Raw genomic sequence first — 57671 nt, forward strand, 5'->3', positions numbered from 1 at the left:
CGACCACTCTGCCACCTCTCCGCATGCGCGAACGCTTGCGTTGCGCGCTCCTCTTAAACATCAATGGCGGGGCTGACAAGGGGAATTTCGTGTTTGTGTCACAAATTATTCGTCAGGGGTGAGGCTGGGGAAATGCATCGGCTTCTGGCCGTTTTCGCAGATATTTTTAAGGTGACGCGCACGATCCACAGGGGTGCGCGTCACATTCGATAGCAGCGTCAGATCCGTTGATAACGCCGCAAGATTTCCAGGATTTTTTCATCCTGCGCTTTATCCGGCAGAAGGGCCGGTTGGCGGCTGGCGCCGACGGATGGGTCCTGGAGATAAAGCGAGCGTTTGACCATAGCCGGTGCGAAGCCAAGGGCGTAGAGATCGGTGCGGAAGTCGGCGTAGATTGCCTGCTGGCGTTCGGCCTCGGTGATGTCACCGGCGTTGAAAGCATTGAGAATGCCGGCCAGCACATCCGGCAGCGCGTTGCCGAGGCCGGAAATGCAGCCGGCCGCCCCGTTCTGCAACGACCAGAGAACGAGGTGATCCGGGCCGGAATAAACCTCGAAACCGGGCATCTCCTTTGCCACCTGAAGATAGGCTTCGAGCGTCTGCTGTGCACCGCCGGAATCCTTGATGCCGGCGATATTGCCATGGGTGGCGAGTTTGCGGGCGGTTTCCGGCTCTATGTGGTTCTGGGTGCGGGCGGGAATGTCATAGAGATAGACCGGCGTTTCAACGGCGTCAGCCACCGTCGAGAAATGGCGGATCAAGCCATCCTGCGTGCAGGCGATGAAGAAAGGCGTGATGACGGCGATGCCGTCGACGCCGATGCGGTCGAAGGCTTTGGCAAGTTGCAGGGTTTCGAATGTGGCGGGCATGCCGGCATTCACGATGACTTTGGCACGGCCTGCAACTTCGTCCACCACCTCTTCCGTCAGCCGGATTTTTTCCGCATGCGTCAGCGCGGTAAAATCGCCATTGGTGCCGGCGCACATGATGTTGTTGCCGGCCGCCACCTGGCGGTGCACCTGCGCGCGGGTTGCCTCATAGTTGATGGTTTCGTCTTCGTTGAAACAGGTGACGAGCGCGACGAAAGCTTGTTTGCTCATGAAAGAACTCCGCTTGAATTTCCGATGGCGTCGCCGGCAACGGCCGGATGACGCTGGGATTGCATATCGGGGTCGGGATCGAGGCTCGCGGATAGAAGGGCACGGGTATAGGCCTCGCGCGGCGCTTCGAAAACCTGTCGGACCGTGCCGAACTCCACCACCTCTCCCCGCTGCATGACCATGACGTGATCGGCAAAATCCCGAACCACCGGCAAATCATGCGCGATGAAGATGAAGGAGAGGCCCATTTCGCGGCGCAGTTTGTCCAGCAGTGCGATAACCTGCGCCTGAACCGAGACATCGAGCGCCGAGACCGCCTCGTCGCAGATGATGAGCTTCGGTTCCAGCGCCAATGCGCGGGCAATGGCGATCCGCTGCCGCTGGCCGCCGGAGAACTGGTGCGGATAACGGCGCATATGTTCCGGCGAGAGACCCACCTGATGCAGCAATTCCGCAACCCGCTCACGCCATCTTGCCTTGGGCAATATCTCCGGATGGATGACCCAGGCCTCGGAAATCAGCTGAAACACCGTCATGCGGGGATTGAGCGACTGGGTGGGATCCTGAAACACCATCTGCAAATCGCGCCGGAGCGCGAAGAGTTCGGCAGGCGGAAGCTTGAAGAGGTCGCGACCCTTCCACAAGGCGCTGCCCGTATCCGGCTCGTCGAGGCGAAGTAGAATACGCGCCAACGTCGATTTGCCGGAACCGCTTTCGCCGACGACCGCGATGGTTTCGCCTTCCATGAGGTCGAAGGAAACGCCCTTCAGCGCCTCGAAGGCGCCGTAACGCTTGCGCACGTCGCGCACGCTGAGCAGCGCTTCGCCCGTCGCCTGCGGCTCGTGCATGTCGCCCCTGCCGGGTGCTGCGCTGATGAGCTTGCGGGTATAGGGGTGCTGCGGATTGCGATAGACCTCACGAACCGTGCCGGCCTCGACCAGAACGCCCTTTTCCATCACCACCACCCGGTCGGCAATTTCGGCAACGACGCCGAGATCGTGGGTGATGATGAGCACCGCCATGCCGGTTTCCCGCTGCAATTCCTTGAGCAGCGAAAGCACCTCGGCCTGCACCGTCACGTCAAGCGCGGTGGTCGGTTCATCCGCGATCAGGAGATCGGGCCGAAGCGCCAGCGCCATGGCGATCATGACGCGCTGGCGCTGACCGCCGGAAAATTCATGCGGATATTTCTTCAAGGCCCCGTCCGGGTCGGGAATGCCGACGCGAGCGACAAGCCGCCTCGCCTCCGCTTCGGCCTTTGCCTTGTCCATGCCGTGGGTGGTCATCGCCTCACGGATCTGCCAGCCGACGGTATAGACCGGATTGAGATGGCTGAGCGGGTCCTGAAAGATCATGGCGATACGCCGGCCGTTGATTTCGCGGCGCGCTTCGGCCGGCATGGTCAGAACGTCTTTGCCATCAAGTAATATCTGGCCGCTGCTGATATGTCCGGGCGGCATATCGATGAGGTTCATGATGGCCGAGGACGATACCGACTTGCCCGAACCGCTTTCGCCGAGGATGGCCAGCGTTTCGCCACGGTCGATATGATAGGAGACATCCTTCACCGCATGGACGACACCGCTTGCGGTGTGGAACTCCACGGAAAGGTTGCGCACGTCGAGAAGATGGTCAGCCATGCTTGCGGCCTTTCATTTCCAGCCGCCAGCGCTGCACGGGATCAAGCGCGATGCGCAGCCAGTTGGAAAGCAGGTTGAGCGACAGGGTGGTGAGGATGATGGCAAGTCCCGGCCAGAAGGACAGCCACCAGGCATTGGTAAGATATTGCCGCCCCTGCGAAATCATCAGGCCCCAGGTGATTTCCGGCGGCTGAATGCCGATGCCGAGGAAGGACAGCGCGCTTTCCGCCAGCATCACATAGGCGAAATCGAGCGTGGCGAGCGTCGTCAGCGTCGGCAACACGACGGGCAGGATGTGGCGGAACAGGATGCGTTTGCCCGATGCACCCATGACCCTTGCCGCCTGCACGAACATGCGTTCGCGCACCTCCAGCACCTCCGCCCTCGTGGTGCGGATGTAAACGGGAATGCGGGTGATGGCGAGAACCAGCATCAGGTTGAGGATGGAGGAGCCAAGCAGATAAAGCACGATGACCGCGATCAGCAGCGACGGGAACGACATGATCACATCGGCGAGCCGCATGATGATCTGGCCGACACGGTTGGAGGAAAAACCGGCGATCAGCCCGAGCACGGTGCCGGTGATGGCGGAAAGAAGCACCGCGCCGGCGGCGATCATCAGCGTATTTTGCGTGGCAGCGACAATGCGCGCGAGAAGCGAACGGCCGAGCGCATCCGCCCCCAGCCAGAAATACCACTCGCGCTGCCAGTCGAACGGGGCGAGGTTGCGCCCGCGCAGGTTCTGTTTCGTCGCCAGATCGCCAAGCCAGGCAGGGCCGACAAAAGCGAAGATAACGACGATGATGAGGAAGATCGCGGCGCAGAGCGCGAATTTATCCGCCCACAACATGCGCAGCATGCGTGTTGCGAAGGACGGCTCGGCGATGATCTCGGTGTCGGCGCTGGAAAGGCTCATGGCTGAACGGCCTCCTCAGTGCCGGATACGCGGATCGAGGAGCGCATAGGCGATATCGATCAGAAGATTCATCAGGAAGATCGCCAGCGCGGTCACGAGAATGGCGGCCAGCACGACGTTGAAATCGCGCTGCAGAATGGAATCGATCATCAGCTTGCCGACACCGGGAAAACCGAAAATGGTCTCGACGATGACCGCGCCGTTGAGAAGGCTTGCCGCCTGATCGCCAATGACGGTGATGACCGGCAGCATGGCGTTTCGCAAAGCGTGAATGAAGATGATCGGACCCGACTTCACACCCTTGGCGCGCGCCGTTTTGACATAGGCCGAAGACAAAGCGCCGATCATCGAGCCGCGCACCACCTGCACGATAATGCCGAAGGGGCGCACGAACAGGACCGCGATCGGCAATATCCAGTGCAGCACGGAGCCCGTGCCCGACGTGGGCAGCCAGGCGAGATTGACGGAGAAGACGACGATGGCAACGATCGCCAGCCAGAAATCAGGCACGGATGCACCGATGAGCGAGATGCTCGAGGCCATGCGGTCGAAGAAGCCGCCGGAGCGGAAAGCCGCAAGCGAACCGATGACGATGGCGGCGGTGGTAACGAGCGACATGGTGATGACCGCAAGCCACAGCGTCCAGACGAAAGCCTCCAGCACCACATCCAGCGCCGGGCGGGCTTTTCTGAGAGATTCTCCGAGATCACCCGTCATCACATCGCCCGCATAACGCAGGAACTGCACCATCAGCGGATCGTTCAGCCCGTGCAACGCCCGGAACTGCTGCTTCAACTCTTCCGACGCCTCGACCGGCAGAAATAAGGCGGCCGGGTCCCCCGTCAGGCGGGACAGGAAGAAAACCATGACGATGAGGCCGATCAGGGAGATCAGGCTTGCAACGGAACGTTTTCGGATGAAGCTCAGCATGGTTGCCTCCGGTTTTTCAATGCGGCGGCGAAGCTTTCGCCGCGCCGCCGCTTCTCAATTGACAAGACGCGGGGTCTTATTTGATGCCGATTTCCGAAAGCTGCAGCATCGAGTTAGTGGCGATGGTGGGCTTGAAGTCCAGCCGCTCGGAGACGCGGGAGAAGCCGACCATGTGGAACAGCAGCACATCCGCCACCACATCGTCGTGCAGATAAGCGATGAGTTCCGACCAGAGCTTGGCGCGCTCGTCGCCGACCGCTGCGGATGCACGTTCGATCAGATCGTCCACCTTCTTGTCCGAGAAACCGGACTGCGTGCCCTTGGTCGCATATTTGAAGAACATGGTGAAGGACGGGTCGCCCTTTGAGTTGTCGTGCATGGCGGCGACGATCTGCGGTCCGCGGCCTTCCTTGAAGGGCTTGGAGTAATAGCTTTCGTGCTCGGCCACTTCCACGAATTTCAGGTCGATCTTGAAGCCGACATCCTGCAATTGCTGCTGGATCGCCTCCATGATCTCGGTGACGTTGGGGAAGTTAGCGGTACGCGCGATGATGGTGATCGGCGTATCCACCTTCACACCGGCAGCCTTGGCTTCCTCGAGCAGCTTTTTTGCGCCCTCGGGGTCATAGGGGAAGACCTTGACGTCAGGGTTCCAGCCAAGCGTGGTCGGCGGAACGAGCGCGGTGGCCAGCACTGCACCTTCCGGAACCAGCGTGCCGAGGAAGGCCTGCCTGTCGATGGCGAGGTTGAGCGCGCGGCGCACCCGCACATCGTTCAGAGGCGCAATATTATGATCGAGACGCATATAGACCGTCTCGCTGTCGAGATAGGAAAAGTCGGTCTTCGTATTGGTAGCGTCGAGCTGCGAAATGGAAGGCGAAAGATCGGCTTCGCCGGTCTGCACCATGGCGGCGCGAACCGAAGGATCGGCGCGGAAAAGATAGGTCGCTTCCGTCACCTGCGGCTTGACGCCCCAATAATCGTCGCGCGCGGTGAGGACAATCTGTTGGCCCGGCGTCCAGTTGGTCAGCTTGTAAGGCCCGGTGCCGACAGGCTCGCGGATGAATTCCATCCTGGTTTCTTCGGGAACGATGGTGACGAGCGACATCAGCAGCGGCAGAATGGGCTGCGCCGGGTCGGTCTTGAAGTCTATCGTGTGATCATCAACGATCGACGGGGTCACCGTCATGCCGCCGAAATAACGACGGGACTCGCAGGCGTTCTTGTCGCTCATGATGCGTTCGAAGCTGTGCTTGACGTCTTTGGCGTCAAATGCCGTGCCGTCGGAAAACTTCACGCCTTCACGCAGGTGGAAACGCCAGCTTCCGTCGGCATTCTGCTCCCACTTCTCGGCAAGGCGCGGCTGAACACCCTTCTTGCCGCGCACATCGAGCTCGGTCAGCGTCTCGCTGACATTTTCCATGATGATGCGGCCGATATTGGAGCGGGTGGCCATGCAGGGCTCAAGCAGGTCCGCCTCTTCCGCCAGCACGATCTTGATCGGCCCCGATGCCGCGAGCGCCGGCGAAACCGCGGCGCTGAGGGAACCCAAGACCAGGGCGCCCGCAATCAATGACTTCTTCATTCCGTTCTCCTCCCAGATTCAGAAATTCAGCAACATGGCGGCGCGCCGCAAGGGGCATCTGAAAAATCCCCATCTCCTGCATTGAGGAGCATGACATGCGGATGATTGTCTCCTCCACCCGTAGACAGAGCATCGACGGTATCGCATTTTTTGTCAATTTATTTTTCTAATACAATTTTTATTCAAGCCAAATCTCTTATTTTTATCATTTAAAAACATTGGTTTAATTCAGAAAATCAAAAATATATGATCCTCTTTTTTTATCAAATAAACTTGACAACTTTTCGAATATGTCATTTTCATCGGAACAAGAGGAGACCACGATGACCCCTGATGACATCGCTCACGCCATGACCGGAGCCATCCATGCCGTGTCGCAAAACCGGCAGGAAGCGTTCCTGCCGTCACCCATGATCCAGAACCATGCGAGCTTCCTGCACCTTCTGGATGACGGCACCCTGCTCTGCGCCTGGTTCGGCGGCACGCTGGAAGGAAAATCGGATATTTCGATTTTCGCATCCGTGCTGACAGCGGGTGCAACCCGCTGGGGACCGCCGCAGCGCCTGAGCCACGACCCCGCCCATTCCGAACAGAACCCGGTTCTCTTCACCGCGCCGGATGGCGTCCTTTGGCTGTTTCACACAGCCCAGCCCTCCGGCAATCAGGATGAATGCCGCATTCGCATGGCGCGGGTCACACGCGACACGGCAGTACCGGAAAAGCTGTCCGCCGAGGCCGGTCGCTTTCTCGACCTTCCGAAAGGCTGCTTCATCCGAGCACCGCTGCGCATCCGCGATGACGGCGCCTGGCTGCTGCCGATCTTCCGCTGCATCCAGCGCCCCGGCCAGAAATGGAACGGCAGCCATGATACGGCAGCGCTCGGCATATCCACGGACAATGGCGCGACTTGGCAATTGCAGGAGCTGGAGGAATCAACCGGCTGCGTGCATATGAGCCCGGTCGCAGTGACGAATGCGGACTACGCCGCCTTCTTCCGCCGTCGTCAGGCTGATTTCGTCTATCGCACGGAAAGCGCCGATGGCGGCCGCTCATGGTCAAAGCCGCAGCCGACCGATGTGCCCAACAATAATTCCTCCATTGCCGTGATCAGTCTCAACGATGGCAGGCTGGCTATGATCTGCAACCCCGTCAACGCCGCGCAGTCGAGTGATCGCCGCGCCTCGCTTTATGACGAGCTGGGAGAGGACGACGACAGGCCGGATGCCGATCCGAGCGGCGGCTGTGTGCCGGTCTGGGGCGTGCCGCGCGCGCCGGTTTCGATCTGCCTGTCCGACGATAACGGGCGCAGTTTTACCGCCCGAATCCTGATCGAAGACGGGCCGGGCACCTGCCTTTCGAACGATTCGACCGATGGGCGCAATCTGGAAATGTCCTATCCGTGGCTTCTGGAAGCGCCGGACGGTACGCTGCATGCGAGCTACACCTATCATCGCCGCGCAATCAAATATGTCCGGCTGGCGCCCGGCTGGGCTAACGAGAACGACGGGAGACAAAGATGAGCAACATCATTGGCATCACCATGGGCGACCCCTGCGGCGTCGGCCCCGAGATCACGGTGCGGGCGCTCGCAGAAATGTCTGCCCCGGATCGTGCGGCGACGCGGATTTACGGCAACCTCGCCACGCTGGAAGCGGCGCGGGATGCGCTCGGCGTTGATATCGATCTCACTCAACATGTGGTCGACCTGCCTGTGGAGGGCGCACCGCTGCCCTGGGGAACATTGTCTCCAGTGGCCGGAGACGCCGCTTTCCGTTTCATCGAAAAGGCCGTTCGCGATGCCGAAGCGGGCGCAATCGGCTGCATCGTCACCGCGCCGATCAACAAGGAAGCCCTGAATCTCGCCGGTCATCATTATGACGGGCACACCGGCATGTTGCGAAGCCTCACCGGCTCCTCGGCGGCCTATATGCTGCTTGCTTCCGAACGGCTGAAGGTCATTCACGTTTCCACCCACGTCTCCCTGCAGGAGGCCATTCGCCGGGCGACGACGGAGCGGGTGCTGGCAACCATCCGCGCCGGCAACGCGCATCTGAAACGCATCGGTTACGATCGACCGCGCATCGCGGTTGCGGGCATCAACCCACATTGCGGTGAAAACGGCCTGTTCGGCACCGAGGATGACGACCAGATCGCACCTGCGGTCGCCGCTGCCCGCGCCGAAGGCATCGAGGTGCAGGGACCGATTTCCGCCGACACCGTGTTCCATCGGGCTTATTCCGGCGCTTTCGATCTCGTCGTCGCGCAATATCACGATCAGGGCCATATCCCGATCAAGCTTGTCGCTTTCGACACCGCCGTCAATGTCTCTGTCGATCTGCCGATAGACCGCACCTCCGTCGATCACGGCACGGCTTTCGATATCGCCGGCAAGGGCATCGCCAATCACGGCAACATGAATGCGGCCATCGCCTATGCGCGCAAGCTGGTGGCGGGCAAGGAGCGGAAGGAATGAGCACCATGTCGACAGCTCCCATTCTCATCCACCAGCCACGACGGCTTGCCGTCGGCGCTGGCACCATTTCCCAGGTCGGCACCTGGGCGGGAAAAACCGCATCGACCCTCATTATCGCCACACCGTTGACGGCAAAATTTGCCGAACGGCTGCAATTGCAGGGCCCTTTCACGATCTTCGATGCCATTCCCGGCGAGCCCGACACCGCAACGCTCGATGCAGCCCTTGCCGCAGCACGCGCCGCCAAGCCGGATCTCGTCATCGGCCTCGGTGGCGGTTCGGTAATGGATGTGGCGAAGCTGGTCGCTGCCCTCTGGAATTCCGGCCAGGCGCTTGCGGATGTGGCAGGGCCGAACAGGGTTGCCGGGCGCGACACACGGCTGGTGCAGATCGCCACCACCGCCGGCACCGGCTCGGAGGCCGGCATCCGCTCGCTCATCACAGACCCGGTGAAAGGCAACAAGATCGCGGTCGAAAGCCCTCATCTGATCGCGGATTTCGCCGTGCTCGATCCGGAGCTCACCTATTCCGTGCCATCGGCCGTTACGGCGGCAACGGGGGTGGATGCCATGGCCCATTGCGTCGAAGCCTTCACCAACCGCAAGGCCCATCCGATGATCGACGGTTTCGCCCGCATGGGTTTTGCGCTGGTCGGCAAATATCTGGCGCGCGCCGTTCGCGACGGTGCGGATACTGAAGCGCGGGAAGGCATGATGCTCGCTTCCTATTATGGCGGCATCTGCCTCGGCCCGGTCAATACGGCGGCCGGCCATGCCATCGCCTATCCGCTCGGCACGCTTCTTAACCTGCCGCACGGGCTGGCGAACGCCATCGTCTTTCCGCATGTTCTGGCCTTCAACCAGCCTGCGGTTTCGGCGAAGACGGCGGAAGTGGCGGGAGCGCTCGGGCTTCGCGAACACCTTTCGCCCGATGATTTGCGCAAGGCGGCAACGGATTTCTGCGCCGGGCTCGGCATCGAAATGTCGCTCGCACGGCATGGCGCGACTGAGGCCGACCTTCCCCGCTACGCTGAGGATGCGCATGCCATCCGCCGGCTGATGGACAATAATCCCGTCGACATGAGCGTCGAGGACGTGCTCGGCATTTACCGCCACGCCTTCTGAGCAAAAATCCGGTGCGCGGACGCGCATCGGTCTTCGGTCACCCGCTTAATCCGCGTGCGAAGACTCGAACAGGCGGTCGCGCGATCCGGTCAGGTGCTGGAGCATCAACTGGCGCGCCGCCTCTGCGTCCCCATCGGCAATCGCCTTTGCGATTGCCTCATGCTCGGCGAAAACACGCGTCAGGCCGGACGCCTCCCGCTTCACCGACATGCCGTGAAACTTCATTCCCATTGCAATATGGTCCTTGAGCGCTTCCATCGCGGTGGAGAAATAACTGTTTCGCGCCGCCCGCGCGATGGCGAGGTGGAACTGATAATCGGCATCCTCGCGGTGGGACTGGCGATTGGTCGCATCCCGCATCAGCTCGAGCGCCTTCCGGATCGCCGCAAGTCTCTCGCCATCGTGCCGCAAGGCTGCCGCAGCCGCCGCAGCCGGCTCCAGCGTCAGCCTGAATTCGTAACAGTTGAGAAGATCAGCGACATTTTCAAGCTGCCCGAAGCCGAGCGGCTCGCGCAGGCCGAAAGCCCTGACATAGCTGCCGGAGCCTCTGCGGGAATAAATGAACCCCTGCTCGCGCAGCCGCCGCAACGCCTCGCGCACGACAGGTCGCGACACTTCGAATTCCATGGCGAGTTCATGCTCTGTCGGCAGCCGCTCATCCGGCTTGTAGGCCCCGGATTTGATCGCCCGGTGCATTCTCTCGAAAATAATGTCCGGAAGTGCCTTGCGCGCCGTTTCTTTCATCAGCCCCATCTGGTCAGCTCTCTCCAGCGTCATTGTCGCCAAGCATCATTTTCGCGATCCGTTTCAACGTGTCAGCTTGCCCAAAACCGCCGGATTTCGCAATGATGCATTGATCTCCGGACCAGCCTACCCCGAGACCCGGCAGGCATTCGCCGGCAAGACGCAGACGTGAAATGCCCATGGCCCGCAGCACGGCTTCTGCCGTGGCTCCACCCGATAACAGCAGCCTTGCCGCCCTGACGGTCAAATGCGGCACGACGCCTTCCGCCAACCGGTCTGAAACCGCAAGCGGCGACAGATTTTCCTTACCCTGCGTCGCTTGAACCAACGTCAGACCGGCACCCTCATCGGTGTGTCGTGGCATGACGCCATTCGGCGCCTCCACGATCGAGACAGGCCCAACGCTTTTGAGAACGTCAATCTGCTCCACCGTGATCGGGTCGCGAGACCCGATGACAAAAAGCCCCTTGCCGGGTGGAATGAACGCCGCTTCAGGAACAGCCTGCGCCGTCATCGCTTCAGCCAGCACCTCGGCAAGTCCACGCGCGCCGACCAGAAGATCGGCCCCTTCCGCCTGCGCGGCGGCGAGAGCTTCCCTGATATCGCCCTTTGATCGCGTGTCGGGTATCGTGCAGCGGCCGGCATGTGCGCCCAGCCTTTCATGAACCGGAATGGCAGCTTCCACACCAAAGCCGGAAACGGCTCCGCCCATAACGACGCGTCCGAAATCCGGAATGGCGGGCGCCACAAGCGCGTGCCGATAGGAAATCGCATCCATTTCCGCCGCAATATGCCCTTTCAGGCGGGAATCGATCTTCTTGAAAAGGATAGTATCGGCCGGAACCAGCCCCAACAGTTCTTGCGTGCGAAGCCGGGCTTCATCCGCCTCGCCATCGCGGCAGCCGAGATTGACGCTAAGGACGGCAGGCGCATCCGCGAGCGCCGCGCGCACGCCGTCAAGCCCTATCGCAACCTCGGTCGCCAGCCCACGCCCGGCAAAGGGGGCGGCGGCATCGAGCGCTCCGGTCAGATCATCGGCAAAAATCAGCAGCACGGGTGAGGCCTTCATAAAAGTTGTAATGTTTTACGTCAATAAATTTATTTATAATCAATAGATAAATGGATGTGAATAACAAAAATTATGGCGCAGCTTTTCGGGCTGGCCAATCGGCCGCAAAGGGGCTCAAAGGACGAGAGAAGAAATCGTAAACGGCAAAAGAGAACGCCAAACGCGGGCCGCAGCCATATATGGCGAGACGGCCGAGCGATGACGAACGAACAACGGCGCTAGATGAACCGGAAGGGCAGGCCCGAGATGAGCGCCTTGACGAAGCGCTTTTTCTGAAAGCGTCCATTCAGCGATACGCGCGGCAACTGCGTCGGCTTTTCAAGGCTGTGGGAACCGATAACGCCAGCCTGCGTGGTTACGGCCGCGGAAAATCCTGCATCGTGAACCGCTTTCGCTTCGCGTTCTCCCACGGCCTTCACCCAGCCATAGGGATAGGAAAAGGACCGTGGCCGATGGCCGGCATAAGCTTCCACACGGCGCGTCGATTCCGCAATTTCATAAGCCAGACGCGCCGCATCGACCTTGCGCATATTCACATGCGTCATGGTATGCGCGCCGAAATGCACCAGAGGGTCCTCCGCCAGCGCCCTGAGCTCATCTTCATCCATAACAAGTTCGTCCACGATCGCGATGGGATCGACGCCATGCTGCCTCGCGACACGATCGATCCTTTCCACGGCCTCGTCCTCCGAAAAGTTCTGGACGAAATCTTCAAGCCGCGTGAATGCCTCCGCTTTCTGCGAAGGGCTGGCGCATGCCACCTGCTCCGGCCCCGCCCCGAAATCGAATTCGAACGACGCGGCTTTCTGCGTCAGGGCAGCGGCGGTTTCCCACCAGAGGCTGCGTGTTCGCTCCACAAAACCCGGCGTGATGAAAATCGTGTAGGGAACGGCATATTTACGGAAGATCGGCGCGGCATAGTCGGCATTGTTTCGATAGCCGTCATCAAGCGTGAAGGCGCAGAACGACCGGCCCTCGTGATTATCGGCAAGCAGAGCCGGCAGATCGTGCAGATGGACTGGAACGAGACCGCATTCGAGAGCGGCCTGTATCGCCTCTTCCAGAAATTGCGGCGTCACGGACAATTGCACATTGGGTGCGAAAGCCGAAACAGCCCTTCCGGGGCGCACATGATGAAGCGTGAAGATCACACCACGCCCGGCGAAAGACGGAAATGCCGAACGGACGGCCGGGAGAGAACTCACCTCCAGCCCCGCCCTTATGGCTCCATATTTCACAAGGCGTTTTATCGGCTGAAAAAACATCCTCCCCGATTGTCCTGATGTCAGGCCGGGAAGAAGGCGTTTTCTCACGACTCTCGAGACCGTCAGCGGCAGATCGATCAGGCCCGGCAAGGGATCGTTCGGCGCAAAGGCGGCCCAGCTGCGGATATTGCCCAGAGACGCGAAATAGTCGCCGATTTTGGCCTGCCCCCTCCTGGCCAATGTGAAGGCGGCAACGGCATCGCGGACAAGATAGGACCAGGAAACGCCCTGTCGCACATTGCCGGGCTGGCCGACCGGCTCGCCATTGGCGACCCGCCATAGCAGGGCGCCAAGGTCGATGCCCGCCGCAGAGCAAAGGCCAAACCACGACCATGGGCGCGGATTGACATCGAGCAGCTTGAGTTTCCCGTCCCGGCCGTCGAGCTTGAATTCCGCCTCGACCAGCCCGCTATGGCCGGCCGATTTCAGTATTTTTCGGGCCGCATCCACCGCTTGCCCGTTGTCGACGACCTCGACGCGGGTGCTGGTATAGCCGAAATCGACGGGATATTGCCGCGCGCGCCGAGCGGTGAATTCCGCTACCGGCTCTCCGTTCAGCCAGAGCGCCGCGTAGGAGAACTGGCTTTCTCCCCCACCCGGAATGAGTTCCTGCACGACGACATTGCCGGCGCCGATCTCTCCACTTGCATCGGCAAAAGCCGTTTTCAGAGCATGTCGGTCATCGGCGCGAATGACTTTCGCCCTGGCGATGGTGGTATCGCCACCGCCCATATTCGGCTTGAGAATGACGGGAAACAATATGTCCAGCGTATCGATGTCAGCGGCCGATGCCAGCGCATAGGTTCGCGGAATACTGACGCCAAGTTCTGCGGCGCGCTGATAAAGCAGCGGTTTTTCGCAGAGCCATTGCAGCGCCGTCCAATCCGGCAGGATGATTTTGTAGAGCGAGGACAGTTCCTCACGATGCTGCGCAACGAGCTGGACCTCTCCATCGCCGGACGGCACCAGCAGACAGCCCTTCAAACCATGCTTGTCGGCCATTTGACGCAGGAACGGCAGTGCCCCGGCATCATGCGGGCCGGCCCAGCGGATTGTTTCCCGCACGAAACGCGACCAACCCGGCAAAGGGGAATCGTGGGTGAGGTAATAAACAGGCACATTCAGGGCGCCGAGGCTGCGGGCAAGGGCGAGCGTGCCGTGAGCGCCGCCGACAATAACAACACCTGGAATGGTCAAAGCCTGATCCCCGTCCTATTCCATATCTTGATCGCAAAAATTGATAAATAAATTGGATATTTCTAAAGTATTGAGCGGACGGATATCGAATTGTAAAAAATCCGAAACGCCTATGCTTTTAATCTTTCACAGGCGCTTCGGAATTGCTTTGAAAAAAAGCGGAAGCCGCCTCACGCCTCCTTGCGGACAGGACGCGGATCGCCGTTGTCGTCCACCGCGACCATGATGAAGACGGCCTCCGTCACCTTTTCGCGTGAATCCTGATAGTGCCTGCGGGTCCAGGCCTCGATCTTTAACGTGACGGAGGTGCGGCCGATCTTTTCGATTTTGGTGTAGACACACAATGTATCGCCGATCTTGACCGGCTTCTTGAAGACGATCTCATTGACTGCGACGGTGACGGTGCGGCCGCCGGCCACATCATTGGCGCGGACGAAAGCGGCAAGGTCCATCTGCGACATGACCCAGCCGCCGAAAATATCGCCGGCCGGGTTGGCATCGGCGGGCATCGCAAGCGTTCTGAGCGTGAGTTCCATATCGGCGGGCGGTTGCTGGTCCATGTCTCAAAGTCCTTTCACAAGCCTCCCGCTGCCGGACTTAAACAACCGCACCCCATCCGCCAATAGCCGATTTGTCGCGGCAGCCCTTCCAAAACAGCAAGGAATCACAGAGCCATCGTAAGCTTCGGTTAACCATGATGAGGCACGATTCCAAAAAACGCGAGGGCGTGCGAATGGCCTATGACTGGAGTGGAAACAACACAATACAGCAGCGCTACGACCGTATCGTCCTGGCGGTCGCCAGCGTCGTCGCCATCAGCCTGGCGACCGGCACCCTTGCCCTGCGTTCGCAGGTGGAGCCGGACACCACCATAAGCCTTGCCAAACAGCAGCGACTCGATTCGGACAAATGGCATTTGCGGCTCTAGTCGGCCCCGAACAGTCGAATGGCCCAATGACCTATTCCGGAGCGCTCCCAGCCCTGGCGATATTTTCCTTCTGCGCGGTATGGTCGAGATGTGCCACAGCCGGAGCGAGAACCGACAGGAATGTTTCCGACCGGCCGATATAGATGATCGCCGCACCCTCGATCCCGTTCAGAACTTCCGCCAGCGTATCCTGCGTCTGTTTTTCCAGCCCTTCGAGCAAATCATCGATAACGAGGAATTTCGGCTTCAGCAGCAGGGCATTGGCCACCCGGATGCTGGCCTGCTCATCCGAATCCAGTTTTTTATCCCAGCGAATATTTTCCTCGAGACGGGATGCCATCTCGCCAAGCCCGCAGGCAGTGAGCGCCGAGACATAATCCGTATCGGTAAAACGCTGGGGAGCGCGCGGATAGGCGAGGATTTCACGCAGCGATCCCGCCGGCAGATAGCCGTGCTGGGCAATGAAAAGCGTGTCGGACTGCTCGGGCATCTCGATCTTGCCCTGTCCCCAGGGCCACAGGCCCGCCATGGCCGCAAACAGCAACCTTCGGTTCACGCCCTGCTCGCCATTGATCATCAGCCGTTCGCCCAGCCCGATCTCGACTTCGCTCTCGCGCAGCTGGAAGCCGCGATCCAGATCCTGCCCACCCGCATCGCGGCAGATCACTACCGACTGGAGACGGATTTTTTCATTCTCCGCGCTGCGTTGCAGATCGATCGCCAGGCCGTGCTGTTCGACGCTGTCCATCTGGATAAGCGCGTTACGGAACACCGAAACGCGCTGCAACGTTGCTTTCCAGCTGGCGATCGGCCCGAAATTGTCGATGTACCAGCGCAGCGCCGTGTTAACCTGGTTGAACGCACCGACGGCCATCATCAGCCCGCCGAAGGTGAGGTTGCCGGAAAAATAAACCGGAGCCGCGATCAGGATCGGCGCCACCACCGCCAGCCAGCCATATCCTGCCGAAACCCACGTCAGATGCGTCAGCGCCATGGCGAGCCCGCGAATGACGCCGAGCACCGCATCAATATCGATGCCTATCCGCCGCCTTTCGTTCTTTTCGCCGCGCGCAAGGGCAATGGCGGCAAGATTTTCGCTGGCCCGCATCAGTGAGAAGCGAAGCTCCGCCTCTTTGGAATAACGCTCGGCATTCAGCCCCACCAGCCGATAACCGACGAGATTGCTGAGCAGGGAAGCCGAACCGGCGTAAAGGATCGCCGCCCAGACCATATAGCCGGGGATCGCATAGGTATCGCCGCTGATGGTGATGGCAAAGCCGGCCGAGAGCGACCAGAGGACGCCGATAAAGCTGACGAGCAGGATCGTCGCATTGACGAGACCGATGGAAAGCGCCGTGCTGCTTTCAGCCAGATTGCGGACATCGTCATGCAGGCGCTGGTCGGGGTTGATCGCAATCGTGCCGAAACCGGCAAGACGCGCAGCCCGCCCCGGTTTCAGCCATTGATCCACCATATCCTTGGCAAGGCCCTCGCGCATGTTCAGCGCCGTCATCTGATTCAGCCAGGTCTGGATGACGTTGAGGAGAAGCAACAGCCCCGCGATGATGGCGAAGACCTCCAGCTGGTGAATGAAGGCGGCAAGATCGCGCCGCTCCAGCGCGTTGTAAAACGGCGCGTTCCATTCATTGAGCCTGATCTGCCCATAGGCGGTAAGCAATATCACCGTGAGCAGCGCTATCGACAGCAAGATCAGCCGGGTGCGCACCGGCGAGGTCCAGAAGGCACGCCCCATCATGCGCAGCTGCGCCGGGAAATCGAGATCGAAACCCGAAAGATTAGCCGCGCTTTTGCGCTGATCGTCGGTCACCGTTGTTGCCATTCATTCCATTCCGAAACGTCAGTCGGCAAAGAAAGCGGGTCGCGATTCTGCGCCTTTCGTTGCCAAGCAATAACACGCCGTTCGACCTTGTCCACAATCCCGGCGAAATCTCAGTGGCGATGATTGAAAAGCCCGGACAATTCTTACCTCGGGCAAATATCGCGGCCTCGACCAACAATGCGGTTGCCCCCGGAAATGATCCTTGCTTTCTTTTCCTGCATTGCACAAAATCCGAATAATTTCAGAGGGGCGGACAAACCGCATAAGCCGGAAAACCGGGCAAGGCAGATTAATGGCGATCAAAGCGAGCATCTATCATCTGACGCATTATAAATACGACAATCCGGTTCGCCTTGGACCACAGATCATAAGATTAAAGCCCGCCTCGCACTCCAGAACCCGCGTTATCAGCCATTCGCTCAAGGTTTCGCCCTCCAATCACTTCGTGAACCTTCAGCAGGATCCCTACGGCAATTACCTCGCCCGCTTCGTTTTTCCCGAGCCGGCGACGGAATTTAAGATCGAGGTCGATCTTGTCGCCGATATGACGGTTTACAATCCGTTCGATTTCTTTGTGGAGGAAGAGGCGACAAAGTGGCCTTTCGACTATCCGCAGGAATTGCGCGACGACCTGTCCATCTACATGAAGCCGGAGCCGACAGGCCCGCTGCTTGCCGCCTTCATGGCCACCGTCGACCGCACGCCGGGGCAGCAGACGGTGGATATGGTCGTTGGCCTCAATGCCCGCCTGCAACAGGAGATCGGTTACGTCATCCGCATGGAACCGGGCGTCCAGACGCCGGAGGAAACGCTTGCTTCCGGCAAGGGGTCCTGCCGCGATACCAGCTGGCTGCTGGTGCAGGTTCTGCGGCATCTTGGCCTCGCCGCCCGTTTCGTGTCGGGATATCTCATTCAGCTCACCCCCGATCTCAAGGCGCTGGATGGCCCATCCGGCACCGAAGTGGACTTCACCGATCTGCACGCCTGGGCCGAAGTCTATATGCCCGGCGCCGGCTGGATCGGCCTTGACCCCACCTCGGGGCTTCTGACGGGCGAGAGCCATATTCCGCTGGCGGCAACGCCGCATTACCGCAATGCGGCGCCGATTTCCGGCGGTTATTACGGCCATGCCAATACGGAATTCGCCTTCGACATGCAGGTCCGGCGGGTTGCGGAAACGCCGCGCATCACCAAACCTTTTTCGGATGAAAGCTGGGAGGAACTCAACGCGCTCGGCCAGGAGGTCGATGACGTTCTGAACAGCCATGACGTCCGGTTGACCATGGGCGGCGAACCGACCTTCGTTTCCATCGACGATTTCGAATCCGACGAATGGAACACCGGCGCGGTCGGGCCGACAAAGCGTGAAAAGGCCGATGCCCTGATCCGCCGTCTGCGTGAGCGTTTCGCACCGGGCGGCTTTCTGCATTACGGGCAGGGGAAATGGTATCCGGGCGAAAGCCTGCCGCGCTGGACCTTCTCGCTCTATTGGCGCAAGGACGGCCTGCCGATCTGGCAGAACCCGGCGCTGATCGCGGAGGAGGGCGCAAATACAGGCGTCAAGGCGGAAGATGCGCAGAAACTGCTGGGCGGCATCGCCTCCCATCTCGGCATCGAGCCTGAGCTGGTGCTGCCGGCCTATGAAGATCCGGCCGAATGGATCATCAAGGAAGGCAGCCTTCCCGACAATGTCGACCCGTCCAATTCCAAGCTGAAAGACCCGGAGGAGCGAAACCGCATGGCCCGCGTCTTCGAGCGGGGACTGACGACACCGACCGGCTATATTCTTCCCGTTCAGGCGTGGAATGCGCGCGCCGCCGGCAAACGCTGGATCAGCGAAAAATGGAAGACGCGGCGCGGTAAAATATTCCTCGTTCCGGGTGACAGCCCGGTGGGTTACCGTCTGCCGCTCGGCACCCTGCCCTATGTGCCGCCATCCGCCTATCCCTATATTCATGAAGCCGATCCTTCGATCCCCCGCGGTCCGCTTCCCGATGTGCTGACGCCATCGGGCCGCGCCATGCCCGAAGCCTCCTTCCATGCCAGCGAGGCCCCGGGGCAGGAGCGCATCGAACAGACGCTCGGCGAAATCGGCGGCGCGGTGCGCACCGCCATGTCGGTGGAACCGCGTGACGGAAGGCTCTGCGTCTTCATGCCGCCGGTCGAGCGCATCGAGGATTATCTGGAACTAATTGCAGCAGCGGAAGCGGCAGCCGCCGATCTTGGCTTGCCCGTCCATATCGAGGGCTATGCGCCGCCGCATGACGAACGCGTCAATGTCATCCGTGTCGCACCCGATCCGGGCGTCATCGAGGTCAACATCCACCCCGCCGCGGGCTGGAAGGATTGCGTCGACATCACCACGGCTGTTTATGAGGAGGCGCGTCAATCGCGTCTCGGCGCCGACAAGTTCATGATCGACGGCCGCCACACCGGCACCGGCGGCGGCAACCATGTGGTCGTGGGTGGCGCCAACCCCAATGACAGCCCCTTCCTGCGCCGGCCCGATCTTCTCAAAAGCCTCGTTCTGCACTGGCAGCGGCATCCCTCGCTCTCCTATCTCTTCTCAGGTCTCTTCATCGGCCCGACGAGCCAGGCGCCGCGTATCGACGAAGCCCGCCACGACAGTCTCTACGAGCTGGAGATCGCGCTTGCGCAGGTGCCTGCCCCCGGAGAAGGCGTGCCGCCGCTGCCATGGCTGGTCGACCGGCTGTTCCGCAATCTTCTGACGGATGTGACGGGCAATACCCATCGCGCTGAAATCTGCATCGACAAGCTGTTTTCGCCTGACGGGCCGACTGGCCGCCTCGGGCTGGTGGAATTCCGCGGTTTCGAAATGCCGCCCAACGCGCGCATGTCGCTCGCCCAGCAATTGCTGGTGCGCGCCCTCATCGCCCGCTTCTGGAAAAACCCGGCCGCCGGCAAATTCGTGCGCTGGGGTACGGCGCTCGCCGACCGTTTCATGCTGCCGCATTATATCTGGGCGGATTTCCTCGACGTGCTTGCCGACCTCAGGGAAAACGGCTTCGATCTCAAGCCGGAATGGTTCACTGCCCAGCAGGAATTCCGTTTCCCCTTCTTCGGCGAAGTGGAATATGAGGGTGCGAAGCTGGAACTGCGCCAGGCGCTGGAGCCCTGGCATGTGATGGGCGAACAGGGCGCCATCGGCGGAACCGTGCGTTATGTCGACAGCTCCGTCGAGCGCCTGCAGGTGCGGCTGGAAACCTCCAATCCCGCCCGTTACGCGGTTGCCTGCAACGGCCGCGCCGTGCCGCTGACCCCGACTGAAAACCGCAGCGTCGCGGTCGCCGGCGTTCGCTTCAAGGCATGGCAGCCCGCTTCCGGCCTGCATCCCGTTCTGCCCGTCAATTCACCCTTGACCTTTGACATTTATGATACATGGTCGAGGCGATCGATCGGCGGATGCATCTACCATGTTGCTCATCCGGGCGGGCGCAATTACGAGACGTTTCCCGTCAACGGCAATGAGGCCGAGGCACGCCGCCTCGCCCGTTTCGAACCATGGGGGCATACGGCAGGGCAATATCCGCTACAAGCGGAAACCATGTCGCCAGAATTTCCGCTGACGCTCGATCTGCGTCGGCCTTACGGAGTGTAAATTGTCCAAAGCCCCGGCAACGGAACGCAAGACGGAAACGAGCGCGCAACCGCGCGGGCTCGAATATTCCCCCTTGCCGGGCGTTGCCGACGAAATGCTCGATACCAACGGCAAGGTCAGGCCGGTCTGGAAGACCCTGCTCGACGCCCTGTCGCGCATGTCGGAACGGGAATTGCACGAGCGCTTTGCCCGCACCGACCGCTATCTGCGCGATGCCGGCGTGTTCTACCGCGATTACGGTAAGGGCAGCAGCGAAAGAAACTGGCCGATCTCCCATATTCCGGTGCTGATCGACGACAGGGAGTGGGCGGTTCTTTCCGAGGGGCTGAAACAGCGCGCCAATCTTCTGGAAGCCATGGTGGCCGATTTTTACGGCGAAAACCGGCTGGTCAAGGAAGGTTTCGTGCCGCCGGCCCTGATCGCCTCCAATCCGGAATATCTACGGCCCATGGTCGGCGTGAAACCGGCAAGCGGCCATTATCTGCATTTCTGTTCCTTCGAGATCGGGCGCGGACCTGACGGCAACTGGTGGGTGCTGGCCGACCGGACGCAGGCGCCTTCCGGTGCGGGTTTCGCGCTCGAAAACCGGGTGGCCACCACCCGTGCACTTTCCGATATCTATGCCGAAACCCATGTGCACCGTCTGGCCTCGTTCTTTGGCGCTTTCCGCGACACGCTGCAGGCGCAAAGAAAGCACCCCGACGACCGGATCGCCGTGTTGACGCCCGGCCCCGCCAACGAAACCTATTTCGAACACGCCTATATCGCCCGTTATCTCGGCTTCATGCTGCTGGAAGGCGAAGACCTCACCGTCGTCAACGGCCGCGTCATGGTCAGAACCGTAGCGGGACTGAAACCGGTCGGCGTTCTGTGGCGGCGTCTCGACGCCTCCTATTCCGACCCGCTGGAACTGAACCAGCAATCCCATATCGGCACGCCGGGCATGGTGCAGGCGCTACGCAATGAAGCGCTCACCGTCGTCAATGCGCTCGGCAGCGGTATTCTCGAGACGCGGGCGCTGCTCGCCTTCATGCCGCGCATCTGCCGTCACATTCTGGGCGAGGAGCTGAAACTGCCCTCCATCGCCACCTGGTGGTGCGGGCAGGAATCGGAACGCCGCCATGTCGCCGGCAATATCGAAGGCATGGTCATCGGCCCCGCTTATTCCCGGCTTCCTTTTTTCGACGATAACGGTCAATCCGTGCTTGGCTCGTCGCTGCGCGAAACGGCGAAGGAATCGATCAGCGACTGGCTCGCCTCCGACGGCCACAGGCTGGTGGGACAGGAAGTGGTGACGCTTTCGACAACCCCGGCCTATATCGACAACAAGCTCGTGCCGCGCCCGATGAGCCTTCGCGTTTTTGCCGCGCGCACCCAGGATGGCTGGCAGATCATGCCCGGCGGCTTCGCGCGTATCGGCAGCAGCAACGATGTCTCCGCCATCGCCATGCAATCGGGCGGAAGCGCTGCGGATGTCTGGATCGTCAGCGACAAACCGGTGGAACGCACCACGCTACTGCCGGCGGAAGAAAGCTTCACCCGCAATATGCCGGGCAGCCTGCCGAGCCGCGCAGCCGACAATCTCTTCTGGCTCGGCCGTTATATCGAGCGTTCAGAAGGCGCCCTGCGCATCCTGCGCGCCTGGCACGGGCGCTACGCTGAATCCGCCGATCCGCGCCAGCCTCTGCTCGCGCATGTGACACGCTATCTCGAAGCGCTCGATGTGGAGATGAGCGATGCCGTGCCGGAAAGCCTGCTGAACAACATCAACAGCGCGCTTTATTCCGCCAGCAATATCCGCGACCGCTTTTCGCCTGACGGGTGGCTGGCGCTGAACGACCTTGCCAAGACCGCCCGCCGTTTCCACGCGAAAGTGGCCCCCGGCGACGATGCTACCCATGCCATGACGATCCTGCTGCGCAAGCTTGCGGGCTTTGCCGGTCTCGTGCACGAAAACATGTATCGCTTCACCGGCTGGCGTTTCCTGTCGATCGGCCGCTACCTGGAGCGCGGCCTGCATATGACGCGTCTTCTCGGCCATATGACCGGCCCGGACGCACCTGACGGCTCCTATGACATGCTGCTCGAAATCGGCGACAGCGTCATGACCCATCGCCGGCGCTACAACGTCAATACGGCCGGCCTGACCGTGACCGATCTTCTGGCGCTCGACCCGCTCAATCCCCGCTCGATCCTGTTCCAGCTGAACGAGATCCGCACCGAGGTGGAACAGCTTCCGAACGCCTTCGTCAACGGCCAGATGTCACCCTTCTACCGCGAGGCGATGCGTCTGCATTCCGGGCTTGCGGTCATGACGCCGGAAAACATGAACGGCGCGATCTATCGCCAGCTCGAAACCGACATGGAACATCTCTCCGATGTTCTGGCCCGGACCTATCTCGGATAATCCTATGCTTTACGATCTTTCCCTGCATATGGGTTACACTTACGACACGCTGGCCCACGGCGCGCGCCACATCATCCGTGTCCTGCCGCTCTCCATCCCTGGCCGGCAGCGGCTTGTCGCCGGCTCCATCGATGTTTCGCCGGTGCCGGAAGAACGTGCCACCTTCGAGGACTTCTTTCATCAATCGGCCACGTCAGTGCATCTGCGCGCGCCGCATGAGAAGCTGGATATCCGCATGCAGGCCCGCGTGATGGTGGAGGCGCCGGCGCTGACGGCGGATTTCTCCCCGGAACTTTCCCGGCTGCCGCAGGACCTGGCCGATGTCTGGTCCCTCGATTTCCAGTCGCCGCACCACTTCATCGGTGCGAGCCCAAGGATCGGAATGGATGCGGCGATATCGGCCTATGCCCGGGAATCGCTGAAACCCGGAATGACCATCCGCGAAATCGCGCTCTCTCTGTGCAAACGCATCCACAAGGACTTTACCTATGACGGCGAGGCGACGACCGTCGATACGACGCCGTCGGAAGCCTTCAAGCTGAAGCGCGGCGTGTGCCAGGATTTTTCGCATATCATGATCATGGCGCTGCGCAGCCTCGGCATTCCCGCCGGTTATGTCAGCGGTTTCCTGCGCACCATTCCGCCACCGGGCAAGGAACGGCTTGAAGGTGCCGATGCAATGCACGCCTGGGTTCGCGTCTGGTGCGGAGAAGCCGCCGGTTATCTGGAACTCGATCCCACCAATGATATCGTCGCCGGAAGCGACCATATCGTCGTCGGTTACGGCAGGGACTATTCCGATGTCGCCCCGGTGATCGGTGTCTTGAAGAGCTATGGCAACCAGCAGATAAAACAGGCCGTCGACGTCATCCCCGTCGAATAATGACACTATGTGTATTATTGCGGCTATCGCGCCAAACAATTCTTGAAAATACTTCGAAAACTGCTCCAATTTGATCGCTGCGTAAAATTGAACCGATCACGTTAGCGGATTTTACATCGTTTGCGGCTTCTCTGTGCTCAGTCGAATATTCTAATCCGTGAGCCCGTCATGACCGCCTCTGCACATCAAAAACCGAAGCGCCGTTTCCTTGCCGATACCAGCGGCAATTTCGGCATGATGACGGCCATTCTGCTGCCGGTGTTGCTGGGTTTTGCCGGCGCCGGCATGGAGTTGGCGAATGTGATGCAGGTGAAAGCGGATATGCAGAATACCGCGGATTCTGCAGCCCTTGCGGCAGCGACCGAGGCCCGTTTGAAAATGGGAGACCTGACGGACGCGCAGCTCAAGGAAATCGCCAAGAACTTCATTGCGGCCCAGATGGAAAAGAACCTGACCGAGGAAGAGAAGAAGGAACTGGAGGAGAATTCTCCAACCAATATCACGACGACGGAAAACGCCCGCGGCAAGACCTACACCGTCGAGACCACGATCAACCACCGCGTACAGCTCAATCCGCTGCTCGGGTTCATTGGCGCAAAAACACTCGATCTTTCGGTAACAGGCACAGCAAAGAGCACCGTCAACAAGGGCGCACCGATCTCCATGTATCTGGCGCTTGATCGTTCCGGTTCGATGTCATTCAAGACGGACACCATCAATACCGCGAAAAAATCCTGCCCGAACTACACTTCCAGCAATTGGGGCAAGAGCGAAGCGCAGGTCACGTCCAGTCCCTGCTATGTCAACAAGGCTACGTCGCTCAAAACCGCCGTCGGGTTCCTTGTCGCAACATTGAACAAGGCTGACCCGACCTATACCGCGAGCGGCGGTTCCGAGCTTGTTCGCACAGGTGCCTCGGTCTATACACATGAGACCTATCCGGCCCAGCCCATCAGCTGGGGTACGAGCAGCGTTGTCAGCTACGTGGACAAGCAAATCCCGGAGTTTCCGACCGGCGGCACCGATGCCCGCAGCAGCCTGACCGCCGCCTATAACGCCCTAAAAAAAGCCAACACCGATGAAGCGAAAGCACATAAAGCGCAGGGGAACGAATCCTTCGAGCGCTATATTGTTCTCATGACCGACGGTGAAATGACGGGCAACAGCGCCTCGTGGAACTCCAGCATCGACCAGTCCGTGCGCACCACCTGCGAGACCGCCAAGAAAGACGGGATCAAGATTTTCAGCGTCGCCTTCATGGCGCCGGACAAGGGCAAGTCGCTGTTGCAATATTGCGCATCGAGCCTCGACAATTATTACGCGCCGGAAAACATGGAGCAGATCGTCACAGCCTTTGGCGAAATCGCCCGCAAGGCTGCTGGCAGCATAGCCACGCTCACCAACTGATCTGTTTCCGGAGTTGCAGCTCCGGAGCGTCTTGTCGGCTGCATGACTGACAAGACGTGTGCGGCAGGTGACAGCGGCGACGGCCCGTGGCATAGGAGGGCCGCTCCCATTCACAGGCCCTGTCATGATCCGCATCGAAAACATCAGCAAGTCGAACAGTCACCGTATTCTCTATATCGAGGCCTCCGCCGCGCTCAATCGCGGCGAGAAGATCGGCCTTGTCGGTCCGAACGGTGCCGGCAAGACGACACTGTTCCGGATGATCACCGGCGAAGAGCAGCCCGACGAGGGCCAGGTCGTCGTCGAAAAGGGCATGACGGTCGGTTATTTCGATCAGGATGTCGGTGAAATGTCCGGCCGCTCGGCCGTCGCGGAAGTCATGGAAGGGGCAGGCCCCGTCAGCGAAGTGGCGGCGGAGCTTCGGGAACTGGAAGCCGCCATGTCCGATCCCGACCGGATGGACGAGATGGACACCATCATCGAACGTTACGGCGAAGTGCAGGCGCGTTATGAGGAACTGGACGGCTACGCGTTGGAAGGCCGTGCGCGCGAAGTGCTGGACGGATTGAGCTTCACCCAGGAGATGATGGACGGCGATGTTTCCAAGCTTTCCGGCGGCTGGAAGATGCGCGTGGCGCTTGCGCGCATCCTCTTGATGCGCCCGGACGTGATGCTGCTCGACGAACCGTCGAACCATCTCGATCTCGAAAGCCTGATCTGGCTCGAGGATTTCCTGAAAAACTACGACGGCGCTTTGCTGATGACGTCGCATGACCGCGAATTCATGAACCGCATCGTGACCAAGATCATCGAAATCGATGCCGGCAATCTCACCTCCTATTCCGGTGACTACGGCTTTTACGAACAGCAGCGCGCGCAGAACGAAAAGCAACAGCAGGCGCAGTTCGAACGCCAGCAGGCCATGCTCGCCAAGGAAATCAAGTTCATCGAACGCTTCAAGGCCCGCGCTTCGCACGCCTCGCAGGTACAGAGCCGCGTGAAGAAACTCGAGAAGATCGACCGCGTCGAGCCGCCAAAACGGCGTCAGACGGTTGCTTTCGAATTCGCACCGGCGCCCCGGTCGGGCGAGGATGTCGTGGCGCTGAAGAAGGTGAACAAGGCCTATGGCAGCCGCACGATCTATGGCGAGCTCGATTTCATGGTGCGGCGCAAGGAACGCTGGTGCATCATGGGTGTCAACGGCGCTGGAAAATCGACGCTGCTGAAGCTGGTGACCGGCACGGCGGAACCGGATTCCGGCAATGTCACCCTCGGCGCCAGCGTCAAGCTCGGCTATTTCGCCCAGCACGCCATGGATGTTCTGGATGGCGACAGCACCATTCTCGAATGGCTGGAGGAGCGTTTTCCGAAGGCGGGGCAGGCGCCGTTGCGCGCCCTTGCCGGCTGTTTCGGCTTTTCCGGCGACGACGTGGAAAAACGCTGCCGTGTTCTTTCCGGCGGTGAAAAGGCCCGTCTCGTCATGGCGGCCATGCTGTTCGATCCGCCGAACTTCCTCGTGCTGGACGAGCCGACCAACCATCTCGATCTCGACACCAAGGAAATGCTGATCAAAGCCCTCTCGGATTATGAAGGCACGATGCTGTTCGTTTCGCACGACCGCCATTTCCTGGCCGCGCTGTCGAACCGGGTGCTGGAACTGACGCCCGATGGCATCCACCAATATGGCGGCGGCTATACCGAATATGTGGAAAGCACGGGACAGGAAGCGCCGGGCCTTCGCAGCTAAGCCACCTGCCGGACGCGTCGCCCTGTAACGGCAGCTTTCGTTTGGAGACTGGAGAAACAGATGCGGATCGTGGTCTACAGCGCCAAACCCTATGACAGGCAGTTCCTTGACGCTGCCGCCCACGCTGGCATGCGGATGCAATATTGCGAAGCACGCCTGTCTCTCGAGACAGTGGCGCTGGCGGAGGGAGCGGCGGCGATCTGCGCCTTCGTTAATGACGACCTGTCGCGGCCGGTGCTTGAAAAGCTGGCGGAAATGGGTGTCCGGCTCATCGCCCTGCGCTGCGCCGGTTTCAATCAGGTCGATCTCGCCGCCGCCGAAAAGCTCGGCCTGACCGTTGCGCGCGTGCCGGCCTATTCGCCCTATGCGGTCGCCGAGCACACCATGGCGCTCATCCTGTCGCTCAACCGCAAGATCCATCGCGCCTATAACCGTGTCCGCGAAGGAAACTTCGCCCTCGATGGCCTTCTCGGCTTCGACCTTCACGGCAAGACGGTCGGCATTGTCGGTACAGGCAAGATCGGGGCGATTTTCGCGCGCATTGCGGCCGGCTTCGGCTGCCGTCTCGTCGGCCATGACGTCCGGCCAAATCCAGATTGCGAAGCACTGGGCATGGTCTACGTCACGCGCGAGAAACTGTTTCGAACATCGGACATTCTGGCGCTGATGTGCCCGCTCACACCGGAGACCCGTCACCTCATTCGCCGGGAGACGCTGCCGCTGCTGAAAAAGGGCGTGATGCTCGTCAATACCAGCCGCGGCGCCATCATCGACACGCAGGCGGCAATTGCGGGTCTGAAAGACGGCACAATCGGCAGTCTCGGCATCGATGTTTATGAAGAAGAGGCCGATCTCTTTTTCGAGGACCTTTCCAACGATGTGCTGCGCGACGATGTTTTCGCGCGGCTGCTGACCTTCCCCAATGTTCTGGTCACCGGCCATCAGGGCTTCTTCACGCAGGAGGCCCTCAGGAACATCGCGGACACCACGATCGGCAATATCGAAAGCTTTTTCGGGACCGGCAGGGCGCTACATGCGGTTTCCACCGAGCAGCTAGCAGGCCCCTAAAAGTCGCGAACAATAAGGTCCGATATGTCACAACCGGGCCACGCGCAGATTGTTCGTCGTACCGGACTGACCGAACGGAATACCGCTGACGATGACGAGATTGTCACCGGAACGGGCCAGATCGACATGTTTCGCAAGCCGTGCCGCCTGTTCGAACCTGTCGTCAATGCCAAGGTCTTCGTCATAGAGGCTGATTGCACCCCACAAAAGGCAAAGCCTGCGGGCCACCGCCATATCCGCCGTGATCGCCACGATTGGCAAAGACGGGCGCTCCCGTGCTATGCGAGCCGCCGTCACGCCGCTCGATGTGAAGGCTACAATCGCCGGCGCACCGATCGCGGTGGCGACATCGGCCGCCGCGCCGGCCACCGCATGGGCGGGTGTTGGCTCCAGCGCCGGTTCCGTCGCCCGCAGGATCGAATTATAGAGCTTGTGGCCTTCGGTACTGCGAATGATACGGTCCATCATCTCAACGGTTTCGACGGGATATCTGCCGGTCGCGGTTTCAGCGGAGAGCATCACCGCATCGACGCCGTCATAGATCGCCATGGCAACATCCGACGCTTCGGCGCGTGTGGGTGATGCGGACGAAACCATCGAATCCAGCATCTGGGTGGCGACAATGACTGGCTTCACCGCCTGACGACAGGCGCGCACAAGCTCTTTCTGACGCCCCGGAACCTCCTCGGCAGGAATTTCGACGCCGAGATCGCCGCGCGCCACCATCAGGGCATCGGACAGGCTGATGATATCGTCGATCTTCTCGAGAGCGGACGGCTTCTCGATTTTTGCCACCAGCCCCGCACGTTCGACGATCAGGCCGCGCGCCTCGATGAGATCGCCGGGTTTCTGCACGAAAGAAAGCGCGACCCAGTCGACACCGAGATCGAGACCGAAGGCGAGATCGCTGCGGTCCTTCGTCGTGAGCGGCGAGATGTCCAGTACCGTTCCCGGAATATTGACGCCCTTGCGGTCGGAAATCGCACCGCCGAAGATCACCTCAGCCTCCAGCTCATCCGCCCCCACGCGCAAAAGACGGACACGTATGCGACCGTCATCGATCAGAAGATCGTCGCCGGGCTTTACGGCGGCGAATATTTCGGGGTGAGGCAGGGGAATCGCCGACGTTTCCCCACTCTCTGAACGGAGAACGAAACGAACGACATCCCCCGCCGACACGCTGGCCGACCCGCCCGCGATCCGTCCGAGCCTTATCTTGGGACCCTGCAAATCCTGCAAGATGCCGATGGGCATCGCCATTTCCCGCTCGATCGTCCGGATCGCGTGGAAAACCCGGGCATGATCCTCATGCGAGCCATGGCTGAAATTCAGGCGAAACGTATCGACGCCCGCCAGGAACAGGGCTTTCAGCATTTCAGGCGATGCGCTGGCAGGCCCGACCGTCGCAACAATTTTTGCTTGGCGTTTACGATGCATGATCAATCAATCGGCTTTCGCCGCCCTTTAAAATACGAGAATTGCGCGGAAATCATTCACATTGGTCAGGGTGGGACCTGTTTTCACCAGGTCACCGAGGTGCTCGAAAAAACGATAGCTGTCGTGAGAGGCGAGATAGGCCTTCGCGTCGAGGTTCAGGGCCGCCGCTCTTACAAGCGTGTCCGGCGCAACGATCGCACCCGCCGCATCTTCCGTCCCGTCGATACCGTCCGTATCGCAGGCGATGGCCCATAGTCCCGTCCGACCATTCAAGGTGGCCGCAAGGGCGAGAAGAAACTCCGTGTTGCGCCCGCCGCGACCGGCACCGCCCGAACCGATGGTGACAGTCGCCTCACCGCCGGAGAGGATAACCGCGGGGCCTTTCAGCGGATGCCCCCTGGTAACGGCGGAAAGCGCGATGCCGCCCAATACCGTGCCGAGTTCCCGCGCCTCACCCTCCAGCGCATCGCCCAGTATCAGCGTTCGCAGTCCGGCCGCCGCCGCCACCTCCGCCGCCGCCTCAAGAGCAAGCGAAGGTGTCGCGATCATCCGCACATCGCTTGCCATGTCGTGAGATTTGGGCGTCTCATGGCCGCTTTCGAGGACGGCTAGTGCCGATGGCGGCAAGGCTATGCCGTGCCGGCGAACGATTTCCCGGACCTCCGCGATGGTGCTGTCGTCGGCAACGGTCGGACCCGACGCAATGTCGGAAGGATCATCGCCCGGCACGTCGGAAATCACCATGGTCACAAGGCGGGCGGGCTCGGCCGCCTTGGCGAGCTGTCCACCCTTGATCATGGACAGATGCTTGCGGATCGCGTTCATCTCCCGGATGGTCGCCCCGCTTGCCAGCAGCGCCCTGTTCACCGCCTGCTTGTCCGCAAGCGACATATCGCCAGCGGGCGCAACGAGGAGGGCGGAACCGCCGCCGGAGATCATGGCTATGACCAGATCGCGTTCCGACAGTCCGGAAACCGCATCCAGCACGGCGCGCCCGGCCTCCAGGCTGCTCTCGTCGGGAACCGGATGAGACGCCTCGATGATGCGGATGCGGCCAGCCGGGACGGCGTGGCCGTATCGCGTGACGACAACGCCGGAAACGTCGACGTCGGGCCATGCCGCCTCGAGTGCCGCCGCCATCGCCGCCGAGGCTTTTCCGGCGCCGACCACGATACACCGCCCTTGCGGTTTCGGCGGCAGGTGCCGCATCACCGCTTCCTGCGGATTGGCGCTTGCCACGGCCGCGTCGAACATCCGGCGCAGCAGGTCTCTCGCGGTCTCATCCGTCCAGCGCATGGTCGATCCGGTCACACGTTGGAGGAATAAATGGCATCGACAACGGCGTCGGTCACGTCGTTTGTCGTTGCCGTGCCGCCGACATCCGGGGTCAGGATGCCCGAGCCCGTCACCCGTTCCACCGCCCGCATCAGCCGGGCGGATGCGTCGGCTTCGCCGAGATGATCCAGCATCTGCGCCGCCGTCCAGAACGTGGCGACCGGATTGGCGATGCCCTTGCCGGTAATATCGAAGGCGGAACCGTGGATCGGTTCGAACATCGACGGGAAACGCCGCTCGGGATCGATATTGCCGGTTGGCGCCACGCCAAGGCTGCCGGCCAGCGCGCCCGCAAGGTCAGACAGGATATCGGCATGAAGATTGGTGGCGACGATGGTGTCGAGGCTCTTCGGATTGAGCGTCATGCGAACCGTCATGGCGTCCACCAGCATCTTGTCCCAGGTCACATCTGGAAACTCTTCGGCGACTTCCGCCGCGATCTCGTCCCACATGACCATGCCGTGACGCTGCGCATTGGATTTGGTCACGACCGTCAGCAGCTTGCGCGGCCGCGACTGCGCCAGTTTGAACGCGTAACGCATGATGCGGGTGACGCCGACACGGGTAAAGATCGCGACCTCGGTGCCGACCTCTTCGGGCAGGCCGCGATGCGCGCGACCGCCATGTCCGGAATATTCACCTTCCGAATTTTCACGGACGATGACCCAGTCAAGGTCGCCGGGACCGCAATTGCGCAGCGGCGGCGTAATGCCCGGCAGAATCTTCGTGGGCCGGACATTGGCATATTGGTCAAAACCCTGGCAGATGGGCAGGCGAAGGCCCCACAGCGTGATGTGATCCGGCACATCCGGCGCGCCGACGGCGCCGAAATAGATCGCGTCGAACTTCTTCAGCTTCGACAGGCCGTCGGACGGCATCATCACACCGTTCTTCTTGTAATAGTCGGAACCCCAATCGAAATTCTCTAAATTGAACTTGATGCCGCCGTCCCGCTTTTCGATGGCCGCAAGCACCCGGGTGCCGGCGGCGATGACTTCAGGGCCGATGCCGTCGGCCGGGATGGTGGCTATGGAATATTCGCGCATGTCTGGTCTCCGTTACGATATTGCTGGTTAAGGGCGCTGGCTTGCCGCATTGGCGGCTTCGGCGCTTTTTTGGCTTGTCTTCGACAGGATGAGGGTAAGAACGGCCGACAGAAGCAGAAGGCCGGCGACGAAATAGAGGCCGCCGCTGAAACCTCCGGTCTGGTCCTTGACCCAGCCGATGACGGAGGGGCCGACGAAACCGCCGAGATTACCGATGGAATTGATGGTGGCGATGCCGGCGGCCGCAGCCGGCCCGGACAGGAACAGCGTGGGCATGCTCCAGAGAGGCGGCTTCGAGCAGCTGATGCCGATATTGACCAGCGTCAGCGCGATGAGGACGGCAAAGACCGAGGCGGCGCCGGTTGCAAAAGCAAGACCCACCGCCGCCAACAGGCATGCACCGACGACATGCCATGTGCGTTCGCCTGTCCTGTCGGAATGGCGTGCCCAGAGAACCATCGCCACTACGGCGAAAATGGCGGGAATGGCATTGATGAAGCCGACCTGAAGTGACGAAAGGCCGAATTGCTTGATGATCTGAGGCGCCCAGATGCCAAGCGTATAAAGCCCGGCGGACGTGCCGAAATAGACGAGCGAAAGCGCAAGGACACGCATGTCCGCAAGACCTGCCCAGATGCTATAGCTCGACTTGGCGGCCTTCGATGCCTGTTCCTCGTTCATGGTCTTGACGAGCCAGTCCCGCTCCTCCGTCGTCAGCCAATTGGCTTTTTCCGGGCGGTCCGTCAGATAAAACAGGACGACAACGCCGAGAATGACGGCGGGTGCGGCTTCGATCAGGAACATCCACTGCCAGCCGGCAAGACCCAGCAACCCGTGCATTTCCATCAGCGCACCGGAAATCGGCGAACCGAGCACCGTCGATAGCGGCGCGGCCGCCATGAAGATCGCGGTCACGGCGGCGCGGCGGCGGGCAGGAAACCAGAAGCTCAGATACAGAATGATGCCGGGGAAAAAGCCGGCTTCGGCAATTCCGAGCAGAACCGCAGCGTATAGAAGCTCGGAATGCCCTGGACGAAGGCCATGCCCCCCGAAATGAACCCCCAGGTGATCATTACCCGCGCGATCCAGATACGGGCGCCGACCTTGTTCAGGATCAGGTTGGAGGGAACCTCGAACAGAAAATAGCCGAGGAAAAAAATGCCGGCGCCGATGCCGAACACGGTGGATGAGAAACCAAGATCCTGATTCATGGTCAAGGCCGCAAAACCGATGTTCACGCGGTCCAGGAACGCGATGAAGTAGAGCAGCATGATGAAGGGTACGATGCGGAATGTAATTTTGCGCAAGACGCGCGTTTCCAGCTCGCTGGCCACGGCATTTTCCTCCCAGTTTGAAATCGATGAGCGCACCTCCTGCGCTGATCAACCCTTTTCCTCCTGGACGCCGTTGACCTCAATCGACAGAAAATTATATAATTTTTTGATATAATAAGGAGAACGCCATGGAACTCGGCCAGTTGCGATGCTTCGTCTGCGTTGCGGAAGAATTGCATTTCGGACGGGCCGCACAAAAGCTAGATATGTTGCCGGCCTCTCTCGGCCGGCACATCAGGCTGCTTGAGGACGCGCTCGGCACCAAGCTCGTCCTGCGAACCACGCGCAATGTTGGCTTGACCACGGATGGCGCGATGCTTTTGCCGGAAGCGCGGCAGCTCGTGGAAAAGGCCGATGCACTGGTGGCGCGCTTTCGCGCCTCCGGCGGCGAGGGTGAAAAAGTCGTCCGGATCGGAGCCATCGACAGCGCTGCCGCCGGGCTTCTGCCCATGCTGCTGCACGATCTGCGCGTTCTCCATCCCTCAATCGCCACCCAGCTGATCGAGGACAAGACGATACGCCTCATTCCGCGCCTGCTTTCCGGCAGGATAGACCTAGCCTTCATCCGTCCGCCTGATATCATCGACCGCCATATCAAGACGCAGAGGCTGTTTCACGAAACGGCGGTTGTCGCCGTCTCCGTCAATCATCGGCTGGCGAAACGGGAAAGCCTGTGCATCAGGGAACTTGCGGACGAACCGCTGATTGTCCCGGAACGCCGGTCGAGGCCGCACAGCCATGATCTGACGATCAAGCTTTTCACCGAAGCGGGGCTTCAGGCGCGTATCGCCCAGCTGGCGGATGAGAAACAGACCATCGTCAATCTGGTGGCGGCGGAAATAGGCATCGCGATCGTTCCCCAATGGACCTCGCGGCTGGCAGTCAGCGGCGTCTGCTTCATTCCCCTGACGGTCGAACCCGGAACCATGATCAGCAAATTGCCGCTTTCGGTCGCCTGGTTGAAGAATGCGCGCGATCCGGCACGAGACGCCATCATGGAGGTGCTCAACGCCAATCTTGCAAGATATGAAACATTTGCATGAAAGTGGGTAAAATTGGTATGATCATTGAGTTTTATTGAAATTCATCATACATATTTGACAGGCTTCACGCCTGCCTCGATTTCAATGCATGGTGACCGACGTGCCTGAACAGCAAAAACAGCGCAGCAAATCCTCCGGTTCTCTGGTCAGCAGAGTTAGCCTCAGCCTGAGAAATGCGATTGCCTCCGGGCAATATGGACCCGGTGACCGCCTGCCCAGCGAAATCGAGATGACGGAAACCCATGGCGTCAGCCGCACCGTGGTGCGCGAGGCGGTGACGGCGCTACGCTGCGACGGGCTGGTGGAGGTGCGTCAGGGGGCGGGCATTTTCGTGCTGAAGCGTGAAAAGGACGCGTCGCCCACACCCGGTATCGACCGCGCCCGGCTCTCTTCCGATCTGGAGGTGCTGGAAATCAGAACGCCGCTCGAAATCGAAGCGGCGGGGCTCGCCGCCCTTCGTCGTTCGCCATCGCAGGAGGAAGCGATTTTCGACTGTCACGCCCGGCTTCTGCAATGTATCGAGGAGAACCGCTCCATTCGCGAGGCGGATCTGGCGCTGCATCTGGCCATTGCGGCCGCCACCAACAATCCGCTTTTCACCCAGTTCCTCGAGCTGCACGGTCAGGCCGTGATTCCACAATCGCGCGTGGTTTCCGAAACCGGCGAGAACGACCAGACAGCTTACCGGCGATTGATCCACAAGGAACATGAAGCCATCGTCATCGCCATATCGGACCGGAACGAACAGGCCGCGAAGCTGGCGATGCAGGCGCATCTGCGCGGCAGCCAGCACCGCTACCGCGACATGATGCGCGATCTGCGCGGCATCGCGCACAGCTAAAGGGTTTTCAGTAAAACCGGGTCGTAGCTCTGTGCCCGAAAGGGGCGATCAGGAGCTACGGCGCTTCCCGCAGATCCGCTCCCCAGACCTCGATCTGCGTCAGCGCGGGAAAAGGCGAAGGATCGTCGGCTTTTTTTAGATCATGCAGACGAATCCATTCCACCTGGCGCGGTGCGACCGGGAAACTCTGGGCAGCTCCGGTTTTTTGCAGGGAAAAGCTTGCGCTTTCGCCGTCGGAAAAAGTGACGCTCGCTTTTTCCCACCAGGCATCATGGGGAAAGTCCGCCCGCAGGTAAAAAGTCAGCTGGTCGATGAGGACCGTGCGGCCGAATACGAGGGTCAGCGAAGCTTCGGGATCGCGGTTGATGCCCCAGCTTGTATAGGGCCAGAAGCCGTGGCCCGCGCTCGCCTTTTCACCATCGATGACATTGCGGGCTGCGAAGGCCGCCTCCCCCCGCGTTTCCGTGCTCGCATAAACGTGCGGAAACAGCGAGGTGTTTTCATGATCGTCAAACGGGTTGAGGGCCAGATTCCTGCGAACCCCGATTTCACCGGCAAGTGTGCGGCGCGCGGCGATCCGGTGAAGGTTCCCGCTGAAAGCCTGCGGCGGATAGGACTTGCGTTTCGCCGCGGAAGGAATGGGCAGGATGAATTCGTTTCCGTGCAGGAAAACCAGCGTCGGCGGCATGCCGGCGTCGAGCGCAAGCCAGATATGACCGGGCTGCGAAACCTCGACGACAAGCCCGTCGCCCTCGCAATATTCTGCGCGATAGACGAGCAAAGCTTCGTCCTCCGCTCCGGCCTCCGCCAGAACATCACCCGCCGCATTGACGACCTTGAGTGTAAGTTTCATCGGCACTTCCTTAACTGATCGTCAGGCACAGACGCTGGGCTGCGATGGGGATGAGAATGCGATAGATCACCGGTGGCCAGGACTGGCGAAGGCGGGCATCGTTGATTGTTATGGCTTCGATGGCGGGTTCTCCTGCACCTTCGCAGGCTATCTCTCCCAGCCCCGCAAAGATCAGCCGACCCGGCGTGACGACGGGCTTCTCGGCAGCCATCAGCGACAGAACCGCCTCCTGCCCGCCCTGATAGTCGTCAAGGACTTCCACATGGCTGCCACGCAGCAGCCGGACACGGCGGCGATAGTGCTCAACACGCGCCACTGCGGGATAGGCCCCGGCTATATCGAAAGAGACTTCCGCCTGCTCTTCAGAGAATTCGGTCACAAAATCTCTCGCCGTAAACTCTGCCCCGGCGGCCTGCATGACGCCGCCGAAAGTCGGCAGATTGTGAAAGGCCGATTGCATCGTCCAGATGTCGTAGCGTTGCGGCGAGAAGGTTTTTGCGGTGTAGGTTTCCACCCCGACATCGATGATGAACGGCCTGCCGTTCTTATAAAGCGTGAAACTGCCGACATCATTGTGGTTGTGGCTCTCGCCATTATTGCCCGCCTTCACGGCAAGATCGAAGACCCCGTCGCGGGCAATCGCCAGACCGATGCCGGGATAGGCGATGTCGGTCTTTGCCGGTTCCGCAGGAATAAGCGCGGATAATTCCGGGATGGCAAGCACTGCCTGGACCCGATACCAGAGGTTCCACTCCTTGCACATCAGCCGGTCCGGTGAGCGGTTCCAGCAGCTAGCAGCGAAAGCCTGAAGCCGTGGCGAAGAAACGGCCTTGCCGAAAAGATATTCCCGCACGCCGGATGTCTCGACCTTCGCCGGCGCATCGGCGAAGTTGAAAAACCGGTCTTCCGCCACGTGCATGTTGAGAATGAATTCGGCCATGCTGCGCAGCTTCGGCGCATGAAAGAGCGGCGCCATGGAGCCGGGCGCGGAGGCTTCGAGAATGCTCATCGCCCCGAACAGGCAAAGTGCCGCGTGGCCATAATAAAGAACGCCCTCTTCGCAGGCGCCGTCTTCCGCATAATCCTTCTGAAACGCATCGAGGCTCTTGAGCGCCTTTTCCACGACCGTACGCCTCGTCGACTGGTCGGTGGGCAATAGCAGGGTCGAGAGAAGGACGTTCTGGGTGATCCAGGCCGTCCAGTTGTTCATCCGCTCGTCGCCATTCCCCATCCACCAGAAATGCCGGGCGAGATAGGGCCTCGTAATGCGTCTGTCGATCTCGGCGCGGACGCGGGAAACGAGGTTTGCATTTGCCCTTTCCAGTTCCGGTGCCAGCAAATGCAGGCACAAAGCGAGATTGGCGCCCGTTTCGGCAGCGAACAGGTCGATCACCGGGTTTTGCGGATCGGGCAGAGGATCTCGTGGGCCGCCGCGAATATGGGAATTATGGGCGGGCAATTGCCAGCCGCTCTCCTCGCATATCAGCCAAAGACCATCGATGATGGCATCGAGAAAGCGGCCCTGCCCCTCGGCGCATTCTCCAAGAACCAGCGCGTTCAACTTCAGTCGCCGGGAAAAATAAAGTGCCTCGAAACGATCGCGATTGCCAGTGCGGCTATATTCCCGGTAGTCGCCCGCCAGAATGACAGACCAAGGCTCGTCAAGCGTCTCTTCCGCCGCCTCGATGAGACTACGGGAAACCGCGCCCGGTGCTGAAGACCGTATTTTCTGCGCCGTCAGTTCCGCGCCGAAATCGGCGAACCGTTCTGGCAGAAGCCGCATCATTTCGACAAACACGCCCTCAAACCTCCCGCGCGTTCCGCAATCCGATATGGGCCTCCTATCATACGTATTTTTGAAAAACCAGAAAATTTGTCTGACTTTATGCAAAGTTGTTTGACCAATATCGATATTGTGTTATCCAGAGCGCGGGAGGCGGCAGGGCGAAGACCCGGACCGCAATGGAAAATGCAGGCAGCCGGCACCGATGAAACAGTGAAACGGCGGCAATGGGAGATATGCTGTGGCAATCGCAACCGCGACCATGTCCGACAAGCAGGCGACTCCGTATCGCAGGAAAAAACTCCGCATCGTCTCCAAACGGCGGCGCGGAATAGAAAATGCGCTCGTCGCCTATTCCTTCATTGCCCCCAATTTTCTCGGCTTTGCGATTTTTACGCTCGGACCGATCCTCTTTGCCTTTGCGCTGGCCTTCATGCATTGGGATGGCTCCAATGCCATGCGTTTCGCCGGTCTCGATAATTTCTGGCGGCTTTTCGAGGACAGGGCCTTCATCGCGGCCTTCTGGAACACGGTCATCTACACCGTCGCGTCGGTGCCGGCCACGCTCGCCTGCGCACTCGGCCTTGCGATCCTGCTCAACCAGAAAATCCGCGGCCGCAATTTCTTCCGCACGGCCATGTTCTTTCCCTATGTCGCATCGCTGGTCGCCGTGGCCGTCGTCTGGAACATGATTTTCAATCCGGAGATGGGTCCGGTCAACATGCTGCTCTATACGCTCGGCCTCGATCCCGCCGACATGCCGGGATGGGCGGCGGACCGGCACTGGGCCATGGTCACGGTCATTCTCTTCGGCGTGTGGAAGAGCATGGGTTATTACATGGTCATCTATCTCGCCGGGCTGCAGGGCATCAATTCGGAGCTTTATGAAGCCGCGGGGCTGGATGGCGCCAATGCCTGGCAGAAATTCATCCACGTCACCCTGCCGCAGCTTGCGCCGACGACCTTCTTCGTCACCGTCATGCTGACGATCCAGTCCTTCAAGGTTTTCGATCAGGTCTATATGATCACGCAGGGCGGTCCCGGTACCTCAACGCTGGTTCTCGTCTATCACATCTACAATGAGGCCTTCATCTCCTGGGATCTCGGCTATTCCAGCATGATCGCCCTCGTCCTGTTCTTCCTCGTCCTGATGGTCACCATCGTTCAGTTCAAACGGCAGCGGGAGGATTGATCCATGCGCATCATGGGCCGCAAAATCCCCGCCGCCACGATCGGCATCTATCTGACGGTCATCGTCGTCACCATCGTCATGCTTCTGCCCTTCGCATGGATGCTGTCGGCATCGCTGAAACTCAGCCGCGACGTCTTCGCGTTCCCGATCGAATGGATCCCCTCTCAGCCGCGCTGGGAGAACTATGTGGAAATCTGGACTAAAATCCCGCTGGCGCTATTCATCTACAACACGTCGAAGCTGACGATCATCGTCACATTGCTGCAATTGCTGACCTCAAGCTTTGCGGCCTACGCCTTCGCCAAGCTGCATTTTCCCTACAAGAACACGCTGTTTCTCGGCTATATCGCCACCATTGCCATGCCCTGGCAGGTCTATATGGTGCCGCAGTTTCTGTTGATGCGCGAATTCGGGCTCAACAACACCCATCTCGCCCTGATTTTCCTGCAGGCCTTTACCGCCTTCGGCGTTTTCCTGATGCGGCAATTCTACATGTCGATCCCGAATGAGCTCTGCGAGGCGGCGCGCATCGACGGCATGAATGAATACCAGATCTGGGCGAAGATCATGCTGCCGCTTTCCAAACCCGCGCTTTCCACCTTGACGATATTCACCTTCGTCACGACCTGGAACGACTTCATGGGTCCGATGATCTATCTCACCAAGACCGAGCTGAAGACCATCCAGATCGGCCTGCGCATGTTCATTTCGCAATATTCGGCGGAATACGGATTGATCATGGCCGCCTCGGTCGTGGCGCTTGTCCCGGTTCTCGTCGTTTTCCTGGCGTTGCAGCGCTTCTTTGTCGAAGGCGTCGCCTCCACCGGCCTCAAGGGTTGATTTCATGCTCGATTTGACCACGTCCCTCCCAACCGCGATCACAGACGCCGAAATCGATGCTGCGCTGGCTGTGGCCGTCGCGCAGGTCAGGCGCAACCTGCCGCAATTTACCTATGCGGCGCAGAACCATTCGAGCGTGAAGAACTTTTACCCGGCAGTCGCCAACGACCAATGGACCGCCGGTTTCTGGCCCGGCCAGATATGGCTCGCCTTCGAGCACACCGGCGACAGGACCTTCCAACACGCGGCGCAAATTCAGGTGCAGAGTTTCCTGCACCGTATCGAAAACCGCATCGAGACCGACCACCACGATATGGGCTTTCTCTACTCGCCCTCCTGCATCGCCGCATGGAAACTGGTGGGCGATGAGGATGGCCGGCGCGCGGCGCTGATGGCGGCGGACCAGTTGATGGAGCGGTTCCAGCCGGTCGGGCAATTCATCCAGGCCTGGGGCCGCAGGGATAATCCCAACGAATATCGCTATATCATCGACTGCCTTTTGAACCTGCCGCTGCTTTATTGGGCGAGCCGCGAAACCGGCCGGGAAGACTACCGCACCGTGGCGCTTGCCCATGCCCGCACCACGCTTGCCCATTCCGTCCGGCCGGACGATTCCACCTATCATACATTTTACATGGACCCGGAGACCGGCGCGCCGGTGCGCGGCGTCACAAAACAGGGTTACAGCGATGAGAGCTACTGGGCCCGCGGACAGGCCTGGGGCATTGCCGGCATGGCCATTTCCTATCGATATGAGCGCCTGCCCGCCTATCGCGACACCTTCGAGCGGCTTCTCGCCTTCTATCTCAAACGCCTGCCCGACGATCTCGTACCCTATTGGGACCTGATTTTTGCGGATGGCGATGGCGAACCGCGCGACAGCTCGGCGGCGGCCATCGTCGCCTGTGGCCTCCTGGAAATGGCGGAGCTGGAGACGCCGGAAAAGGCCGCGGAATATCGCGATCTGGCAAGGCGCATGGTGAAAAGCCTCGCCGATATCTATTCGGTTCGCGATCCCGCGATCTCCAACGGGCAGCTTCTGCACGGCACCTATTCCAAGAAGACGCCCCATAATACCTGCCGGGGCGAAGGCGTCGATGAGTGTGTCTCCTGGGGCGATTATTATTATCTGGAAGCGCTGATCCGGCTTTCGCGCAACTGGTCTTCCTATTGGTGAGCGCGAGGAACAGATGGCTAGCATTTCCCTGAAAAAACTCAACAAGACCTTCGGCGCGCTCAAGGTCGTTCACGATATCGATCTGGATATTGCCGACAAGGAATTCATCATTCTGGTCGGCCCTTCCGGATGCGGAAAATCCACGACGCTCAGGATGATCGCCGGGCTGGAGGAAATCTCCGGCGGCGAGTTGCGCATCGGCGAGGACGTGATGAACGATGTGCCCTCGAAGGATCGCGACATCGCCATGGTGTTCCAGAACTATGCGCTTTATCCGCACATGACGGTCTACAAGAACATGGCCTTCGGTCTGGAACTCCGAAAGGCGCCGCGCGATCTCATCGACACCAAGGTCAAGGATGCGGCGAAAATTCTCGACATCACCCATCTCTTGAACCGCAAGCCGAAAGCGCTCTCCGGCGGCCAGCGCCAGCGTGTCGCGCTCGGCCGGGCCATGGTGCGCAACCCGGAAGTCTTCCTGCTCGATGAGCCGCTTTCCAATCTCGACGCCAAGCTGCGCGGCACCATGCGTTCGGAAATCTCCAAGCTCCACAAGCGGCTGGACGCCACCTTCATATACGTCACCCACGATCAGGTGGAAGCCATGACCATGGCGGACCGCATCGTGGTGATGAAGGACGGGCATATCCAGCAGGTGGATACGCCGCAAAATCTTTACGACCGGCCGATCAACATGTTCGTCGCGGGTTTCATCGGCGCGCCGCAGATGAACATGCTGCCAGTCACGCTGCGCCGCGACGGCGACCGCTTCACCGCCCTGTTCGACGGCAATCCGCTGCCTCTGCCGGCGGGCATCGATACCGCACGCCTGCTCCCCCATGAAGGAAAGGACATCGTTCTCGGTATCCGTCCGGAAAACTTCCACGAATTCGCCCCGGCGGATATCGAGGCCGCCAATGTCGCACCCTTTCGGGCGACGGTGGAACTGGCGGAGCCGATGGGATCGGAAGTGCATCTCAACCTCGTCTCCGGCGGCAGAAACCTCGTCGCACGCGTCTCACCGCGTTTCAGGGCGAAGATCGGCGATCCCGTCGAACTGGTGGCCGATCTGACGAATGCGCAGCTTTTCGATCCCGCCACCGAGCGATCGATCCTTTATTGAGGCGACGGGGAGAAACGCGATGCAATGGCTGGAAGGGTTATGGACAAAGGAAGGGGCCGGGATCGACAAGAACGCCCCGCCGCTGACCGGCCTTGCCCTGTTCCTCGATATCATCAAGCGCGAATGGTGGGAGATGGTAAAGCTCAACCTCCTCTTCATCATCGCCAGCCTGCCGGTAGTGACGATGCCGGCGGCGATGCTGGCCATGGCCCGCATCTCTGTTTCCTTCGCAAATGACGAGAATACCTATCTGCTGCGCGACTTTCTCGAGGCCTTGCGGAAATTCGCTGTGCGCGGCACCGCGCTTGTGGTTTTAAGCGCCCTGCTGGTGAGCGCCGGTGCTTATGCGACTGTCAGCTATGCCGGGGCCGCCCGGCTTCAGCTCGTCTATAGCCTGCCTTTTGCGATCAGCCTGGCGGTCACGCTGTTTCTCATCCTCCTCAGCGCCTATGCCAGCGTTGTTCTGGCCAAGCGGGACCTGCGGCTTTCGGAAACCCTGCGGCAGGCGGCGTTTCTGGCGCTTACCAGGCCATTGCCGATGCTTGCGGCGCTCGGCTTCGTCGCAGCGCTCTGGCTAGCGCATATCCTATTTTATCCGGTGTCGGTGTTCATGCCGGCCACCATCAATTTTTCGCTCGGCATGTTCGCCTTCTGTTTCGCAGCGAGAAACGCCGCCGCAAAAACACGCGCACGGATGCCCGAACCGGCAGGGAGCGGCGCCTAAGACAGACCGAAATCAAAACGACATCAGTCAGGGAAGGAGAAACGGGCTATGGAGTTTAAGACAACCAGACGTGCATTCGCTCTCGCAACCGCCGGTCTCGGCATTGCCATGGGCATGGGAGGAACGGCGTTCGCTGCGGGCGATGCGCCCGTCACGCTAAAATGGGCGCTGTGGGACCTGGACAAGGGCGCTTATTTCAAGCCCTTGATGGAGGCCTACAAGCAGAAGCATCCGAATGTGACGTTCGAGGTGGTCGACCTCGGCTCACAGGATTATACGCAGATGATATCCACGCAGCTCACGGGTGGCTCCAAGGATATCGATGTCGTCACCATCAAGGATGTGCCCGGCTACGCCAATCTGGTGCGCGCCGGCAACATCACCGATCTCAGCGGCTTCATCAAAGACCAGAAGATCGAGACGGCCCCCTATGGCGGCCTGATCGAGGAGCTGACCATCGACGGCAAGATTTACGCCCTGCCGTTCCGCTCGGATTTCTGGGTGGTCTATTACAACAAGGATATTTTCGACAAGGCCGGCGTGCCTTACCCCACCAACGACATGAGCTGGGCGCAGTTCGATGAAATCGCCGGCAAGCTGAAGGGCGGCATGGGCGCCAACCGCACCTATGGCGCACTGCTGCACACCTGGCGTTCGACGGTGCAGCTGCCCGGTATTCAGGATGGCAAGCACACGCTGGTGGACGGCAATTATGAATTCCTGAAACCCTGGTATGAGCGTGCGCTTGCCCTGCAGAAAAGCGGCGCGATACCGTCCTACGCCTCGCTGAAAACCTCGAACACCCATTACTCCGCTCTGTTCTTCAACGGAACGATCGGCATGCTGCCCATGGGAACATGGTTTGTCGGCACCCAGATCGCCAAGGTGAAATCCGGCGAGTCGAAAAGCGTCAATTGGGGCATCGTGAAATTCCCCCATCCGGATGGGGTGGCGGCCGGCGCGACAGCCGCGCAGATTGCCGGATTATCGGTCAATGCCAATTCCGGCCACAAGGAAGCCGCGCTGGACTTCATACACTTCGTTACCGGACCTGAGGGTGCGGCGATCATCGCCTCCACCGGCACTTTCCCTGCGCTCAGAACCGATGATGTGGCCGAGAAGATCGCAGCGCTGCCGGGCTTCCCGCAGGACAAAAACAGCAAGGACGCGCTGCAGGCGGGCAAGGCCTATCTGGAAATGGCGGTCAACCCGAATGCAGCTAAGATCGAAGTCGTTCTGAACCGCGTGCATGACGCGCTGATGACCGACAATATTTCCATCGATGACGGCATCAAGGACATGAATGACGGCGTCAATGCCATCAAATAATTGCCACAGGGCCGCGGGCGATGAGCCTGCGGCCCTTTCCTAGATCATGAATTCCGGACATTCGTAACCGTGCCTCACGAGACCGCCACAGCCAATCCGCTCTTTCACAATCCGCTTCTCGGCAGGGACGATCTCGCAAAGGCGGTGATCGATCTCTTCAACCCGCTGCTTGCTTGTTTTTCACCGGGCGGCGCGCGGGTGCGGCTCGGAGCAACGGGGGCGATTTTCGATTTTCCTGCGGCGGAACTGGAAGGTTTTGCCCGGCCATTATGGGGCATCGTTCCGCTTGCCGCCGGCGGTTATGACTTTCCCCACTGGGATCTCTACAGACGTGGACTGGCCAATGGCGCCAACCCCGCCCACCCCGAATATTGGGGCGACACGGCTGATCGGCACCAGCGGCTGGTCGAACTGGCGGCGATAGGATTTGCGCTCGCCATGGTTCCCGAACATATCTGGGAGCCGCTTGCCGAAACGGACAGGCAGGCTGTCGCCGCCTATCTTCTGGCCGCCCGCGAGCGGGAATTCGTCGACAATAACTGGAAATTCTTCCGTGTTCTGATCGATCTCGGGCTGGAGCGGGTCGGCGTGGAATTCGACCGGACCAAGACCCAAACCTATCTCGATGAACTCGAGGCTTTCGATATCGGCAACGGCTGGTATCGCGACGGGCCGGTGCGCCGGGTCGACCATTATATTCCCTTCGCCATGCATTTTTACGGCCTGATCTATACGGTGCTGGCGAAAGGTGATGACAAGCGAAAAACACGCTTGCTCGAACGCTCGCGCATTTTCACCCGTGACATACGCCACTGGTTCGGGTCCGACGGGGCATCGCTCGCCTTCGGGCGCAGCCAGACCTACCGTTTTGCGGCGGGCGGTTTCTGGGGCGCTCTTGCCTTTTCCGGTCTGGAAGCGCTGCCGTGGCCGGAGATCAAGGGTTATTACATGCGCCATATCCGCTGGTGGTCGAAGCGGCCTATCGCGGACCGCGACGGCGTCCTGTCGGTCGGATATGCCTATCCAAACCTTCTGATGAGCGAGAGCTATAATTCTCCCTGCTCGCCCTATTGGGCGCTTAAATTTTTCCTGCCGCTGGCGCTGCCCGCCGATCACCCGTTCTGGACTGCGGAAGAGGCCGAACCGCAGGAATTTGCCGAACCGGTTCCCCTCGCGGAGCCGGGCATGGTGGCCTTTCATACGCCGGGCAATATCGTGGTCCTGTCCTCCGGGCAGCAGCACGACAGGATGCGTGGCGCACAGGAAAAATATTCGAAGTTCGTCTATTCCACCCGTTATGCCTTCAATGTCGAGGCGGATGACCGGCATTTCGCCGCCGCGAGTTTCGATGGCATGCTCGGCCTTTCCGACGACGGCGTGCACTTCCGCACCCGCGAGACGATGGAAGAGGCGTTGATCGCCGGGGATTGCCTCTACTCCCGCTGGCGGCCATGGGCGGATGTCGAGATCGAGACCTGGCTCGTACCGCAAAACCCCTGGCACATAAGGCTGCACCGCATCCGCACCCCGCGCCCCTTGCAAACATCGGAAGGCGGATTCGCCATAGAACGCGCCGATTTCAACCGCGACCGCACCGAGGCGAGTGAAGGTCGCGCTGTCTGTTACGGACAGACTGACACCAGCCTCATCGTCGATCTTTCGGCTGGCATTCAGCGCGAAGGCGTGTGCCATCAGGCAATCGCCAATACCAACCTCATTCACGCCAGAACCCTTGTTCCGCAATTGCGCGGCACCATCGCCTCCGGGGAAACGCTGCTCGTGACGGCGGCCATGGCACTGCCAACCGGCAAAGAAGCAGAGGCAGCATTGGCTGCCCTCCCCGAAAGTCCCGATCTCCCGAGGCTGGAAGAGATGTTCAAACGGGAGGGGCGGCGCGTTCCCGCCTATGCTCTCGATGAAAACCGCGCAGGCTGACGGAGATGACCGACGACACACCGGGTGTTTCCCAGAGACCGGATCGACTGAACATCCTGACCTGGGAGCGGAAGCAGGAGGATATCGACAGCCCCGACCATCAGGCGCGGTTACGCGGCCTTGAGCGCTCTGCCAACACCGTTTTCGGGCAGGGCGCCTACATCGCCGCCAGGGCCGAGGTGCATACGGATAGACTCCTTATGGGTGCGCAGTCCTGGATCGCCGGTTACGCAATCGTGCGCGGCGATATCGAACTCGGCGAAAATGTCTCGATCAACCCCTATGCCTGCCTTTCCGGTAAGGTGAAAATCGGCAATGGCGTACGCATCGCCTCACATGTCAGCATCGTCGGCTTCAACCATGGCTTCGACGACATTGAAACTCCGATCTATCGCCAACCGCTGACCTCGCTCGGGATAGAGATCGGTGACGACGTCTGGATCGGCGCCAATGCGGTTGTGCTGGATGGCGTGAAGATAGGGCGCGGCGCAATTATTGCCGCAGGCGCGGTGGTGGCGAAGGACATTCCCGCCATGGCCATTGCAGGTGGCGTTCCCGCCCGGGTTCTGCGATATCGCGGAGAAAAAGCGGCCGCGCCGAAGCTGATGGAGCCCGATGGCCTGCTGCAAGAACTCGGTAAGGAGATTGCCGACGACTGGCTTGCCGCCATCCGCTCCTATGGCGAGGATGGCATCTATCGTTCCGCCGATGCATCCGGACGTGAGGTCGAAAGCGTCAGGCATCTGTGCGATGCCATCGAGATCGCAGCAGCCTTCGGACAGGAAAAGATCGCTTTCGATGCCGGAAAAACTGTGGCCAATCTTCAGGCCCTGCAGGATCAGGAAACGGGGCTGTTTCTTAACCGTCACCACCGCCCCTCGACGCCTCCCGAGAAGGACCCTGCCGTCCTCTATACTATTCTGGCTGTCGGATATGCGCTTGAATGTTTCAGCGCCGCGCCGAAACAGCCGATCGCTTTCGTGGAGCGTCTGCGCGCCGACGAACTCATCCTCCTGCTGGAAGAGTTGCCGTGGCAAAGCCGTGCATGGCACTGCGGCGCCACCATAGACGCCATCGCCACAGCGCTTTATTTCAACAGGCGCTATTTCACATCCGGCGACAACCTCACCGTTCTCTTCGGCTGGCTGGCGATGAATGTGGATAAAACCACCGGGCTTTGGGGTGAGCCGACTGCCGCGCAGGGCCTGCTGCAACCGGTCAACGGCTTTTACCGGCTTACCCGCGGCTCTTACGCACAATTCGGCCTGCCCGTTCCCTATCCGGAAGCAGCAATAGACTCCGTTATCGCCAACTATCGTGCCTATGGCGGTTTCCATGGCGAAGATTTTAATGCCTGCAACCTGCTCGATACGATCCATCCGCTTCTTCTGTGCCTGAAACAGACGGATCACCGGCAGGACGAGGCGAAGGAAATCGCCCGCGAAATTCTGCGCCGAAATGAGGGGCGCTGGCAAAGAAACAGGGGCTTTGCCTTCGCCGAGGGGCATCCGGCCGGGTTGCAGGGCACGGAAATGTGGATGTCGGTTCTCTGGCTTTCAGCGAAGCTTCTCGGTGCGGAACATCTCCTGCCGTTCCAACCTCGCGGCATCCATCGCTTCGAGCCTGCGGAAATCGTCCGTGGCCTGATTGCCCGCTCTAAATCTCCGGTATAGGTTTCCGACACTCTTTTGAAAGCTTTCAAACCGGACCGGTCGAGTAAAAGATGCAACTCAAAGACTGCTATAATTTCCACGATTTTCGCCGCATGGCCAAACAGCGTCTGCCCGGACCGATCTTCAATTATATAGACGGCGCCGCCGATGACGAGGTGACGTATCGGCGAAACACGGCCGCCTTCGAAAAATGCGATCTCGTTCCCGATGTGTTGCGGGGCGTGGCCGATGTGGATATGTCGGTCACCGTCATGGGGCAGAAGCTGTCCATGCCGGTCTATTGTTCGCCGACGGCGCTGCAACGCCTCTTCCACCATCAGGGGGAACGGGCGGTTGCGGCAGCGGCGGGGAAATACGGCACGATGTTCGGCGTATCCTCGCTCGGCACCACGAGCCTTGAAGAAGCGCGCCGGATCAGCGGCGGCCCGCAGGTCTATCAGTTCTATTTCCACAAGGACCGCGGCCTCAACCGCGATATGATGGCGCGCGCCAAGAGCGCCGGTGTCGAGACGATGATGCTGACGGTGGACAGTATTACCGGTGGCAACCGCGAACGCGACAAGCGCACCGGCTTTGCCATTCCGTTCAAGCTCAATCTTTCCGGCATCGCGCAATTCGCCATCAAGCCGGCCTGGGGCATCAATTACCTGACGCATGAGCGCTTCAGCCTGCCGCAGCTCGACGACCACATTAAAATGGACGGCGGCGCTCTTTCCATCAGCCGCTATTTCACCGACATGCTCGACCCTTCGATGAACTGGGACGACGTGGCGCAGATGGTGCGCGAATGGGGCGGGCCGTTCTGCCTAAAAGGCATCATGTCGGTGGACGACGCCAGACGCGCCGTGGAGATCGGCTGCAGCGGCATCGTGCTTTCCAATCACGGCGGGCGCCAGCTCGATGGCTCCCGCAGCGCCTTCGATCAGCTGGCCGAGATCGTCGATGCGGTCGGCGACCGGATCGATGTGATGATGGATGGCGGCGTGCAGCGCGGCACCCATGTTCTGAAAGCACTGTCCCTCGGTGCAAAAGCCGTGGGGCTCGGCCGCTATTACCTTTTCCCCCTGGCTGCTGCCGGGCAACCGGGCGTCGAACGGGCGCTCGAGCTGATGCGCATCGAAATCGAGCGCGGCATGAAGCTGATGGGCTGCACCTCCGTCGATCAGCTCACACGCCGGAACCTTCGGTTCCGTTGAACAGGCGGGATGTTAGAGAAAAACTGGGGCGGAGCGCGGTCACAACCGACTACTGAAACCGCATGCCGTTTCAGTCGCGTTTCGCCGCTGTTCCTGAAGCGCCATGCCGATGTTCCAGACGAGCGCCAGGCAAACAAGTCCGCAAAAACAGGCTGAAATCAGCGAGCGATGGCGCTTGGCTCCGGAGAGAAACATCCAGCCGATAATTGCATAGGCCGCAAGCGCCGGCACCGCGGCAATCAGAACGGATATGGGGCCATCGCAATCGACGGCCTCGACGCCGATGGCGCGATACTCGTTGGGGGTTGCCACCAGGCCGAGAACGGCCACGGGAAACATGGCCGCTAAAACCGCGTAACGGAAAAATCGGGGCGTGTCGGGCATGCCTGCTCCATAGCCGGATAATCAACTGCCGCAAACGGCGCAGGTAAAGTCGCGCCGCGCGATCTCAGCGAATATCCATCTTGCCGATAATATCGGTTTAGCCGCCATTGTCGGCGACCGGAAGAGCAGATTGCCCGCTTTTGCCGAGAAAACCAACCTTTTACATCGGGAGCAATCTTGGCAAGTCAAGCGGAATATGGTTATGGTTGCATGATGCAACCATAATGGATTGAACGTGCCCCAACAGCCCTTCCCCATAAACGATATCCGTTCCACCTCCCGCCGGCTCGTCCGCGAACTCGGCTTCATGGGGGGAGACTTTGCCGGCACCGATCTGCCGCCCTCGGCCGTGCATGCCCTGATCGAGATCGAGGCGCGCCCCGACATCACGGCGCGGGATCTGGGAAAACTTCTGCGGCTTGAAAAATCGAGTGTCAGCCGCATGTTGCGCAAGCTCGTCCTCTCGGGCGATGTTTGCGAAGAAACGGATGAAGGGGACAGCCGTATCAAGCGGCTGCGTCTTACGGGTCAGGGACAAGAACAAGTGGGCGCCATTCATGGCTTCGCGAACCGGCAAGTTTCCGGCGCCCTGACGCAGCTTACGTCGGCGGATGCCGACACGATCCTCCAGGGGCTTCGTCTTTACGCCGATGCGCTGGGAGACAGGACCGATGCCGTTACTCCCTCCATAGAGATCCTGGAGGGATACAGGCCGGGCATCATTGCCCGGATCACACAGATGCATGCGCTCTACTACGCCCGGACATCCGGCTTCGGCCAACGCTTCGAATCCGTTGTCGCCGAAGGCCTCGCCGCTTTTTGCAATCGGCTCGAAAGCCCGAAGAATGCGATCTGGGTCGCAATGCGCGGACAGGAGATCATCGGCTCCGTCGCTATCGATGGCGAAGATCTCGGAGCGGATATTGCGCATCTGCGCTGGTTCATCGTTGATGACGGGGTGCGCGGTGGCGGTGTCGGACGCAGGCTGCTGGAAACCGCACTGGCATTCGTCGATCAAAAAGGCTTTGCCGAAACCCATCTCTGGACATTCAACGGCCTCTTGGCCGCACGGCACCTTTATGAAGCCCATGGTTTCGCATGCGTCGAGGAACATCCGGGCAGCCAGTGGGGAAGCGAGGTTCTGGAACAGCGCTTTGTCCGGCCAAGGCCCGAATGATCTTTCAACCACATATAAACGGCCGCAATCGGAATCTTCCTGCGGCCGTTTCGAAATCAGATATCGGCACCCGTTAAAAGGCGAGTTGAACCTTCATCGACCTGCTTCGGTCGCCGGCGGCTTCGAATGCCGCAACTGCCTCTTCTAGCGGAAAGGTTCCAGTCAGCAGGGGCTTCAGGTCGACACGGCGCTGGTTGATGAAATCGACGGCAAGTCCGAATTCCTCATGGAACCGGAAGGTGCCCTTCATCTCGATTTCCTTGGCAACCACCATATTCTGCGGAATGGACACATCGCCGCCAAGACCGAGCTGAACCACGGTGGAACGCGGTTTCAGTGCTTCGAGACCCGAACGGACGGCTCTTTCATTTCCGGACGCCTCGAATTGCACATCGAAATAACCCTTGTTTGCCGAATAGGCAGAGAGCGCATCGGCCTCGCTGGCGACGTTGATGACACGGTCGGCTCCGATGGCGAGCGCCTTTTGCAGAACCGCATCCATGACATCGGTTGCGACGATTTCCCGGGCGCCATGGGCGCGGGCGGCGATGATGGCAAGCGCGCCGATCGGCCCACAGCCGGTGACCAGAACGCGTTTGTCGGTCAAGGCACCGGCGCGGTTGACGCCATGCAGCGTTACCGCGAAGGGTTCGGCCATGGCAGCTTCATGAATGGAGATGCCATCCCGCACCTTGTGGCACTGATAGGCCTCGGCGACGAGACGCTGACGAAACGCGCCCTGAATATGCGGCATGGGCATGGCGGAGCCATAAAAACGCATGTTCAGGCACTGGTTCTGCTGGCCCTTCAGGCAGAATTCGCAATGGTTGCAGGGCCGGCTCGGCGATACGGCAACGCGGTCGCCAACGGCGAGGCCGGAGACACCCTCTCCCAAAGCCTTGATGGTGCCGGCCACCTCATGGCCGAGGATCATCGGCTCCCGCACGCGCACGGTGCCGAAGCCGCCATGATTGTAATAATGCAGATCGGAGCCGCAGATGCCACCCGCTTCGATGGCGACATCAACCTGCCCCGGGCCGGGCTGCTCGGTCTCCCGTTCCTCGATCCGCAGATCCTTCGCCGCGTGGATGACAACCGCTTTCATAGTCTCTCCTCCCATGAGGGTTCGGCGTGGCGGCAATTGCCGCCACGCCCTTTCCCTAGATTTTCTCAGATATCGACCACGAGGCCCTTGGCTTTCAGAACCGGCTCGAGCTTGCTGACCTCGATCACCGACTTGCCCTGCTTGTAGGCTTCGATGTATCCGGCCTCGGCGTCTTCGCGGGCCTGCGAAAGCTTGGCCGCTTCCTGCGCTTCCTCGCGCCTGACGACGACGAGACCGTCGGCGTCGCCGACGATGATATCGCCCGGATTGATGATCTCGCCGCCGACGATCACCTGATCGTTGACCGCAGCAATGGTCTCCTTGACCGTGCCCTTGATGCAAACGCTGAGCGAGAAGACCGGAAAGCCGAGGTCCCGCAGCTGCAGCGTGTCGCGCACGCCGGTATCCGTTACCAGGCCGCCGATGCCTTTTGCAAGGCAGGCATTGGCGAGCACGTCGCCGAAGGAGCCTGCTTCTTCATATTCGCCGGCGGAAACGACGATGATGTCACCCGGCTTGGCATAGTTGATGGCCAGCTGCAGCATGATGTTGTCACGCGGCGCGCATTTGACCGTGAAGGCCGGGCCGCAAAGCTTCATGCGATAATCGACCGGCTTCAGCCGCGAAGACAATGCGCCGCGGCGTCCCTGTGCCTCATGGATCGTGGCGGGAGAGAATTTGGCAAGGGCGTCGACATCCGCCTTGGCCGGACGCTGCGCGATATCTTTAATGTGGATCATGAAAACCTCCCACGTTGAAGCTGTCGGCGAGAGCGTCTCGCCGACCGATAGTGTTGAAGAGTTGGAAATTGCCGAGGCTGAGCCGAAGCTCAGGGGATCGGGTCGAACTTCAGTTCGGACAGAGGCACGACCTTGTCGGTGCGTGTCATCTTGTATTCGGTGTTCGGGCCAAGCCACTTGTCCCAGATGCGGTTGATTTCGCCATCCGCATCGAGCTTGCGCAGGATTTCGTTGATCTTCGCGGTCAGCGCCGGGTTGTCCTTGGCCATGCCGATGCCGATGGGCTGGAAGAGCATCGGCTCTTCGATCATGCGCATCTGCTTGCCCTTGGTCTTGGATTCATTGACGAACTTGGTCATCGTCATGGTGTTGCCGACAATGCCGCGCGCCTTGCCCTGCTGGACGGCGAGATAGGCGGATGCCGTATCCTGGAACGTCAGCGGCTCGGACTTGTTGAGCTTGACGGAAAGTTCCGATGTCGAGCCCTTGCTGGACGCGATGCGCTGGCCGACGAAGTCGGACTTTTTGGTGCCGGGGTCGTCAACCGGAACGATCAGCATTTCCTTAGCCAGGTAATATGGATCGCTGAACTGGATCTGTTCGGCGCGGCTCTGGGTGTAAGCGAGGTTGGCGACCGAGAGGTCGACGCGGCCGAGCTTGACTTCGGGAACGCGCGCTTCGACCGACACCGGCTTGACCTCCGCCTTGACGCCGAGTTCCTTGGCGATGGCGCCGCACAGATCGACGTCGAAGCCGGCCATTTCGCGGGTCTTCGGGTCCGGCGAGGCGAAAGGCGGCACATCGGCGAATGTCGCGCAACGCAGCGTCTTGTTGGCAATGATCGTGTCGAGCTGGTCGGCCTTGGCCGGAATGACCGCAGCCGAGGTTGCCAATATGGCGGTAAGAGTAATGCACTTCCAGTTCATTTCAGTTCTCCCGTTATTATAGAGGTTGGGTCTAGTGTCTCAGATCGGCAAGAAACCGCTGGGCACGCGGATGTTGCGGATTTTTGAAAAACTCGTCCGGTTTTGCGGTTTCGAGAATGCGCCCGGCATCGATGAACCAGATGCGGTCGGCCACTTCCCGGGCAAAGCCCATTTCATGGGTGACGCAGAGCATGGTCATGCCTTCGGCGGCGAGGCTCTTCATGACCGCGAGCACTTCGCCGACCATTTCCGGATCGAGCGCTGAGGTCGGCTCGTCGAACAGCATGACCGGCGGTTCCATGGCGAGCGCCCGCGCGATGGCGACGCGCTGCTGCTGACCGCCGGAAAGCTGGGCGGGATAGGAACCGGCCTTATCGGCAAGGCCGACGCGATCGAGAAGCTTCAGCGCCTTATCATGGGCGACGGCCGGAGAAACGCCCTTCACCCGGATCGGCGACATGGAGACATTCTCCACCACCGAAAGATGCGGGAAGAGGTTGAAGCTCTGGAAGACGAAGCCCACACGGCTGCGCAGCGCGTTCAGCTCCTTTGCGCGCATCTGGGCATGGATGTTCCTGCCATCCAGCATGATCGAACCGCTGCTGATCTCTTCCAGACGGTTGATCGTGCGGATGAGGGTGGACTTGCCGGAGCCCGACGGCCCGCAGATGACCACGACCTCGCCACGGGTGACGTTTTCGTTGACATCCTTGAGCACCTGATAGTCGCCATAGCTTTTGCAGACCTGCGAAAGCGTGATGGTGTAGTCCTGAGTGGCGGAAACTGGCGCGGTCATAGCTGCTCCGTAGCGATATTGGCGGGGGCCGGTGCCGTGTCTGCGGCAAGCTTGCCGCGCGGGCCGGCCCGGCGGCGGGCGATACGCCGCTCGAGAAGATTGGCGACATGGGTGAGCGACCAGCAGATGATGTAATAAACCAGCGCCAGAATGAGGAAGACCTGGAAGGGCTGGGTCAGAAGCTGGTTGTTCACCTGGTTTGCCGCAAAGGTCAGGTCCGGCACATTGATGACGTAACCGAGCGTCGTATCCTTGATGGTGGATACGAAAGTCGAGATCAGGCTCGGGATCATGTTGTAGAGCGCCTGCGGCAGGATGACATAACGCATTGCACCGAAATAACCGTGGCCGAGCGCGCGTGCCGCATCCATCTGCCCCGTGCCCAGCGATACGATGCCGGCGCGGACGACTTCGCTCATGAAAGCACCCTGATAGATGACGAGCGTGGTCAGCATCGTCACGAAGCTCGGCACATCGGCGCCGGTCCAGAGCGGAACGAGAAAATAGCTCCAGAGAATGAGCATCAGCAGCGGCACGCCACGGGTAAAATAGACCACCGCGGTCACCGGCCAGCGCAGGGCCCGCCATTTCGACAGCCGCGCCAGCGCCATCAGGATGCTGACGGGAAAGGCGAGCGCAATGCTGAGCGCCGACAGGATGAGCGTGTTGGCAAGGCCGCCGAGCGGGCCGTTAGGATATTGGCCGATCAGGAGCAGCAACCAGTAATCCTGGATGATTGCGATCATGTCGTGGATCATGCGCGTGCCCTCCTCAAAGGATCGGCACGCATGGAGATATAGGCTCCGAGACCCATGATCAGCAGCGAGAAGAACAGATAAAGCACGGTGGCGACCAGATAGACCTCAAACGTCCGGAAACTCAGATTTTCGACTTCCTTGACCGCATGGGTCAGTTCCGGTGCGCCGATCAGAACGCCGAGACTGCTGTTCTTGAAAAGCGAGGTGCTGTGGTTGATGAGCGGCGGCAGCGCGTTGCGAACGCCCTGCGGCATGATGACGAACCGCATGGCCGAGACATAGCTATGCCCGAGTGCACGCGCCGCCTCCATCTGGCCGGGATTGATCGAGCGAACGCCCGAACGCAGATCCTCGCTGAAATAGGCGGCCTGACAGAGACCGAGGCCGATAATGGCGAAGATCGCTTCCGCATTGTGGCTGGAAAGCCAGCTGGCCAACCCGCTCGGCAGCAGCGTGAAGACGCCGAAATACCAGAGCATCAGCTGCACCAGCGTCGGCACGTTGCGGTGATAGGACACATAGGCCGCCACCAGCGGATCGCCGAAGCGGAAGGGCGAGAGGCGGATGGCGAGAAGCACGATGGCGAGCGACATCGCGAGCAGCCATGAGCCGGCATAGATGATGAACGTCATCTGGATGCCATGCAAAAGCATCGAGACATAGTCCGCATTGTTCAAGATTGCGCCGAGGTCAAAACCGCTCACGCGACTTTTCCTCCGGCTCCGCCCGCCGCGACCTTTTCAGCCGGCCGATTTTCAACCGTTTGGGGCTTGGCCGTCTGCAACCCGCCCATGACCTGAAGCGTCGGGGTAATTTCCATGTGGCCGATATTCATGGCCACGGGTGCGGCGATGGCAAACGCAATCGCATCGGCGATATCGGAAGCCTGCGGCAATTCGAAACCATCGATGAAACGTTCGCGAATGCTCGGATCATCGCCGTGTACATGGTTGAAAATGTCGGTCGCGACACGGCCGGGGCAGATTTCCGTCACCCGCACGCGTTTACCGAAAGCATCGATACGCAGCTGGTTGGACAGCATCGCCACGCCGGCCTTGCTGGCGTGATAGGTGGAATTGCCGCCGAAATTATAATTGCCGGCAATGGAGGAGATGTTGATGACATGGCCGCGATCGCGCGCCACCATGCCCGGCACCACCATGCGGCACAGATGCAGCACGGCGCGCAGGTTCACGTCGATCAGGAGATCAATGTCACTCTCATCCGCTTCCAGAAACTTCTTCGGGCGGTCGACGCCGGCATTGTTCACGAGGACATCGAACGCAATCTCACTGGTGAGCTTTGCAAGCGCCGGCCGGTCCGTCACATCGATGGCATGGGCGAAACAGCCTGTGCGCTTCGCCAGCTTGTTGAGAGCGTCCGCGCTTCTGGCAACCGCATGCACTTCCAGCCCTTCGCGGCAAAGGCGCTCAACGACGGCGGCGCCAATTCCGGAAGATGCGCCGGTTACGAGTGCAGTCTTGTAGTCTGAGAATGGCATGTTTGTCCCCTATCGTTGAGCAAACATTAGTGAAGCTTTCATCGCTTGCCTAAGACCGATTTTTTTTGGAGTAATAAGCAACTTGTATGGATGGCGATTGCACCACTTTCAGCGATGCGGCAATCCGGCCGGCAGGGCATATGTTCCCCGTGCCGGCCACCGGCACATTCTAGACCACCGCCGTCGGCAGGTCCTGTCCCGCGAAATGCGCCTCCAGATTGGCGAGAACCAGAGCGCCCATCTGAAGCCGCGTCTCATGGGTCGCAGCGCCGATATGCGGGGCGAGAACGACATTGCGCATGGCGATCAGCGCTTCGGGAACATGCGGCTCGTTCTCGAAGACATCGAGCGCCGCACCCTTCAGCCCGCCTGCCATCAGAATATCGACCAGCGCCTTTTCATCCACCAGCGATCCTCTGGCGACGTTGACGAGCACGCCGTCCGGCCCCAGCGCCGCCAGCACCTCGCGGTTGATCGCGTGTCTGGTCTCCGGCGTCGCCGCCGCCGCGACGATCAGGACATCGCAGGCGCTTGCGAGCGACACTGCCGTTGAATGATAGCCATAGGCCACGTCCTGTTTCCGCCGGCTGAAATAGGAAATCTCCGCGTCGAAGGCTTCCAGCCGCGCCGCGATGGCGCGGCCTATGCGGCCAAGTCCGTAAATTCCGTAACGCCGCCGCGAGGCCTTGTTGCCAAGCGGCATCTCGGCTTTTTTCCATTCCCCCGAGCGGACATGGTGATCCGCGCTGACGAGCTGGCGCAGCAGCATGATGGAAAGGCCGATGGCGAGATCGGCGACGTCCTCGGTCAGCACGTCCGGTGTGTTCGTCACCCTGAAGCCGCGCGCGCGAGCCTGATCGAGATCGACCTTGTCGAAACCGACACCGTTGATGGCGACGATTTCGAGAGCGGGCAGGCAGGCGGCGAGATCAGGGGCGAGGCCGATATGACCGCCGGTGACGACAGCCTTTATCGAAGCCGCCTCCGCCTGCAGAAACGCCTGTTTGTCGGATATTTCGTGCCAGCGGTGGACCCGGAAGCGCTTTTGCAGCTCGGCTTCTATCTGTGGCTGAAGCGGGTAGGTTTGCAGAAGATCGGGCTTCATGCGCGCTCCTTAGCCGCGACCGACGAAAGGCATGCCGCTCGCTATAACTGTCATGGTCAGCACATTCGCCTCGAGCGGCAGCGAGGCCATATGCACCACGGCCCGGGCGACGATGCTGGCATCGATGGTCGGTTCGACGGCGGTGCTGCCATCCGCCTGCAACACGCCGGTCGCCATGGCGCGCGTCATTTCGGTGCTGGCATTGCCGATATCGATCTGCCCGCAGGCGATGTTGAATGCCCTGCCATCCAGCGCGGCCGACTTGGTAAGGCCGGTAATCGCGTGTTTGGTCGCGGTATAGGGCGCCGAACGCGGCCGCGGCGTGGTGGCCGAAATCGAGCCGTTATTGATGATGCGCCCGCCCTGCGGCGATTGC

47 protein-coding genes and 1 pseudogene (1 of these 48 running past the window's edge) are annotated in these 57671 nt (G+C 60.3%); 22 read left to right on the top strand and 26 right to left on the bottom strand.

Going from position 1 to position 57671, the window contains the following annotated elements; genetic code table 11:
* Nucleotides 1-218: 218 nt before the first annotated feature.
* From L904_RS10305 to L904_RS10325, 5 genes are all read right to left on the bottom strand, one after another.
* Nucleotides 219-1100, bottom strand: a complete 882-nt coding sequence (locus L904_RS10305; RefSeq protein ID WP_020813526.1) for a dihydrodipicolinate synthase family protein — start codon at nt 1098-1100, stop codon at nt 219-221.
* Nucleotides 1097-2740: an ABC transporter ATP-binding protein gene (locus L904_RS10310; RefSeq protein WP_035262393.1), complete on the bottom strand. Its 1644-nt coding sequence runs from the start codon at nt 2738-2740 to the stop codon at nt 1097-1099. The genes L904_RS10305 and L904_RS10310 overlap by 4 nt, the downstream gene beginning before the upstream one ends.
* On the bottom strand, nt 2733-3656 hold the full coding sequence (locus L904_RS10315; protein WP_035262396.1) for an ABC transporter permease: 924 nt from the start codon (nt 3654-3656) through the stop codon (nt 2733-2735). Before L904_RS10315 ends, L904_RS10310 begins: the two co-directional genes overlap by 8 nt.
* 15 nt (nt 3657-3671) lie before the next feature.
* On the bottom strand, nt 3672-4586 hold the full coding sequence (locus tag L904_RS10320) for an ABC transporter permease (protein WP_035262398.1): 915 nt from the start codon (nt 4584-4586) through the stop codon (nt 3672-3674).
* A 76-nt stretch (nt 4587-4662) separates the two neighbouring features.
* Nucleotides 4663-6171 carry an ABC transporter substrate-binding protein gene (locus tag L904_RS10325; RefSeq protein WP_035262401.1) on the bottom strand — a complete coding sequence of 503 codons (1509 nt, stop codon included), beginning with the start codon at nt 6169-6171 and terminating at the stop codon, nt 4663-4665.
* Between the two features lie 323 nt (nt 6172-6494).
* Between L904_RS10325 and L904_RS10330 the strand changes: the two genes are divergently transcribed.
* From L904_RS10330 to L904_RS10340, 3 genes are read left to right on the top strand one after another with little or no spacing between them, the layout of a single operon-like run.
* Nucleotides 6495-7691, top strand: coding sequence for an exo-alpha-sialidase (locus L904_RS10330; RefSeq protein WP_035262403.1), 1197 nt, complete (start codon nt 6495-6497; stop codon nt 7689-7691).
* Nucleotides 7688-8644, top strand: coding sequence for a 4-hydroxythreonine-4-phosphate dehydrogenase PdxA (gene pdxA, locus L904_RS10335; protein ID WP_059762517.1), 957 nt, complete (start codon nt 7688-7690; stop codon nt 8642-8644). Before L904_RS10330 ends, pdxA begins: the two co-directional genes overlap by 4 nt.
* Nucleotides 8641-9768, top strand: a complete 1128-nt coding sequence (locus L904_RS10340; protein ID WP_035260772.1) for an iron-containing alcohol dehydrogenase — start codon at nt 8641-8643, stop codon at nt 9766-9768. Before pdxA ends, L904_RS10340 begins: the two co-directional genes overlap by 4 nt.
* A gap of 45 nt (nt 9769-9813) precedes the next feature.
* Here the strand turns inward: L904_RS10340 and L904_RS10345 are convergent, their stop codons facing one another.
* From L904_RS10345 to L904_RS10360, 4 genes are all read right to left on the bottom strand, one after another.
* Complete coding sequence (locus L904_RS10345) at nt 9814-10521, bottom strand: FadR/GntR family transcriptional regulator (protein ID WP_035260774.1); 708 nt, start codon at nt 10519-10521, stop codon at nt 9814-9816.
* Between the two features lie 4 nt (nt 10522-10525).
* On the bottom strand, nt 10526-11566 hold the full coding sequence (locus L904_RS10350; protein ID WP_035260784.1) for a four-carbon acid sugar kinase family protein: 1041 nt from the start codon (nt 11564-11566) through the stop codon (nt 10526-10528).
* Between the two features lie 233 nt (nt 11567-11799).
* Nucleotides 11800-14043: a polysaccharide deacetylase family protein gene (locus L904_RS10355; RefSeq protein ID WP_035260776.1), complete on the bottom strand. Its 2244-nt coding sequence runs from the start codon at nt 14041-14043 to the stop codon at nt 11800-11802.
* 170 nt (nt 14044-14213) lie between these two features.
* On the bottom strand, nt 14214-14603 hold the full coding sequence (locus L904_RS10360) for an acyl-CoA thioesterase (protein ID WP_035260778.1): 390 nt from the start codon (nt 14601-14603) through the stop codon (nt 14214-14216).
* A gap of 134 nt (nt 14604-14737) precedes the next feature.
* Here L904_RS10360 and L904_RS10365 point away from each other — a divergent pair, with 134 nt between their 5' ends.
* Nucleotides 14738-14971, top strand: coding sequence for a hypothetical protein (locus L904_RS10365; protein WP_078052121.1), 234 nt, complete (start codon nt 14738-14740; stop codon nt 14969-14971).
* A gap of 31 nt (nt 14972-15002) precedes the next feature.
* On the opposite strand, the gene L904_RS10370 is transcribed toward L904_RS10365, so the two are convergent.
* A complete protein-coding gene (locus tag L904_RS10370; protein ID WP_035260780.1) occupies nt 15003-16811 on the bottom strand; it encodes an ABC transporter ATP-binding protein/permease in 1809 nt (602 codons plus the stop codon).
* A gap of 292 nt (nt 16812-17103) precedes the next feature.
* On the opposite strand from L904_RS10370, the gene L904_RS10375 reads away from it, so the two are divergent.
* The 6 genes from L904_RS10375 to L904_RS10400 all read left to right on the top strand — a co-directional run bounded on the left by L904_RS10375 (nt 17104) and on the right by L904_RS10400 (nt 27942).
* Nucleotides 17104-20430 carry a DUF2126 domain-containing protein gene (locus L904_RS10375; protein WP_059762515.1) on the top strand — a complete coding sequence of 1109 codons (3327 nt, stop codon included), beginning with the start codon at nt 17104-17106 and terminating at the stop codon, nt 20428-20430.
* Between the two features lies 1 nt (nt 20431).
* On the top strand, nt 20432-22837 hold the full coding sequence (locus L904_RS10380; protein ID WP_020808587.1) for a circularly permuted type 2 ATP-grasp protein: 2406 nt from the start codon (nt 20432-20434) through the stop codon (nt 22835-22837).
* Between the two features lie 4 nt (nt 22838-22841).
* A complete protein-coding gene (locus L904_RS10385; protein ID WP_020808588.1) occupies nt 22842-23720 on the top strand; it encodes a transglutaminase family protein in 879 nt (292 codons plus the stop codon).
* Nucleotides 23721-23888: 168 nt separating this feature from the next.
* Complete coding sequence (locus L904_RS10390) at nt 23889-25127, top strand: TadE/TadG family type IV pilus assembly protein (RefSeq protein WP_020808589.1); 1239 nt, start codon at nt 23889-23891, stop codon at nt 25125-25127.
* A 124-nt stretch (nt 25128-25251) separates the two neighbouring features.
* Nucleotides 25252-26874 carry an ABC-F family ATP-binding cassette domain-containing protein gene (locus L904_RS10395; RefSeq protein ID WP_020808590.1) on the top strand — a complete coding sequence of 541 codons (1623 nt, stop codon included), beginning with the start codon at nt 25252-25254 and terminating at the stop codon, nt 26872-26874.
* 60 nt (nt 26875-26934) lie between these two features.
* Entirely contained in the window at nt 26935-27942 is a 1008-nt protein-coding gene (locus L904_RS10400; protein ID WP_020808591.1) for a 2-hydroxyacid dehydrogenase, read from the top strand.
* Nucleotides 27943-27969: 27 nt separating this feature from the next.
* On the opposite strand, the gene pyk is transcribed toward L904_RS10400, so the two are convergent.
* The 4 genes and pseudogenes from pyk to L904_RS10420 all read right to left on the bottom strand — a co-directional run bounded on the left by pyk (nt 27970) and on the right by L904_RS10420 (nt 33031).
* Complete coding sequence (pyk, locus tag L904_RS10405) at nt 27970-29379, bottom strand: pyruvate kinase (protein ID WP_031233357.1); 1410 nt, start codon at nt 29377-29379, stop codon at nt 27970-27972.
* 27 nt (nt 29380-29406) lie between these two features.
* Nucleotides 29407-30675 carry a glycerate kinase gene (locus L904_RS10410; RefSeq protein WP_020808593.1) on the bottom strand — a complete coding sequence of 423 codons (1269 nt, stop codon included), beginning with the start codon at nt 30673-30675 and terminating at the stop codon, nt 29407-29409.
* Between the two features lie 11 nt (nt 30676-30686).
* Complete coding sequence (locus L904_RS10415) at nt 30687-31760, bottom strand: tartrate dehydrogenase (RefSeq protein ID WP_020808594.1); 1074 nt, start codon at nt 31758-31760, stop codon at nt 30687-30689.
* A 27-nt stretch (nt 31761-31787) separates the two neighbouring features.
* Nucleotides 31788-33031 (bottom strand): annotated as a pseudogene (locus L904_RS10420) (MFS transporter).
* Between the two features lie 191 nt (nt 33032-33222).
* Between L904_RS10420 and L904_RS10425 the strand changes: the two are divergent.
* Together L904_RS10425 and L904_RS10430 are read left to right on the top strand one after the other, a co-directional pair.
* Entirely contained in the window at nt 33223-34137 is a 915-nt protein-coding gene (locus tag L904_RS10425; RefSeq protein ID WP_020808596.1) for a LysR family transcriptional regulator, read from the top strand.
* 88 nt (nt 34138-34225) lie between these two features.
* Entirely contained in the window at nt 34226-34978 is a 753-nt protein-coding gene (locus L904_RS10430; protein ID WP_020808597.1) for a FadR/GntR family transcriptional regulator, read from the top strand.
* 55 nt (nt 34979-35033) lie between these two features.
* Here L904_RS10430 and L904_RS10435 read toward each other — a convergent pair whose 3' ends face one another.
* Entirely contained in the window at nt 35034-35831 is a 798-nt protein-coding gene (locus L904_RS10435; RefSeq protein WP_020808598.1) for a hypothetical protein, read from the bottom strand.
* Nucleotides 35832-35841: 10 nt separating this feature from the next.
* A complete protein-coding gene (locus tag L904_RS10440; RefSeq protein WP_031233359.1) occupies nt 35842-37629 on the bottom strand; it encodes a heparinase II/III family protein in 1788 nt (595 codons plus the stop codon).
* A gap of 247 nt (nt 37630-37876) precedes the next feature.
* Between L904_RS10440 and L904_RS10445 the strand changes: the two genes are divergently transcribed.
* The 9 genes from L904_RS10445 (at nt 37877) to L904_RS10485 (ending at nt 48803) form a co-directional block, all read left to right on the top strand.
* The gene (locus tag L904_RS10445) at nt 37877-38806 is read left to right on the top strand and encodes a carbohydrate ABC transporter permease (protein ID WP_371259430.1); all 930 of its coding nucleotides are present in this window, start codon (nt 37877-37879) and stop codon (nt 38804-38806) included.
* 3 nt (nt 38807-38809) lie between these two features.
* Nucleotides 38810-39646, top strand: a complete 837-nt coding sequence (locus tag L904_RS10450) for a carbohydrate ABC transporter permease (RefSeq protein WP_003519646.1) — start codon at nt 38810-38812, stop codon at nt 39644-39646.
* 4 nt (nt 39647-39650) lie between these two features.
* Entirely contained in the window at nt 39651-40823 is a 1173-nt protein-coding gene (locus L904_RS10455) for a glycoside hydrolase family 88 protein (protein WP_035264868.1), read from the top strand.
* A 13-nt stretch (nt 40824-40836) separates the two neighbouring features.
* Nucleotides 40837-41946, top strand: coding sequence for an ABC transporter ATP-binding protein (locus L904_RS10460; RefSeq protein WP_035264870.1), 1110 nt, complete (start codon nt 40837-40839; stop codon nt 41944-41946).
* Nucleotides 41947-41965: 19 nt separating this feature from the next.
* Nucleotides 41966-42670 carry a DUF624 domain-containing protein gene (locus tag L904_RS10465; protein ID WP_035264875.1) on the top strand — a complete coding sequence of 235 codons (705 nt, stop codon included), beginning with the start codon at nt 41966-41968 and terminating at the stop codon, nt 42668-42670.
* A gap of 48 nt (nt 42671-42718) precedes the next feature.
* On the top strand, nt 42719-43999 hold the full coding sequence (locus tag L904_RS10470) for an ABC transporter substrate-binding protein (protein ID WP_035264876.1): 1281 nt from the start codon (nt 42719-42721) through the stop codon (nt 43997-43999).
* Nucleotides 44000-44068: 69 nt separating this feature from the next.
* Nucleotides 44069-45934 (top strand): DUF2264 domain-containing protein, encoded by a 1866-nt coding sequence (locus L904_RS10475; RefSeq protein ID WP_035264878.1) that lies wholly within the window; start codon nt 44069-44071, stop codon nt 45932-45934.
* 5 nt (nt 45935-45939) lie between these two features.
* Nucleotides 45940-47607: an acyltransferase gene (locus L904_RS10480; RefSeq protein ID WP_035264880.1), complete on the top strand. Its 1668-nt coding sequence runs from the start codon at nt 45940-45942 to the stop codon at nt 47605-47607.
* A gap of 50 nt (nt 47608-47657) precedes the next feature.
* A complete protein-coding gene (locus L904_RS10485) occupies nt 47658-48803 on the top strand; it encodes an alpha-hydroxy acid oxidase (RefSeq protein WP_003519654.1) in 1146 nt (381 codons plus the stop codon).
* Between the two features lie 39 nt (nt 48804-48842).
* Here L904_RS10485 and L904_RS10490 read toward each other — a convergent pair whose 3' ends face one another.
* Nucleotides 48843-49187: a hypothetical protein gene (locus L904_RS10490; protein ID WP_003519655.1), complete on the bottom strand. Its 345-nt coding sequence runs from the start codon at nt 49185-49187 to the stop codon at nt 48843-48845.
* A 235-nt stretch (nt 49188-49422) separates the two neighbouring features.
* Here L904_RS10490 and L904_RS10495 point away from each other — a divergent pair, with 235 nt between their 5' ends.
* Nucleotides 49423-50364: a bifunctional helix-turn-helix transcriptional regulator/GNAT family N-acetyltransferase gene (locus L904_RS10495; RefSeq protein ID WP_035265017.1), complete on the top strand. Its 942-nt coding sequence runs from the start codon at nt 49423-49425 to the stop codon at nt 50362-50364.
* 73 nt (nt 50365-50437) lie between these two features.
* Here L904_RS10495 and L904_RS10500 read toward each other — a convergent pair whose 3' ends face one another.
* The 9 genes from L904_RS10500 to L904_RS10540 form a co-directional block, all read right to left on the bottom strand.
* Complete coding sequence (locus L904_RS10500) at nt 50438-51469, bottom strand: L-idonate 5-dehydrogenase (RefSeq protein WP_035264882.1); 1032 nt, start codon at nt 51467-51469, stop codon at nt 50438-50440.
* A gap of 65 nt (nt 51470-51534) precedes the next feature.
* Nucleotides 51535-52209 carry a 4-carboxy-4-hydroxy-2-oxoadipate aldolase/oxaloacetate decarboxylase gene (locus L904_RS10505; protein ID WP_003519667.1) on the bottom strand — a complete coding sequence of 225 codons (675 nt, stop codon included), beginning with the start codon at nt 52207-52209 and terminating at the stop codon, nt 51535-51537.
* An 89-nt stretch (nt 52210-52298) separates the two neighbouring features.
* Nucleotides 52299-53135: an ABC transporter substrate-binding protein gene (locus L904_RS10510; RefSeq protein ID WP_035264884.1), complete on the bottom strand. Its 837-nt coding sequence runs from the start codon at nt 53133-53135 to the stop codon at nt 52299-52301.
* Between the two features lie 31 nt (nt 53136-53166).
* Nucleotides 53167-53931 (bottom strand): amino acid ABC transporter ATP-binding protein, encoded by a 765-nt coding sequence (locus L904_RS10515; protein WP_035264886.1) that lies wholly within the window; start codon nt 53929-53931, stop codon nt 53167-53169.
* Nucleotides 53928-54689, bottom strand: coding sequence for an amino acid ABC transporter permease (locus tag L904_RS10520; RefSeq protein WP_035225052.1), 762 nt, complete (start codon nt 54687-54689; stop codon nt 53928-53930). Before L904_RS10520 ends, L904_RS10515 begins: the two co-directional genes overlap by 4 nt.
* Complete coding sequence (locus tag L904_RS10525) at nt 54686-55393, bottom strand: amino acid ABC transporter permease (protein WP_003519671.1); 708 nt, start codon at nt 55391-55393, stop codon at nt 54686-54688. The genes L904_RS10520 and L904_RS10525 overlap by 4 nt, the downstream gene beginning before the upstream one ends.
* Complete coding sequence (locus L904_RS10530) at nt 55390-56190, bottom strand: SDR family oxidoreductase (RefSeq protein WP_035264888.1); 801 nt, start codon at nt 56188-56190, stop codon at nt 55390-55392. The genes L904_RS10525 and L904_RS10530 overlap by 4 nt, the downstream gene beginning before the upstream one ends.
* Before the next feature lie 169 nt (nt 56191-56359).
* Nucleotides 56360-57295 (bottom strand): 2-hydroxyacid dehydrogenase, encoded by a 936-nt coding sequence (locus L904_RS10535; RefSeq protein WP_035264890.1) that lies wholly within the window; start codon nt 57293-57295, stop codon nt 56360-56362.
* 9 nt (nt 57296-57304) lie between these two features.
* Nucleotides 57305-57671, bottom strand: partial view of an SDR family oxidoreductase gene (locus L904_RS10540; RefSeq protein ID WP_035264892.1) — the 3' end only. The gene runs 389 nt beyond the window's last position; the window shows 367 of its 756 coding nt (coding positions 390-756); the start codon falls outside the window, past its right edge — the gene reads right to left on this strand; the stop codon is at nt 57305-57307.

Origin of the sequence: Agrobacterium sp. LY4 (genome assembly GCF_001526585.1) — a bacterium.
In the GTDB taxonomy this organism is placed as follows: Bacteria; Pseudomonadota; Alphaproteobacteria; order Rhizobiales; family Rhizobiaceae; genus Agrobacterium; species Agrobacterium leguminum.

Coding starts and splice junctions, on each gene's coding strand:
- L904_RS10305 (WP_020813526.1), bottom strand. CDS start 1,100: ATGAGCAAACAAGCTTTCGTCGCGCTCGTCACCTGTTTCAACGAAGAC.
- L904_RS10310 (WP_035262393.1), bottom strand. CDS start 2,740: ATGGCTGACCATCTTCTCGACGTGCGCAACCTTTCCGTGGAGTTCCAC.
- L904_RS10315 (WP_035262396.1), bottom strand. CDS start 3,656: ATGAGCCTTTCCAGCGCCGACACCGAGATCATCGCCGAGCCGTCCTTC.
- L904_RS10320 (WP_035262398.1), bottom strand. CDS start 4,586: ATGCTGAGCTTCATCCGAAAACGTTCCGTTGCAAGCCTGATCTCCCTG.
- L904_RS10325 (WP_035262401.1), bottom strand. CDS start 6,171: ATGAAGAAGTCATTGATTGCGGGCGCCCTGGTCTTGGGTTCCCTCAGC.
- L904_RS10330 (WP_035262403.1), top strand. CDS start 6,495: ATGACCCCTGATGACATCGCTCACGCCATGACCGGAGCCATCCATGCC.
- pdxA (WP_059762517.1), top strand. CDS start 7,688: ATGAGCAACATCATTGGCATCACCATGGGCGACCCCTGCGGCGTCGGC.
- L904_RS10340 (WP_035260772.1), top strand. CDS start 8,641: ATGAGCACCATGTCGACAGCTCCCATTCTCATCCACCAGCCACGACGG.
- L904_RS10345 (WP_035260774.1), bottom strand. CDS start 10,521: ATGGGGCTGATGAAAGAAACGGCGCGCAAGGCACTTCCGGACATTATT.
- L904_RS10360 (WP_035260778.1), bottom strand. CDS start 14,603: ATGGACCAGCAACCGCCCGCCGATATGGAACTCACGCTCAGAACGCTT.
- L904_RS10365 (WP_078052121.1), top strand. CDS start 14,738: ATGATGAGGCACGATTCCAAAAAACGCGAGGGCGTGCGAATGGCCTAT.
- L904_RS10370 (WP_035260780.1), bottom strand. CDS start 16,811: ATGGCAACAACGGTGACCGACGATCAGCGCAAAAGCGCGGCTAATCTT.
- L904_RS10375 (WP_059762515.1), top strand. CDS start 17,104: ATGGCGATCAAAGCGAGCATCTATCATCTGACGCATTATAAATACGAC.
- L904_RS10385 (WP_020808588.1), top strand. CDS start 22,842: ATGCTTTACGATCTTTCCCTGCATATGGGTTACACTTACGACACGCTG.
- L904_RS10390 (WP_020808589.1), top strand. CDS start 23,889: ATGACCGCCTCTGCACATCAAAAACCGAAGCGCCGTTTCCTTGCCGAT.
- L904_RS10395 (WP_020808590.1), top strand. CDS start 25,252: ATGATCCGCATCGAAAACATCAGCAAGTCGAACAGTCACCGTATTCTC.
- L904_RS10400 (WP_020808591.1), top strand. CDS start 26,935: ATGCGGATCGTGGTCTACAGCGCCAAACCCTATGACAGGCAGTTCCTT.
- pyk (WP_031233357.1), bottom strand. CDS start 29,379: ATGCATCGTAAACGCCAAGCAAAAATTGTTGCGACGGTCGGGCCTGCC.
- L904_RS10410 (WP_020808593.1), bottom strand. CDS start 30,675: ATGCGCTGGACGGATGAGACCGCGAGAGACCTGCTGCGCCGGATGTTC.
- L904_RS10415 (WP_020808594.1), bottom strand. CDS start 31,760: ATGCGCGAATATTCCATAGCCACCATCCCGGCCGACGGCATCGGCCCT.
- L904_RS10425 (WP_020808596.1), top strand. CDS start 33,223: ATGGAACTCGGCCAGTTGCGATGCTTCGTCTGCGTTGCGGAAGAATTG.
- L904_RS10430 (WP_020808597.1), top strand. CDS start 34,226: ATGGTGACCGACGTGCCTGAACAGCAAAAACAGCGCAGCAAATCCTCC.
- L904_RS10435 (WP_020808598.1), bottom strand. CDS start 35,831: ATGAAACTTACACTCAAGGTCGTCAATGCGGCGGGTGATGTTCTGGCG.
- L904_RS10445 (WP_371259430.1), top strand. CDS start 37,877: ATGTCCGACAAGCAGGCGACTCCGTATCGCAGGAAAAAACTCCGCATC.
- L904_RS10450 (WP_003519646.1), top strand. CDS start 38,810: ATGCGCATCATGGGCCGCAAAATCCCCGCCGCCACGATCGGCATCTAT.
- L904_RS10455 (WP_035264868.1), top strand. CDS start 39,651: ATGCTCGATTTGACCACGTCCCTCCCAACCGCGATCACAGACGCCGAA.
- L904_RS10460 (WP_035264870.1), top strand. CDS start 40,837: ATGGCTAGCATTTCCCTGAAAAAACTCAACAAGACCTTCGGCGCGCTC.
- L904_RS10465 (WP_035264875.1), top strand. CDS start 41,966: ATGCAATGGCTGGAAGGGTTATGGACAAAGGAAGGGGCCGGGATCGAC.
- L904_RS10470 (WP_035264876.1), top strand. CDS start 42,719: ATGGAGTTTAAGACAACCAGACGTGCATTCGCTCTCGCAACCGCCGGT.
- L904_RS10480 (WP_035264880.1), top strand. CDS start 45,940: ATGACCGACGACACACCGGGTGTTTCCCAGAGACCGGATCGACTGAAC.
- L904_RS10485 (WP_003519654.1), top strand. CDS start 47,658: ATGCAACTCAAAGACTGCTATAATTTCCACGATTTTCGCCGCATGGCC.
- L904_RS10490 (WP_003519655.1), bottom strand. CDS start 49,187: ATGCCCGACACGCCCCGATTTTTCCGTTACGCGGTTTTAGCGGCCATG.
- L904_RS10500 (WP_035264882.1), bottom strand. CDS start 51,469: ATGAAAGCGGTTGTCATCCACGCGGCGAAGGATCTGCGGATCGAGGAA.
- L904_RS10505 (WP_003519667.1), bottom strand. CDS start 52,209: ATGATCCACATTAAAGATATCGCGCAGCGTCCGGCCAAGGCGGATGTC.
- L904_RS10510 (WP_035264884.1), bottom strand. CDS start 53,135: ATGAACTGGAAGTGCATTACTCTTACCGCCATATTGGCAACCTCGGCT.
- L904_RS10515 (WP_035264886.1), bottom strand. CDS start 53,931: ATGACCGCGCCAGTTTCCGCCACTCAGGACTACACCATCACGCTTTCG.
- L904_RS10520 (WP_035225052.1), bottom strand. CDS start 54,689: ATGATCCACGACATGATCGCAATCATCCAGGATTACTGGTTGCTGCTC.
- L904_RS10530 (WP_035264888.1), bottom strand. CDS start 56,190: ATGCCATTCTCAGACTACAAGACTGCACTCGTAACCGGCGCATCTTCC.
- L904_RS10535 (WP_035264890.1), bottom strand. CDS start 57,295: ATGAAGCCCGATCTTCTGCAAACCTACCCGCTTCAGCCACAGATAGAA.